Consider the following 57,671-nt stretch of genomic DNA (forward strand, 5'->3'; position numbering starts at 1 on the left):
GTCGGTCTCGCCCACCCGGTGCGCCTCAGCGCCCGGCAGCGCGAGGACTGGGCTCGCGTCCTCGCGGACTACGAACTGCTGCAACCGTTCCCGCAGATCCAGCGACCGGTCTTCGCCTTCACCGAGGAGGAGTCGGACACCGGCCGCATCGCCCGCTACGAAGGGCTCACCGTCGAAGCCGGGCACCTGCTCGGGCTCACCTCGCGCGGTTGGGTCCGCGGCGTCCCGCTGGACAACGGGGCCCAGCGCGACCTGAAGTACGCGTTCCCCAAAGGCGGCTCCCTGGTCGTCGAACTCGACCCCGGGCTCCCGATCGGCGCCGGCGGTGCCGGGCCGCCGCAGACGCTCCGCTCGGTGCGGCTCGCCGAACGCTCCGGCGAGACCGGCGGACGCGGCTTCGACATCGATCCCGTCGCCGCCTCCGAAGCCCTCGCCTCGCTCGACCGGCTCGTCGGGCTTCGCTGAACCGACGCGATGTCGTACCCGGCGCCTATTCTCGGCGCCGTACCGGACGCGAGTCGCGCACCGGGTCACCGCGCCCCTGAAGGATACGTATGTCTGAACACGTTGCGCCCCAAGAGGATCGACTTGAAATGCCTGCCGCTTGGAAGGGCCGCCTGCTGCCCCGCCGCGGGAAGCGGACCGGGAAGGCCGGGGTGCTGGAGCCCGAGGCCTCGAACCGGCGCCGCCAGAAGATCGCCGCACGGCTCGACAAGCTGCGCACCGCGCTCGCGCGGCCGGAGAACGAGGCCTACGCCGACGCCGGGAACGCCTTCCTCGACGGCGAGGCCGACGCGCTCGGGGCCGCGGCCGTCGCCACGCTCATGCTCGACCAGAACAGCAGGCGCAACGACACGTGGCTGCGCCCCGACTTCGACTTCTGGGTCCAGCAGTACGGCCTCGCGTTCGCCGTGGCCGCCGCCGTCGAGCGCCTCCCGCTGTGCGCCGTCAACTCCCACGGCATCTCGGGCGGGGCCGCGGACGAGCGGAACATCCAGGTCTACGGCAACGGCTACCCCTACGGGCTCGTCCAAGAACTCGGCCGCGGCGGCGTCGCCACCGTCAGGTCCCTCCTCGCCGAGCTCCCCGACGACGAGTACGCGGCCGTCGTCGCCGCCGTCGCCGAGCACCGCGACACCCCCGAGAAGCGCCTCATCGCCACCGCCCTCCTCCCCGACGAGACCGCATGGACCGACGAGGTCTGCGCCGAGTACGCCGCCCAGCAGTCGCCGTCCCTCGTCGACGAGGTCCTCTACCACTCGGTGAACGACGCCGGCCAGCTCACCGCCGCGGGCGTCACCGTCCTCAGCGACTACTACACCGACGCCAAGGCCCTCGCCGCACTCCTCGACGGCCTCGGCGCCGCCGCCCTCCCGTTCCTCACCGCCACCGCCGACCCCGCCTCCGGCGTCGGCTCCACGACCCGCAAACTCGTCCTCAAGGCCATCGCCATGCTCCCCGCCGACGAGGCCATGACGTACCTCCTCGGCCAGGTCGACAAGCCCCACGTGTTCGAACACGCCGCCGAGGCCGCCGGCCGGTTCCCCGTCCGCGCCCTCCGCACCGCGATCACCCTGGCCCCCACCGCCTCCGCGGAACTCAAGGCCCGTATCGTCGCCGTCACCGCGCTCCTCGACACCGAAGCGCGCGAACACCTCACGGCCGAAGAGCGCGAAGCGGTCGAAGAACTCCTCGCCGACAACGCCCGCCACCCCGAGGCCGACGCCGCCGACCTCCCCGACCTCCTCGTCGCGCCCCCGTGGACCGTCAAGCGCCCCAAGACCAAAGCCGTCGTCATCGACGGCCTCGCGCCGCCCGCCGACACGCACGTGCGCTGGGCCGAAGGCGAACGCGAAGCATGGGACGCCGTCGAGTCCCACTACGACCCGAACTACTGGATCGAGGCCTTCGAACGCGAAGGCGAGAAGCGCTCCGGCTCCTACACCGCCCACTACCTCGCCTACGCCCCCGTCGAGAAGGCCGAACCCCACCTCGCCGACTGGCCCGGCCTCACCAGCTCCTACTGGGACACCGTCGAGCAGCGCATCCTCGCCCGCTTCGGCGAACGCGTCGCCGACCGCGTCCTCGGCGCGGCCCTGAAGGACCCGACCGTGCGCGTCCTCCCCGGACCGATCCTCAACCTCACCGCCGCGCGCCTCAGCGCCGAACGTCTCGCCCGGCTCAAATCCGCCCGCCCCAGCGCCGTCGAATGGTTCGCGCGCCACGGCCTCGACACCGTCCCCTACCTCGTCCCCGACGCCCTCGGCACCGACAAGGCGCGGCGCCGGTACGCCGAGACCGCGCTGGCCCACCTCGCCGTCCACCACGGCCCCGAGGCCGTGACCGCCGCGGCCGAGTCGTACGGGAGCGAAGCGGCCGAAGCCGTCGCCGCGATCGTCGGCGGCGACCCGCTGGAGCCGCGCGGGGCCACGCTCCCCAAGCCCGGCCCGTGGACCTCTCCGGTGATGTTCCCGCAGGTCCTCCTCAAAGGCGGCGAGCGGGCCCTCCCGGCCGCCTCGATCAAGCACCTCATCACGGTCCTGGCCCTGGCGACCCCCGACTACCCGTACGCGGGCCTCGACGTCGTCGCCGAGACCTGCGACCGCGCCTCCCTCACCCGCTTCAGCCGGGCCCTGTTCGACCAGTGGCTCGCCGTCGGCTCCCCGCCGAAGGACGCGTGGGCGCTTACCCAGCTCGCGCACTTCGCCGAGGACGAGACGGTGTGGGCGCTCGCGCCGCTCATCCGCGAATGGCCCGGCGAGAGCCAGCACCGGCGCGCCGTCGTGGGCCTGGGCGTGCTCGGCGCCATCGGCACCGAGGAGGCCCTGCGCGCCATCCAGGGCATCGCCGAGAAGGTGAAGTTCAAGGCCCTCAAGGAGGAGGCGGGACGCCAGATCACCGTGATCGCCGCGGGGCTCGGGCTCAGCCGCGAGCAGCTCGCCGACCGGCTCGTCCCGGACTTCGGCCTCGGGGAGGCCGCGACCCTGCGCCTCGACTACGGGCCCCGCTCGTTCACCGTGGCCTTCGACGAGCACCTCAAGCCCTTCGTGGTGGACGACGCGGGCAAGCCCCGCAAGGTCCTGCCCAAGCCCGGCGCGAAGGACGACCCCGACCTGGCCGACGCCGCCTACAAGCGCTTCGCCGCGTTGAAGAAGGAGCTGCGGACCGTCGCCGCCGACCAGGTCGGGCGCCTTGAGTCGGCGATGGTCGCGGCCCGGTCCTGGACCGTCGAGGAGTTCCGGCGGTACTTCGTCGACCACGCCCTGACCGCGCAGCTCGCGCGCCGCCTCGTGTGGCTCGCCGAGGCCGACGGCGCGCGCTTCGGGTTCCGCATCGCCGAGGACGGCACCTTCAGCGACGTCGAGGACGAGGAGGTCGAGCTCCCCGAAGGCGCCGTGGTGCGCATCGCCCACCCGGTCCACCTGGAGCCCAAGGCCGTCGACGCCTGGGCCGAGGTCCTCGCCGACTACGAGATCCTCCAGCCGTTCGACCAGCTCACACGCTCCACGATGGCCTTCACGGAGGACGAGCTCGCCACGGGCCGCCTCCAGCGCTTCGTGGGCGCCAAAGTGGAGGTCGGCCGCGTCCTCGGGATGTCCAAGCGCGGCTGGCACCGCGCCTCCCCGGAGGACGCAGGGGTCGAACCCGGGATCGGCTTCCGGCTCCCCGGCGGCGGCTTCGTCACCGTCGGGCTCGAACCGGGCATCTGGGTCGGCGCGATCGGCGAGACGCCCGAGCAGACCGTGCAGTCGGTGCGCATCACCGACCGCGAGGACTACTGGTGGCGCGACGACCAGCACCCGGTCCCCGCGTGCGCCTCGAAGATCGACGCGGTCACCGCCGCCGAGATCCTCGGCTCCCTCGCCCGCCTCACCGGCACCTCCTGACCGCCTGAACGACCGGGGTTGTCGTACCGAGGACCTATCCTCGGAGCGGCAACCCCGGCCGCTGGAGAGAAGCACATGACCTTGAACCACGTGACACCTACGGCCGCAATCGAACTGCCGCCCACATGGGCCGCGCGAACCCTGCCGCGCCGTGGCCGGGGCCCCGCACCCGAGGTCGCCCTCGACCCCGAGGCCCCCGAGGCGCTGCGCCAGGCGATCGAAGAGGGAGACGACCTCCTCGGACGAATCCTCGACATGCGCAAGAACCGCCGCCACACGAACGCCGTCCGGGCCTACCTCGCGGGCGAGCCCGACGCGAAGGGCGCCGCCGCGACCGGGACCTTCCTGCGGTACAGCGGCGTGCGGGAACCGAACTGGTGGACCCGCACCGAACTCCACGCCTGGGTCCAGACCCACGGCCTGGCGTGGGCGGTGCGCGCGTGCATCGAGCGCGGCGCCGTCGAGACGAACGCCGGAGCCGGCTACGGCCGGTCCCGGCTGGGGCACTTCGTGCTCCAGCCCGCCGCGAGGTACGCGGCCCGCCCGCTCGTCGACGACCTGGACAGCGGCACCGCCGCCGAACTGCGCGCCCTCCTCGCCGCCGCTTCCGAAGAGGACTACGCGGCGGCCGTGGCCGCCGCGGCGGAGCACCGCGGCACCCCCGAGCACCGCCTCGGCGCGGCCTTCTACTTCCCCGAACAAGAGGACTGGGTCGCCGAGGCGGGCGCCGAATACCGCGACCAGCTCTACTACGGCAACGTCGACCGCCTCCTGCTGCACTCGGCGAGCACCCCGGAGCACCTGGCGGCCATGGGCATCGAGGAACTCCACCACTACCACGCCGACGCCGAGCGGGCGGCGGCCCTGGTGCACGCCGTCGGCGCCGACGCCGTGCCCGTCCTCGCCCGGACCCTCGGCCCCGGCAGCCGATTCGGCCGCGACACCACGAAGACGCTGTTCAAAGCCGTCGCGCTCATACCCACCGCGGCCGCCGCCGCGTTCCTCGTCGACGCCCTCGACCGGCCCTTCGCCTTCGACGCCGCCGCCGAAAGCGCGGCGCGGGCGCCGGTCGCGATGCTCCGCGCCGTCGCCGGTGCCGCCGAGAACGCCGACACGCGCGGCCGCGGCCGGCTCGCCGCCCTCGCCGCGAGGATCGACGCCGGTGCCGCCGCGCAGCTCACCGGGCCCGAACGCGACGCACTCGACCGGTTGACCGCCGCCACCGCGGGCGTCCCCGAGGCCGACCCCGCCGACCTGCCCCCGCTCCTGACCGCGCCGCCGTGGACCCGCAAGCGCCCCAAGGCGAAACCGCTCGTCATCGCCGGGCTCGAACCGCCCGCCGGAACCCGCCTCGTCTGGCCCGAAGGCGAACGCGAACGCCTGCTCGCCGAAGCGGACGCGGTACTCGCCGACGACCGAGCGGAACTCGTGTCGTTCTGGCACGAGTACGCCGAGCAGCTGCGGTTCACCGACCATGACGCGCGACTCGGCGCCCTGGTCGCCTTCGGCCCGCTCGACCTGGCGGAGAAAATGGTCGCGACCTGGGTCGAGAAGGAGCTCCGACCCGGATACGGCGAGGCCCAGACGATCATGGCCCGCTTCGGCGAGATCGGCGTCCCCGCCGCGCACCGGGCGCGCGGCTACTGCGGCACCTCGGTGCTCATGCCCGTCCTCGACACCGAGGCCGCCCGCTTCGCCGCCGAACGCCTCACGCGCAGCAAGGCCACCTTCGCCGACGGCGCCGCCTGGCTCGACCACCACGGCCTCGCCGCCGTTCCGCACCTCGTGCCCGACGCGTTCGGCCCCGAACCGAAAGCCCGCAAGGCAGCCGAAAGCGCACTGGCCCACCTCGCGCGGCGCCTCGGCGCCGACGCCGTCATCGCCGCCGCGCCCGCCGAAGCAGCGACCGCCCTGCACGGCCTCGTAGGCGGCGACCCGCTGGAGCCGCGCGGCGTCAAGGTCCCCAAACCCGGCGCCTGGGCCGCGCCGCCGATGTTCCCGCAGGTGCTCCTCAAAGGGGGCGAGCGCGCCCTCCCCGCCGCCTCGATCCCGCACCTCCTCACCGTCCTCGCCCTCGCCACCCCCGAGCACCCCTACCCGGGGATCGCCGTGGTCGCCGAGACCTGCGACCGCGCCTCCCTCGCCCGCTTCAGCCGGGCCGTCTTCGAGCAGTGGCTCGCGGTCGGCGCCCCGCCGAAGGACGCCTGGGCGCTCACCCAGCTCGCCCACTTCGCCGAGGACGAGACCGTGTGGACACTCGCCGCGCGCGTGCGCGAATGGCCCGGCCAGAGCCAGCACAAGCGGGCCGTCGCGGGTCTCGGCGTGCTCGGCGCCATCGGCACCGAGGAGGCCCTCCGCGCCATCCAGGGCATCGCCGACAAGGTCCGCTTCGCCGCGCTCAAACACGAGGCCTCCGTCCAGATCGAGGCCATCGCGGCCGGGCTCGGCCTCGACCGCGACCAGCTCGCCGACCGCCTCGTCCCGGAGTTCGGCCTCGGCGAGACCGTGGACCTCGACTACGGGCCGCGCACGTTCACCGTCGCCTTCGACGAGCACCTCAAGCCCTTCGTCGTGGACGACGCGGGCAAACCCCGCAAGGCCCTCCCCAGACCCGGCGCCAACGACGACCCCGAACTCGCCGAGGACGCCTACAAGCGCTTCGCCGCCTTGAAGAAGGAGCTCAAAGCGGTCGCCGCCGAACAGGTCGCGCGCCTGGAGACCGCCATGATCCGCGGCCGCACCTGGACCCCGGCCGAGTTCCGGCGCTTCTTCGTCGAGCACGCCCTCACCGGGCACCTCGCGCGACGCCTCGTCTGGCTCGCCGACGGCACGGGCTTCCGCATCGCCGAGGACCTCACGCTCTCTGACCTCGAAGACGACGCCTTCGACCTCCCCGACGACGCCGCCGTCCGGATCGCGCACCCGGTGCTCCTGGGCGCCGAGGCCGTCGACTCCTGGGCGAGTCTCCTCGCCGACTACGAGATCCTCCAGCCGTTCGACCAGCTCGCCCGGCCCGTCATGGCCCTCACCGAGGAAGAGCTCGACACCGGGCACCTCGCCCGATTCGAAGGGGCCACTGTCGACGTCGGCCGCCTCATCGGCATGACCCGCAAGGGCTGGACCCGAGCGGCCCCCGAAGACGGCGGCATGTGCCCCGGCGTCGCCTTTGCGCTCGCGGAGGGCCGCTTCGTCACCGTCGCCGTCGAACCCGGCATCTACGCCGGGTACCCCGGCGAGTTCCCCGAGCAGACCGTCCGCGGCGTCCACCTCGACCACGGCGAGTACTACCGGCACGAACCCGGCCCCGCCCTCGACCGCGACCACCGCCGCCCCGAACGCCTCGACCCCGTGGCCGTCTCCGAGGCGCTCACCGCGCTCGCCCGCCTCACCGGCGCCTGACCCGTCCCTCGGGGGCGTGGTGACCAGCCCTTATGCTCGGTCGCGACGCCCCCGGTCACCAGAAAGCAGACCATGACTGAATCCCTTGCCGCCCAAGAAGACCAGCTCGAACTCCCCGCACCGTGGGAGTCCTCCCTGCTGCCGCGCCGCGGCCTGCGGGCCGGGGAGCCCGTCGCGATCGACCCCGAGGCGGCGAAGGTCGTGCGCGGCCTCACCAAGTGGCACCAGGAGGAGATCCGGACCGCGCTCGCGTCCCCCGACAACGCCGACTACGCGGCCGCCGGGCTGCGCCACCTCGCGAGCATCGTGGACGGCGACGAACCCGACGCGTTCGGCGCCGGAGTGATCGCGGTCCTCCTGTCGTACAGCGACAAGCGCAAGAGCCCCTCGCTGCTGCGACCCGAACTCGACCATTGGGTCACCGCCCACGGCGTCGCGTTCGCCGCCGAGGCCGCCCTGGTCCGCCTCTCCACGAACTCGCCGACCGGCCGCTACCACTGGAACCGGCGCCATACGACCGTCGCCGAATGCACGATCGCCCCGTCCCCGCTCACGCACCTCGGCTCGCTCTCCTACGAACTCGACAGCGGCATCGCCGCACTCCGCGGCCTCCTCGCCGCCGCACCCGAGGACGAGTACGCCGCCGCGGTCGCCGGAGTCGGGGCTTTGCGGACCGACCCGACCCGCCGCCTCATCGCCACGATCCTGTTCCCCGAACAGGCGGCCTGGGCCGAGGAGGTCTGCGCCGAGTCCGCGCCGCACGACGAGTACTTCAACGAAGACCTGCTGTGGCGCACCGTCGAACGCCCCGACCTCCTCACCGCCGCCGGGCTGCGCAAGTTCGGCCCCTACCGGATCGACGCCGCGAACGTCGGCGCCGTCCTCGCCAACCTCGGCCCGCGCGCCCTGCCGTTCCTCACCGCCACGCTCGGCGACCACCTCGTGGAGGAGCAGCGCCGGCTCCTCCTCGAAGCCGTCGCGCTCATCCCCACCGACGAGGCCGCCGCCTACCTCCTCGACGACCTCGCCGAACCCTTCACCGCCGAGTACGCCGCCGCGTTGGCGGCGCGTTTCCCCGGCCGCACCCTGCGACTCGTCGCCGCCAAGGCCCCCGCGATCGACCCCGAGCTGCGGCCCGTGGCCGCCGCGCTCCTCGACCGCGTCCCCGAAGCGCGCCTCGCCGCCCTCGACGCCGACGCCCGCGGCGCCCTCGCCGCACTCCGGAACGCCGCCAAGGACGCCCCCGCCGCCGACCTCCCCGCCCTGCTGACCAGTCCGCCGTGGACCGTCAAGCGCCCCAAGGCGAAGACGGCCACCGTCCCGGGCCTCACCGCCCCCGACGGCACCGGCGTCGTCTGGGCCGAGGGCGAACGCGAGCGGTGGTCTCAGACCGAGTACGACTACTTCAAGCGCCTCACCGTCGACGACTGGCACAAGCGCATCCGCTCCCTCGGCACCCGCGACCGCGGCTCGATGCTCGCCATCGCCCTCACCTACGCGCCCGTCGAGGTCGCCGCGACCGCACTCGACAAGTGGCAGGGGGAGATCGCGCCCTACACGCAGAGCGACCTCAAGGTCGTGCTCTCCCGCTTCGAGGACGCCGCCGCCGACCGGCTCGTGGACGCCCTGCGCGCCAACCCCGTCCACCACGAGGCGCTCGTCCCCGTCCGCAGCGCCGCCGCCGCGCGCCTCGCCGCCGACTGGTTCGCCCGCCTCAGGTCCGCCCGCGCCACCGCGCTCGCCTGGATCGACCGGCACGGCGCCGAAGGCGCCCGCCTGCTCGTCCCCGACGCGCTCGGCGAGGACCGCAAGGCCCGCCGCAACGCCGAAGGCCTCCTCTCGGTCGCCGTCGCGCGCATCGGCGCCCCCGCGGTCGCGGCCGCCGCCGAGACCTACGGACCCGAAGCGGCCCAAGCGATCCGCGGCCTCCTCGACGGCGACCCCCTCGAACCGCGCGGCGTGAAGGTCCCCAGGCCCGGCGCCTGGGCCGAACCCGCGCTGCTGCCGCAGGTCCTCCTCGCCGACGGCGAACGCGCCCTCCCGGCCGCCTCGGTGAAGCACTTGATCACCGTGCTGGCGCTGGCGACCCCCGACTACCCCTACGCGGGCCTCGACGTCGTCGCCGAGACCTGCGACCGCGCCTCGCTCGCCCGCTTCAGCCGCGCCCTGTTCCAGCGCTGGATCGCCTGCGGCGCACCGGCCAAGGACGGCTGGGCGCTCACCCAGCTCGCCCATTTCGCCGACGAGGACACCGTGCGCCTCCTCGCCCCCAAGGTCCGCGACTGGCCCGGAAGAGCCCAGCACAAGCGGGCCGTCACCGGCCTCGGGGTGCTCGGTGCGATCGGCACCGAGTCGGCGCTGCGCGCCATCCAGGGCATCGCCGACAAAGTGAAGTTCAAGGCCCTCAAGGTCGAGGCGGGCGTCCAGATCACCGCCATCGCCGCCGAGCTCGGGCTCAGCCGCGAGCAGCTCGCCGACCGGCTCGTGCCCGACTTCGGGCTCGGGGACGGCCCGCTCGTGCTCGACTACGGCCCGCGGCGCTTCACCGTCGGCTTCGACGAGCACCTCAAGCCCTTCGTCGCCGACGAGGACGGGAAGCCCCGCAAGGCCCTGCCCAAGCCCGGCGCCAAGGACGACCCCGAGTCGGCCGGAGCTGCGTACCAGCGCTTCTCGCAGCTCAAGAAGGACCTGCGCACCGCCTCGGCCGACCAGGTCGCCCGCCTCGAGCTCGCCATGACCGCCGCCCGGTCCTGGACCGTGGAGGAGTTCCGGACCTGCTTCGCCGAGCACCCGCTCGTCAAGCACCTCGCCCGCCGCCTGGTGTGGACGGCCGAGACCGGCGCCGAACGCGTCGACTTCCGCATCGCCGAGGACGGCACCTACTCCGACGCGGCCGAAGACGAAGCGGCCCTTCCCGAGTCCGCCACGATCCGCCTCGCCCACCCGATCCGCATGAGCGCGGAGGACCTCGCGGCCTGGTCGCAGATCCTCGCCGACTACGAGATCCTCCAGCCCTTCGAGCAGCTCACCCGGCCCGTCATGGCCTTCACCAAGGACGAGCTGGCCACCGGGCACCTCGCCCGCTTCGAAGGCGCCGAAGTCGAGGTCGGCCGCGTCCTGGGCCTCACCAAGCGCGGCTGGCAGCGCGGCGAGCCCCAGGACGGCGGCGTCGAGCCCGGCGTGTACCTCGCGCTGGCGGGCGGCGGGTACGTCACCCTCTCGCTCGACCCGGGCATCTGGGTCGGCATGGTGGGGGAGAACCCGGTGCAGACCTTCGTGGGCGTGCGCCTCGCCGACAGCGAGGCCTACGACTGGTACGGCGCCCGCGAGGACCGGACCCCGCCGCCGGCCGTGGACGCGCTCACGGCCTCGGAGATCCTCGTGACGCTGACGCGCCTCACCGGCCGCTCCTGAGGGTGTTCGAAGCCGGGAGCGGGCGGCGCTGTCGCACCCCGTCTCTATGATCTTGGGAAGCCTCCCGCCCCTTGAAGGCCGCGCCATGAAGGAAATGGAATGACCGAACCCGTTGCCGCGCAAGAAGACCGAGTGACACTCCCTCCTGAGTGGACTGATCTCGTGCTCCCTCGGCGCGGCAACGGGGTCCGCCGCCCCGCCGCGATCGACCCGGGCGCCGCCGCCAGGACCGCCGAGCGGATCGACCGCGGCCGCGAACAGTTCGCCGCGATCCTCGACCACCCCCAGACCGTCCCCGCCCTCGACAAGGCCGCCCGCGCGCACCTCGACGGCGAACCGAACCCCGTCGGCGCCGCCGCCCTGTGCAACCTCCTGCGCTACACCGAAGGCCGCCGCGCCTCCGACGAGGGCACCGACCCCGGGCCGGTCCTCGTCGAGCTGTTCGACGCGCTCGCCGCCGAGCACGGCACGCCCTTCGCCGTCGCCGCCGTCATCGAGAGCCACGCCAACGGCCTGCGCTGGTTCCACGACCCGAACGGACCCTCCCTGCCCGGCCTCGCCCACTGCGAGCCCACCGGCGCCTCCTGGACCACGTTCGCCGACCCCGCTGGCCTGCCCGCGCACCTGCGCTCCGTCGTCGCCGAGACCGGTGACGACGAGTACCGCCGCATCGTCGAACGCGCCGACGCCCACCGCGACACGCCCGTCAAGCGCCTCGCCGCGGCCCTGTTCCTGCCCGACGAGGCCGACTGGGTCGCCGACGCCTGCGACGACCACCGGACCCAGGTCAGCCACTACGCCCTCGGCCCGCTCCTGTGGTCGATCGCCACCGAGCCCGGACACGTCAGGCGCCTCGGCCGGCCCCACCTCCCGGTCGTCAACATCCGCCACGACGTGGTCGCCGCGCTCCTGCTCAACCTCGGCGGCGCGGCCCTGCCCGTCCTCGCCGGCGCCCTCGACCAGGACCACACCGACTACAAGCAGCGGACCCTCCTCTACGAGGCCGCCGGGACGATCCCCACCGACGAGGCCGCGCGCCTCCTCGTCGACCGCGCCGCCGCACCCGAAGCGCTCGCCGGGCTCCAGGCCGCCGCGACCCGCTCGCCCGCCCGGCTCGCCCGCGCCGCCGCGCGCGCCGACCTCGCGCCCGTCGCCGCCGCCCGCCTCCGCGGCGTCCTCCAGGACGCCCCCCTCGACGCCGTCCTCACCGGCCTCGACCCCGACGAGCAGGCGGCCGTCGCGGCACTCCTCGCCGACGCCGTCCCCGTCGCCGGCCCCGCCCGCCTCCCCGCCGACCTCGCCGCACCCCCCTGGACCGAACGGCCCGCCCGCACCACGACACCGCCCCTCGAAGGCCTCACCGCACCCGCCGACATCGCGATCGTCTGGGCCCCGGGCGAACACGAACGCGCCCTCGCCATCGAACCCGGGCACATCGCCTGGCACCCCGAGACCCACTGGGACGGACCCGGCGACCTCGGCCTCGGCGTCAGCGACCGCTTCTGGGCCCGGCTCGCCCACCGCGGCGAGGCCGCCGCCGACGCGATCGTCGCCGACATGAAGGCCCACGCCAAATACGCCGACGCCATCGTGCCGATCCGCAGCGCCGCCGCCGCGGCCCTCGTCGCCGACTGGTTCACCCGCCTCAAATCCGCGCACCTCCACGCCGTCCGCTGGCTCGACCGCCACGGCGAGCACGCCGCGCCCCTCCTCGCGCCCCCCGCGCTCGGCGGCACCAAGATCGAGCGCATCGGCGGCGCCGCCGCCCTGCGCCACCTCGGCCACCGACTCGGCGCCGACACCGTCCTGCGCGCCCTCGAACCCCAAGGGCCCGAAGCGGTCGCCCGCGTCCGCGACCTCCTCGCCACCCACCCGCACGTCCCGCTCTCCGGCCAGCCCCCCAAGCCCGGCCCCTGGGCCGACCCCACCATGCTTCCGCCGGTCATGCTCCGCGGCGGCGACGCCGCGCTCCCGCCCGAACAGGTCCGCCACCTCATCGGCGCCCTCTCCCTGTGGTCCGTGCGCCTCCCCTTTCCCGGCGTCGAACGCCACGCCGAGCACTGCGAACCCGAGTCCCTGCGCGACTTCTCCCTGGCCCTGTTCGAACTGTGGCTCCGCGCCGATGCCCCCGGCAAGGACTCCTGGGCCGTCGACCAGCTCGCCCGCTTCGGCGACGAGACCACCGCCGCCGTCCTCGGCCCGCTCACCGCCGCCTGGCCCGGCAAGAGCCAGGCCGACCGCGCCCTCCTCGGCATCGAAGTGCTCGCCCACATCGGCACCGACACCGCCTTCACCCACCTGCACGCCATCGCGGTCGCCGACCGCTCCCGCGCCGTCTCCCGCCGCGCCCGCGTCCTCGCCGACCGCCTCGCCGCCGCCCGCGGCCTCGACCCCGAGGCCTACGCCGACCGCCTCGTCCCCGACCACGGCGTCACCGACCCCGCCGCCCTGGCCTTCGACTACGGGCCCCGCCGCTTCCACGTCCGCTTCGACCACCTCCTCGCCCCCGCGATCACCGACGAGACCGGCAAGCCCCGCAAGGCCCTCCCCAAACCCGGCGTCCGCGACGACCAGGCCCTCGCCAAGGCCTCCCTCGCCCGCTACCGCCGACTCGTCAAGACCGTCGCGACCGGCGCCGAAGCACAGGTCCACCGCCTGCGCGCCGCCATGCACGAATGCCGCACCTGGACCCCCGCCGACTTCGCCGCCCTCCTCGCCCACCCCCTCGTCGCACCCTTCGCCGCCCGCCTCGTCTGGTTCAGCGGCAGAGGCTTCCGCATCGCCGAAGACGGCGCCTTCGCCGACGCGCACGACCGCGAGTTCACCCCGAACGGACCCGTCCGCGTCGCCCACCCCGCCCTCCTCGGCGCCGAGACCGCCGCCTGGACCGAGATCCTCCGCGACTATGAAGTCCTCCAGCCGTTCCGCCAACTCGACCAGCCCGCCCACGCCCTCACCGAGGACGAACTCGCCACCGGCCGCCTCACCCGCTTCGACGGCGCCACCGCCACCTACGCCGCCCTCGCCGAAGGCATCGGCTGGAGCCACCGCTTCATCGCCGGCACCACCCGCGCCTGGCGCCTCGAACGCCGCCTCCCCGGCGGCTGGCTCCTCGCCGACGCCGACCCCCACCCCGACAACGGCTTCGACCCCGACACCACCGCCCTCCACACCGTCCACCACGTGCGCCTCAGCGCCACCCGCAACCGCCACCCCGACGCCGCCAGCCCCCTGCCCGGCCGCCACCTCGACCCCGTCACCGCCGCCGAACTCCTCGCCGACCGCGACGCCGCACTCCCGAACCGACTGAGCTAGAAAGACACCCATGAGCGACACGACCACCGCCGAACCCCGCCTCCAGCGCCCGCCCGCCGAGCGCCGCTACGCCGATGAACTCGCCAAACTCGCCGCCGAAGACGACGCCCCCCGCCCGCCCGGATGGGCCCTCAGCCTCCAGGCCGCCCGCACCTTCGTCGTCGGCGACGAATCCCGCGGCATCACCAGGAAGTTCGTCGGCGACCCCTCGCTCATCGACCGCGCCCTCGTCACCCTCGCCACCAACCGCGGCCTCATGCTCGTCGGCGAACCCGGCACCGCCAAGTCCCTCCTCTCCGAACTCATCGCCGCCGCCGTCTCCGGCGACTCCACCCTCACCATCCAAGGCGGCGCCTCCACCACCGAAGACCAGATCGCCTACTCCTGGAACTACTCCCTGCTCGTCTCCGAAGGCCCGACCCAGCGCGCCCTCGTCCCCGCCCCCCTCCTCCAGGGCATGGCCGAAGGCCGCGTCGTCCGCTTCGAAGAGATCACCCGCTGCCCCCTCGAAGTCCAGGACTCCCTCCTCTCGCCCCTCTCCGACCGCGTCCTCGCCGTCCCCGAACTCGAAGGCGACTCGATGGTCTTCGCCCGCGAGGGCTTCAACATCATCGCCACCGCCAACACCCGCGACCGCGGCGTCAACGAGATGAGCGCCGCCCTCAAGCGCCGCTTCAACTTCGAGACCGTCTTCCCCATCGCCGACTTCGACACCGAACTCGACCTCGTCGAACACGAGGCCGCCAACGCGCTGGCCCGCTCCGGCGTCCCCGTCCCGCCCTCGCGCGACGTGCTCGCCGTCCTCGTCAAGGTCTTCCGCGACCTGCGCTCGGGCGACACCCAGGGCCGACCCCAGGCCGTCATGTCCACCGCCGAGGCCGTCTCCGTCGCCCACGCCGTGGGCATCAAGGCCTGGTACCTGCGCGGCGGCGAGGCCGAGGCCGGGGACATCGTCGACTGCATGGCCGGCGCCGCCGCCAAGGACAGCGCCGAAGACCTCGCGCGCCTGCGCCGCTACCTCGAACAGAAGGCCCCCCAGCGCAAGGGCCCGCACTGGGCCTCGCTCTACCAGGCGCGGAACCTGCTGCCGGGATGACCGCCGACACGTTGACCGACCGCCTCCACGTCCAAGGCGTACGGCACCACTCGCCCGCCTGCGCGCGCCTCGTGGCCGACCGGATCGAAGCGCTCCGGCCCGCCGCCGTCCTCATCGAGGGCCCCGCCGACTTCAACGACCGGCTCGACGAACTCGCCCTCGAACACGAACTGCCCGTGGCGATCTACTCGTACGCCAGCACCGACCTCGCCGTGCGCCGCTCCTGGACCCCGCTGTGCGACTACTCGCCCGAGTGGGCCGCGCTCACCGAAGGCCGCCGCATCGGCGCCGACGTGCGGTTCATCGACCTCCCCGCCTGGCACGACGCCTTCTCGGGGATCGAGAACCGCTACTCCGACGCCGAACGGCGCTACACCGACGCCACCGACCGGCTCTGCCGCGCCTTCGCCGTCGACAACACCGACGCCCTGTGGGACCACCTCGTCGAGATCGCCGACACCGACCGCCTCGAAGCGCGCCTCGACCAGTACTTCGACATCATCCGCGGCGAAGGCGAGGACGCCGTGGACGCCAGCGCGTCCGACACCGCCCGCGAAGCCCACATGGCCGCCTGGATCCGCGCCGCCCTCGCCGAGCACGACGGGCCCGTCCTGGTCGTCTGCGGCGGCTTCCACGCCCCCGCCCTGCGCCGCCTCGCGGCCACGGGCACCGCCGAGCCCCCCGAGATCCCCAGCCCCCCGGAGGGCACCGAGGTCGGCGGCTTCCTGGTGCCCTACTCGTTCAAGCGCCTCGACTCCTTCGGCGGCTACCAGTCCGGTATGCCCTCGCCCGAGTACTACCAGCAGCTGTGGGAGCAGGGGCCCGGTCCCGCCGCGGCCTCCCTCGTCCAGCGCATCACCATGCGCCTGCGCTCCAAGGGCATCCACGTCTCCACTTCGGACCTCATCGGCGCCCGCAGCCTCACCGACGGCCTCGCGCGCCTGCGCGGCCACCACCGCCCCGGCCGCACCGACCTCCTCGACGGCCTCGCCAGCGCCCTCATCAGCGACGACCTCGAACAGCCGCTGCCGTGGACCCGCCGCGGCACCCTCACCCCCGGCACCCACCCCGTCGTCGTCGAGATGACCGCCGCCCTCACCGGCGGACGCGTCGGGCGCCTCCACCCCGCCACGCCCGCCCCGCCCCTCGTGGCCGACGCGCAGGCCGAACTCGAACGGCTCGGCCTCGACAAGGACGGCGACCTCCGGCTCGACCTCGTCAAACCCCGCGACCTCGAACGCAGCCGCGCCCTGCACTGCCTGCGGCTGCTCGCGCTGCCGGGCGTCTCGCGCAACTCCGGCCCCGCCGCGGGCGCCGACGTGACCGCCGAAGAGCACTGGACCCTGCGACCGCACACCGACCGGCTCCCCTCGCTCATCGAGGCCGGCGCCCTCGGCGCGACCCTCGGCGACGCCGCCCAGACCGTCCTGGAGCAGCGCCTCGACGGCGCCGACGACCTCAACGCGCTCGCGGGCCTCCTCTTCGACGCCGCCCTGTGCGGGCGCGCGCACCTGACCGACAGCATCGGGACGGCCGTGGAGGCCGCCGTCGCCGACAGCGGCGACGTGGCCGCCGTCGGGCGAGCCCTCGGTGCGGCCCTGGCGCTGTGGCGCCACGACCACCTCTTCGGGACCGCGGGCTCCGACCTCTACGCGGCCGTCATCACCGCCTGCTGCGACCGCGTCCTGTGGCTCGTCGAAGGCCTGCACGCCGCGCCCGGACCGGCCGACCTCGGCCGCCTGCAAGCGCTGTGCGCGCTGCGCGACGCCGTCCGGCACGCCCCCGACCTGGCCCCGACCGCCGAATGGGTCACCCGCTCGGCCGACCGGATCGCGCTCGACCCGCAGGCCCCGCCGGACCTGCGCGGCGCCGCCCTCGGCCTCGCCTGGACCTTCGGCGCCCCGACCGACGCCGCGGCCGCCGCCGAAGGGGCCGCGAGCCCCGACCGGCTCGGCGACTGGCTCTCGGGCCTGTTCGCCGTCGCCCGCGAAGAGGTCATCGCCGAGGAGCAGGGCGTCGTGGCCGCCGTGGACGACCTCGTCGGCGCCCTCACCGAGGACGAGTTCCTCGTGGCCCTGCCCGCGCTGCGGCAGGCCTTCGGCATGTTCCCGCCGCGCGAGCGCGGCCAGATCGCCGAGCGGATCGTCTCGGCGCGCGGCGGCGGCGACGCGTACGCGCTGACCGCCCGCCTCGACGTCGACCCGCTCACCACGGCGGCCGCGATGGCGCTCGAAGCGCGCGTCGACGCCGTCCTCGAACGCGAACACCTGCACTTCGGAGGGGAGTCCTGATGGGCGCCGACCTGGAACGCTGGCGGCTCATCCTCGGGCCCGCCGCCGAACGCCACACCGGCGGGCTCGGCCCCGAGAATGCCGCGCGCGACGCCGCCCTCGACTGGCTCTACAGCCGCGGCGACGACCTCGGCAAACGCGACGTGCGTCGCGGCGGCGCCCGTGGCGACCGAGGCGGCGGCGACGAACCCTCCATCCTCACGACTATCGACTGGCTCGACGGCATCCACCGGCTCTTCCCCAAGGAGACGATCGAGCGCCTCGAACGGGACGCCGTGGAGCGCTACGAGATCCACGACGTGCTCACCGACCCCGACGTCCTCGCCCGGATCGAACCGAACCCGGCGCTGCTCAAAGCGGTCCTGCGCACCAAGCACCTGATGAACCCGCAGGTGCTCGCCGCGGCCCGCCGCATCGTGGAGGAGGTCGTGCGCCGCCTGGTCGAGAAGCTCTCGGTCGAGGTCCGCACCGTCTTCACCGGCAGCCGCAACCGCCGCCCCAGCCGCCACCGCCGCGCCCGCGACTTCGACCTCAAGCGGACGCTGCAAGGCAACCTCAAGCACTACCGGCCCGAGGAGCGGCGCGTCGCCATCGAGCGCCCGCACTTCCACTCGCGCACCTCCAAACGCCTGGAGCAGTGGCAGCTGGTGCTCCTGGTCGACCAGTCCGGCTCCATGACCAGCTCGGTGATCCACTCGGCGGTCACCGCCGCGTGCCTGTACGCCCTCCCGGGCCTCAAGACCCACCTCGTCGCCTTCGACACCTCCGTGGTCGACATGACCTCCGAAGTGGACGACCCGGTCGAGCTGCTCATGAAGGTCCAGCTCGGCGGCGGCACCGACATCGCCAAGGCCGTCGACTACGCGGCCGGGCTCATCGAGAACCCCCGGCGCTCCATCGTCGCCCTCATCACCGACTTCTACGAGGGCGGCAACGCCAACCGCCTCGTCCACACCGTCAAGCAGCTGTGCCAGCAGGGCACCCAGGTGCTCGGCCTCGCCGCGCTCGACGAGGAGGCGAACCCCGTCTACGACCGCGAGATGGCCGGACGGCTCGCCGCCCAAGGCGCCCACATCGGCGCCATGACCCCCTCCCACCTGGTCGAATTCGTCGCAGAGCGCCTCGGCACATGACCGCCCGCCCCCGGATGGAGTGCACCCAGTGACCCGCACCGACCTCCTCGCGCTGACCCCCGACGCGCTGGCGGCCCTCGCCAACCGCGGCCTCGTCAAGCGCGCCGCCAAAGACCTCGACGCCGGGGCCGTCCCGACCGTCTCGCTCGCCGACGACGGCACGCTCACCGCCGACTTCCCCGACGGCGCCCGCGCCGTGCTCGGCGCCGAAGGCGGCCTCGAAACCGCCACCTGCACCTGCGGGGCGACCGGCAAGTGCCGCCACCGCATCGGCGCGGTCCTCGCCTACCAGCGCGACCACGCCGACGCGCCCGCCGAGGACGGGACGCCCGCCCCCGAAGCGGCCCTTGAGGAACCGCCCGCGACCCCGGCCGCCATCACCGACGACCAGCTCCGCGAGGCCCTCGGCCACCACGCGCTCAAGGCCGCCGAGACCACCCGCCGCGCCGGGTACACCGCCCGCCTGGTCTGGCCCGGACCCGACCGGCCCGCGGTCGCCGAACTGCCCGCCGCCACCGTCTCCTTCCTCGTCCCCGGCCTCGGCTACGTCCACACCGACGCCACCGGGCCCGCCCGCGCCGTCGCCGTCGTCCTCGCCGTCTGGGCCTTCCGCGAGGCCGAGGCCGAAGGCGCCGCCACCGTCTCGGTCGGCGGCTCCAGCGCCGAAGGCGACCTCGCCGAGGCCCTCAAGCTCGCCGGGCAGGTCCTCCTCGACGGCGTCGACGGCGCGGACGCGGTCCTGCGCGCCGCACTCCAACGCGAGTCCAAGGCCCTCACCCGCCGCCGCGCCCACTGGCCCGCCGGCGCCGTCAACGACCTCATCGACCAGCTCCAGCGCTACGAGGACCGCTCCGCCGCCTACGATCCGCTGCGCCTGGCCTCGCTCCTGGCCGAACTGCCCGCCCGCGCCCGCGCCGCCCGCCACCCCGGCGGCACCCCGAGCGCGCAGATCCTCGGCAGCGAGGAGGCCGACGCGACCCCGCTCCAGCTCGTGCGCCTCACCGGCCTCGGCGCCCGCGTCGGCACCGACGGCGACGACCGCACCCTGGAGCTGTACTTCGCCCAGCCCGAGACCGGCATGGTCCTTGCCATCCAGCGCGAATGGCCCGTCCCCGAGGACGCGCCGCTCACCGGCGCCGACCTCGCGGCCCGCCGCATCGCCGGATGCCGGATCGGCACCCTCGCCGCCGGGAACACCGTCACCGAGGCCGCCACGCGCACCGCCGCCCGCGCGCTCAAACTCGGCACCGGCCGCCTCGCCAAGACCCAGGTGCTGCCGCTCGGCCTCGCCTGGAACGACCTGCCGCCCTCCCTGCGCGCCACCGACCTCGACGCGCTCGCCGCCGAACTCGCCGACCTGCCGCCTGGCCTGGTGCGCCCGCGCGTCGCCGCCGAGTCCCTGCGGGTCGTCGCGATCGAGTCGGTCGAGAGCCTCGGTTACGACCCCGCCTCGCAGTGCCTCGAAGCGGTCGTCACCGCCCCCGGCGGCGGCAGCGCCCGGCTGCGCGTGCAGCACCGCGCCGCCGCGCCCGGCGCGCTCGAAGCGGCCGAGAAGGCCCTCGCCGGGGAGCCACTCGCGGTCGCCGGGCACGTCAGCCGCCACCGCGGGGAGCTCATCGTCGAGCCCACCGCGATCCTCACCGCCGACGGCCCGGTCGTGCCCGACTTCGCGCCCGGGGACGACTCGGCCGACCTCGCCGCCGCGGGGGAGGGCGCGGGCGCGACCGACCCAGTGGCCGCCGCGATCGAGGCCGCGACGACCGTCTGCGCGGACCTCGCGCACCAGGGCCTGCGGCGCTCGCGCGAGCCCTCGCGCGCCCGCGCCGAGGCCGCCGCCGCCCAACTGCACCGGGTCGGACTCCAAAGGGCCGCAACAGATTTCGTCCAACTGTCCAAAGCGTTGGGGGAGGACGACGAGGACGCGAAACGGACCGCCTGGACGGCCGCCGCCGTCCGGATACAGGTCACCGCTGAGCTACACTGACCGGTCTCCGGGTACTCCGCTCACGGCGCCGCACGCGCGCCGTGAGCCGGTAGAGGCGGTGCAGGAGGCGGGTCATAAGCCCGCGGGCCGGAGCCGCCGGCCGCTCGTATCCCCGGCGGGGCCATACGCCCCGCGTCCGCAGAGTCGGCGATCGACATCGAAGCAATGAGGCTTTCCATGCCATCTCCAACCGTGATCGACCTGCAAGACCCGATCTTCCTCGCCCACCGGGGCGGGAAACTCCGCACTTCGACCACCGTCCCCCTCGGGAGCCGCGAGGACCTCTCGGTCGCCTACACGCCCGGCGTCGCCCGGGTCTGCGAGGCCATCGCCGCCGACGTCTCCCTGGCGCGCACGCACACCTGGCGCTCGAACCTGGTCGCCGTCGTCACCGACGGCACCGCCGTCCTCGGCCTCGGGGACATCGGGCCCGCGGCCTCCCTGCCGGTCATGGAGGGCAAGGCCGCCCTCTTCCGCGAGTTCGCCGACGTCGACGCCGTCCCGATCTGCCTGGACACCAAGGACCCCGACGCGATCGTGGCCGCCGTCGCCGCCATCGCGCCCTCCTTCGGCGGGATCAACCTGGAGGACATCAGCGCCCCGCGCTGCTTCGACATCGAGGACCGCCTCAAGGCCCTGTTGGACATCCCGGTCTTCCACGACGACCAGCACGGCACCGCCGTGGTCGTGCTCGCCGCGCTCACCAACGCGCTGCGCCTCCAGGACCGGCGCGCCGAGGACCTCGCGGTGACGATCGTCGGCGCCGGCGCCGCGGGCGTCGCCATCGCCAAGATCCTCACCGAGGCCGGGGTCGGCGACGTCATCGTGTGCGACTCGACCGGGATCATCCACCGGGGCCGCGGACGCCTCAACCCGGTCAAGGAGCGCCTCGCCGAGCGCACCAACCGCGACGGGCGCACCGGCGACGTGGCCGCCGCCCTGCGCGGCGCCGACGTGCTCGTCGGCGTCTCGGGCGGGCGCATCGCCGAATCGGCTCTCGAAGGCATGGCCGAGAACGCGATCGTGTTCGCGCTCGCCAACCCGACCCCCGAGGTCGACCCGGAGGTGGCCGCCCGCCACGCCGCGATCGTGGCGACCGGGCGCAGCGACTACCCGAACCAGATCAACAACGTGCTGGCCTTCCCCGGGATCTTCCGCGGCGCCCTCGACGCGGGCGCCCCGCAGATCACCGAGGACATGAAGCTCGCCGCCGCCCGCGCCATCGCCGACATCGCCGCCGAGGACCTCGCGCCCGACCGCATCGTCCCCTCGCCGCTGGACCCGAGGGTCGCCCCGGCGGTGGCCGCCGCGGTCAAGGCCGCGGCCTAGCCAGGGAAACGTGAACGGAGGGTCCCGGCAAATCGGACATCGATGGGCCCCCGGTTCCAACCCTGCCCCGCGGGTACGACATCGCGGTGCGCCCGGGCCGCCGATACGGCGATCGGAAAGGTGAACGGAGAGTCCGGGCAAAACGGACATCGATGGGTCCCCGGCAACAACCCTGCCGCGCGGGTACGACACCTGAGTCCGCTCCGGCCCGTCCCGGCCGGTCGCGGCCTCGTTCGAATATAGGGACCGCTTGCGCTGCAAGCGGTCCCGTCGTCATCCGCGTGCGATGAGGCGCTCGGCGACCGCCGCTATCGTCTCCCGGCCCTCGACCTGCGAGGCCCACTCCCGCGGCAGCGCGCCGAGGCCGTAGGCGGCGCCGTAGAGGTTGCCGAGGATCGCGCCGGTGGAGTCGGAGTCGCCGCTGTGGCTGACGGAGGCGACGAGCCCGGCGCGCACGTCGTCGGTACCGAGGAAGCAGTAGACGGCGATCGCCAGCGCCTCCTCGGCGATCCAGCCCCCGCCGAGCGCCTCCGTCGAGGCCGGGGCGGGCGGCACGTTCCCGGCCCGCTCGTAGGCGCCCTGGAGCGCCCGCAGGGTCTCCTCGCCGCCGGGCGCGTTCCCCAGGTGCAGCATCGCTTCGGACACGGCGAGCTGCGGGCCCTTGCCGTCGAGCAGGTGCGCGACGATCATCGCGAACGCGCCTGCCGAAGTCCCCGCCGTCGGGTGCCCGTGGGTCAGCGCCGAGCACCGCTCGGCGAGTCCGAAGGCGGCGACGGGGGAGGGGGCGAGGACGCCGAAGGGCGCCGAGCGCATGACGGTGCCGCAGCCCTTGGAGTTCATGTTGACGCCCGGCCCGCCGCCTTCGCGCAGTCCCGAGAGGCAGGCGTTGCCGGGGGCGCGGCGCGCGTACAGCCACGGTTCGGCGGCGAGTCCGCGGGCGCCCGCGGGCGGCATGTACTCCTTCTGCGTGGCGTACCAGCGCAGATAGGCCTCCCGCACCGAGCCGAACTCGCCGCCGGCCTCGGCGTCGAGCAGGCCCTCGGCGGTGAAGAGGGTCATCTGCGTGTCGTCGGAGACGTGGTTGTACCGCAGGTCGGTGACGCCCTCGGGACCCCAGGCCCGCGTGATCGTGTCGATGTGGTCGAACTCCACCTGGTAGCCGAGGGCGTCGCCCACCGCGCCGCCGACCAGGCAGCCCAAGACGCGGTCGCGCCGCGAAATCGCTTGTGTCACACCCGGATTCTAGGGGCCGCGCGCCGGCGGGGCCTCGTCCGCGAGGCCGCCGTGGGCCGCCGCTTGACTGAGTGACCGTTAACATGCACAATGCATTGACATGTTTCAACACCTTCCTCCGCAAAGGAACGGGAGTCGATGAAGTTTCCGACCAGCACGAGAGCCGTGACCCTGGCCGCCGCCGCGGCCGTCGCGATCTCCTCCCTCACCGCCTCTGAGGCCGCGGCCCAGGACGCCGACGCGCGCATCGACGTCGACCTCTCCGACGCCACCGCCATCTCCGACGAGCTCTACGGCCTGTTCTACGAGGACATCAACCACGCCGCCGACGGCGGCCTCTATGCCGAGCTCGTCCAGAACCGTTCCTTTGAGTTCAGCGCCGCCGACGAGGGCTCCTACCACCCGCTGACCGCCTGGCAGGTCACCGGCACGGCCGCCGTCGCCGACGAGCACCCCCTCAACGACGCCAACCCCTCCTACCTCAGCGCCGCCGCCGGCACCGCGATCGTCAACGCGGGCTACAACACCGGCATGGCCTTCGCCGACGGCGACGACTACGACCTCAGCGTCTGGGCGAGCGCCGACGCCCCGACCGAACTGCGCGTCGCCCTCCTCGACGCCGACGGGAACCCCCTCTCCGCCACCGAGAAGATCCGCGTCAAGGGCAACGGCCAGTGGAAGCGGTACGAGGCGGAGCTGACCGCCGACGCCGACGCCACCACGGGCCGACTCGCCGTCACGACCACCGGCGCGGCCGACCTCGACATGGTCTCCCTCTTCCCCGAGGACACCTACAGGGGCCGCGAGAACGGCCTCCGCGCCGACCTCGCCGAACTCATCGCCGACCTCGACCCCGGCTTCCTGCGCTTCCCGGGCGGCTGCATCGTCAACACCGGCTCCTTCGACCCCGACAGCCGCGAGCGGGCCTACAACTGGAAGGACACCGTCGGCCCCGTCGAGGAGCGCCCGACCAACCACAACTTCTGGGGCTACAACCAGTCCTACGGCCTCGGGTACTTCGAGTACTTCCAGTTCGCCGAGGACATCGGCGCCGAACCGCTCCCGGTCGTCCCCGTCGGCGTGACCGGCTGCGGCGACTCGGCCGAGATCACCGACCCCGAAGAACTCGACCGCTGGGTCCAGGACACGCTCGACCTGATCGAGTTCGCCAACGGCCCCGTCACCTCCGAATGGGGCTCGGTGCGCGCCTCGATGGGCCACCGCAAGCCCTTCGGCCTGGAGAAGATCGGCCTCGGCAACGAGGAGTACAAGGAGCAGTACTACGCCAACTACCCGGCGTTCCAGGACGCGATCCGCGAGGCCTACCCCGACATCGAGATCGTCGCGAACTCCGGTGTGGACGACACCGGCGACGTGTTCGACCGCAGTTGGGAGTTCGCCCGCGAGCAGGGCGCCGACCTCGTCGACGAGCACTACTACAACTCGCCGGAGTGGTTCTTCTCCAACAACGAGCGCTACGACTCCTACGACCGGCAGGGCCCGCACGTCTTCGTCGGCGAGTACGCCTCCCGCTCCAACACCTGGTGGAGCGCCCTCTCCGAGGCCTCCTACCTCACCGGCATCGAACGCAACGGCGACGTGGTCGACATGGCCTCCTACGCCCCGCTCCTGTCCAACATCGACTACGTCGACTGGGCGCCCGACATGATCTGGTTCGACAACCACCGCACGGTGAAATCCGCCAGCTACGAGGTGCAGCACCTGTTCGCGAACAACGCCGGCGACGAGGTCCTGGCATCCACCCTGGACGCCTCCCCGATCGCCTCCCCGGACATCGCGGGCGGCATCGGCCTCGCCACCTGGAACACCGCCGCGACCTACGACGACGTCACCGTGACCGGCGCCGACGGCGCCCCGCTCTTCGCCGACGACTTCGCCGACGGCGCCGCCGACTGGACCGTCGGCGGCAACACCGCCGGCGTCTGGGAGGCCGCCGACGGCGCCTACAGCCAGACCGCCCTGGTCGAGGACGCCCGCAGCACCGCCGGCTCGGCCGACTGGTCGAACTACACCCTCGAGCTCCAGGCCACCAAGACCGCCGGCAGCGAGGGCTTCCTCGTCATGTTCGGCGTCCAGGGCACCGGCGACTACTACTGGTGGAACCTCGGCGGCTGGAACAACACCACCTCCGCGGTCGAGAAGGCCACCGGCGGCGGCAAGTCCACCCTCGTCAACCACGACACCGTCATCGAGACCGGCCGAACCTACGACCTCAAGATCGAGGTCTCCGGCCGCACCATCACCGGCTACGTCGACGGCGTCGAGGCCTTCAGCGTCGTCGACGAGCAGCAGATCGAACCGCTCTACCAGGTCGTCACCCGCGACGAGCGCACCGGCGAGATCACCCTCAAGGTCGTCAACGCCCAGGACCGCGCTATGACCACCGACGTGAACCTGGACGGTCGCACCCTCAAGGACAAGGCCGAGGTCACCACCATCGCCTGCGACCCCGCCTGCGACAACCTCCTCGGCGAGGAGCAGGTTGCCTACCCCGTCACCGAACAGGTCCGCGGCCTCGGCAACGAGTTCACCTACGAGTTCGAGCCCTACTCCGTCACCTTCATCACCCTCAAACCCCAAGGCCGCCATTGATAAAGCAGTGCCAGCGAGGCGGCCCCGGAACCCGTTCCGGGGCCGCCCCCATGACCCCTGCCACAATGGTTTGCGTTCGAGCGCGCTCGAAGCCATAGCGTCGTCCCCATGCAGCAGGAGACCTGGGTCATCACCGGCGCGAACCGCGGCCTCGGCCGCTCCCTCGCCGCCGCCGTACTCGCCACCGGCCACAACGTGGTCGCCGCCGTCCGCGACCCCGCGGGACTGGACGACCTCACCACCGTCCACCCCGACCGCCTCGCCGCCGTCGCCTTCGACGTCACCGACACCGAGGCCGCCCCCGGCCTCGCCCAAGCCGCCCTCGACCGCTTCGGCCGCATCGACGTCCTCGTCAACAACGCCGGAGGCGCGGTCGTCGGCGCCGTCGAAGAGGTCGGCGACCGGCGACTGCGCGACCAGATGGACCTCCACCTCTTCGGGCCCGCCGCCCTCGTCCGCGCAGCCCTGCCCGCCATGCGCGCCCAGGGCCGCGGCACGATCGTCCAGATGAGCAGCCAGGGCGGCCGCATCTCCTTCCCCGGCGTCTCGGCCTACTCCGCCTCCAAGTTCGCCCTCGAAGGCTGGTCAGAGTCCCTCGCCGGCGAAGTGGCGCCCTTCGGGGTCCGCGTCATGATCGTCGAGCCCAGCCGCTTCCGCACCGGCTTCCACGGATCGCTCGAGTTCGCCGAGGCCGCCGAAGCCTACGGCGACGGCCTCGCCGCCGTCCGCGCCGACATGGCCGGAGTGGACGGACGCCAGGAAGGGGACCCCGACAAGGCCGCCCGTATCATCGCCGACCTGGTGAGCGGTGACGAGCTCCCGCTCCGGCTCCCGCTGGGCGCCGAAGCGGTCCTGCGCCTGAGCGCCGCCCACCGCACCGGCCTCGCCGAGATCGAACGCCTCGCCGACCTCGCCCGCAGTGCCGACTTCGACGGAGTGGCCCCCTCCGTCCGCCCGGTCTAGGGTTCGGACCATGGCCACCGACGAACTCCTGGCGCGGGCGCTCGCATCGCTCGGCGACGGCGGCCCGGTCTCGGCCGAGGCGATCCGCCGCCTCACCGACCCGGCCGACGTCCCCGAGTCCATGACGATCGCCGAGGCCGCCGACCTCCTCGACGTCTCGGCCCACACGCTCCGGTACTACGAGCGCGCCGGGCTCATCGCGGTCGCCCGCGACGCCCTCGGCCACCGCGTCTACGACACCGCCGCCGTGCGCCGCCTCGTGTTCCTCACCCGGATGCGCCTGTCCGGCATGCCGATGCGCGACCTCCAGCACTACATCGCCCTGGTCGACGCGGGCGCCCACACCGTGCCCGAGCGACTCGACATGCTCATCGAGCACCGCGACACCGTGCGCCGCCGCATCCGCGAACTCACGCTCTCCCTCGCCGCCACCGAGTTCAAGATCGCCGCCTACGGCGGCGAGGCCGCCCCCGAATCCCCGGAATGACGAACGGCCCCGGGCGAATGCCCGGGGCCGTCCGGCAGTCTCGTCTACGCGGCCGGCTCGGGCTCGCGCTCCACGATGACGTCGCCCTCGCGCTCGCCGTGGATCTCGTAGTGCAGCGGCACCGCCTCGACGCTCGGTTCGCGGCGGCGCAGACTGAAGGGCACCGCGACCGCGGCCACCCACAGCACGCCCGCGCCGAGCATGTGCAGGCCCACCAGGAGCTCGGGCAGGTCGAGGTAGTACTGGACGTAGCCGATGACGCCCTGGGAGAGCTCCACCGCCAGCAGCGCGTAAGCGACACGCCGCGCGGCGAGCGGCGCCTTCACCGCGTGGAGCGCGGCGATGAGCGCCACCGTCAGGCCCAGCAGCAGCCACACCGCGTCCGCGTGGAGCTGCGACATCAGCGCCGGGTCCATCCCGTTGCGCGGCGTGTCGGCGTCGCCCGCGTGCGGACCCGAACCGGTCACCACCACGCCGAGCACGATCACCGCGAACGCGACCCCCACGATCCCGCGGCCCAGCAGCACCACCGCGCGCGGCACCAGCTCGACCACCTCGCCGTCCGGCTCGCCCGAGCGCGCGTACAGCGCCACCGACAGCGCGACCAGCGGGATCGAGGCCAGGAAGTGCAGGCCCACCACCCACGGGTTCAGGTTCGTCCATACCGTGATCCCGCCGATGATCGCCTGCACCGGGACGTACAGCATCCCCAGCACCGCGAGCCGCACCAGCGAGGTCCGCCGCGGAATCCGCAGCCACGCCGCCAGCAGCGCGCCCAGCGCGACCGCCACCAGGGCGAACGTCAGCACCCGGTTCCCGAACTCGATCACCCCGTAGATCCCCATCTCAGGGGTCGTGGTGAGGGAGTCGGCGGTGCACTTGGGCCACTCCGGGCAGCCCAGGCCGGACTCGGTCAGGCGCACCGCGCCGCCGGTCACGATGATGCCGACGTTCGCGATCACGCTGGCGAACGCCCACCGCCGAATCGCCTTGGGCTGTCCGAACCACCGCTGCAAGAGCTTCACGCCGCGAATCTAACCCCTTGCCTGCGAGGGAGGGCACCGCGGTCCGCCTGGTGTGGGCCGCGCCGTGCGTGACAGGTGAGGTTAGGCAAACCTGCGTGCCCCGTCTCACCATCGGCCATCTCGACGCTTCCCGGCGAATTAAGTAACATTTACCTTGTGGAAATGGTGACGAGGGCGACCAGCCACTCGACGGACGGGGACACCCGCCGCCGAGTGACGCGGCTGCTGCTCGAAGGCGGCCACGCCACGGCCGCCGACCTCGCGCGATCCCTCGGCATCACCGCCACCGCCACCCGCCGCCATCTCGACGCGATGGAGGCCGAGGGCCAGGTCGAGACCCGCGTGGTCAGGACCGCAGGCCGCGGCAGGCCCGCCAGGAGCTACCAGCTCACGGCGGCCGCCCGCACCTCCCTCGGCCACACCTACGACGACCTCGCGATGGAGGCGCTGCGCTGGATCCGCCGGTTCGAAGGCGAGGACGCCGTCGGCGGCTTCGCCGCCGAGCAGGTCGCGCGCCTGGAGGCCCGCTGCCGGGCCGCCCTGGACGCGGTCGACTCGCAGGACCCGATGGCCCGCGCCCAGGCGCTGGCGAACGCCATGTCCGGGGAGGGCTACGCCGCCACGGCGTCGGTCATCGCCTCGGGCGGGCAGATCTGCCAGCACCACTGCCCGGTGGCGGGCGTGGCCGCGGAGTTCCCGCAGCTGTGCGAGGCGGAGACCAGGGTGATCAGCCGCCTGCTGGGCGTCCACGTCCAGCGGCTGGCCACGATCGCCAACGGGGACGGGGTGTGCACCACCCACGTGCCCGGAACGAAGCGCGGCCCCCGGGCCGCGGGCGCCGAAGGGGGAGGCGGCCCCGTGCCGCTGCCCGACCCCGGACGCGCGGACCGATAACCCGACAGGTCAAAGGTGAGTCTTGAGATGACCGACACGCACAAGAGCGAACCGCTGAGCCAGGAGGAGGCCCTCGCCTCCCTGGAGCGGTACGAGTACGGCTGGGCCGACTCGGACGCCGCCGGCGCCAACGCGCGCCGCGGTCTGACCGAGGAGGTCGTCCGCGACATCTCCGCGCGCAAGAGCGAACCCGAATGGATGCTCGACCTGCGCCTGAAGGGCCTCAAGCTCTTCGGCCGCAAGCCGATGCCCAACTGGGGCGCCGACCTGTCCGGCATCGACTTCGACAACATCAAGTACTACGTCGAGGCCTCCGAGAAGCAGGCCGAGTCCTGGGAGGACCTGCCCGAGGACATCAAGAAGACCTACGACAAGCTGGGCATCCCCGAGGCCGAGCGCCAGCAGCTCGTCTCCGGCGTCGCCGCCCAGTACGAGTCGACGGTGCTCTACCACTCCATCCGCGAGGACCTGGAGCAGCAGGGCGTGGTCTTCATGGACACCGACACCGGCCTGCGCGAGCACCCGGAGATCTTCAAGGAGTACTTCGGCTCCGTGATCCCGGTCGGCGACAACAAGTTCGCCGCGCTCAACACCGCCACCTGGTCGGGCGGCTCCTTCATCTACGTGCCCAAGGGCGTCCACGTCGACATCCCGCTCCAGGCCTACTTCCGGATCAACACCGAGAACATGGGCCAGTTCGAGCGCACGCTCATCATCGCCGACGAGGGCTCGTTCGTGCACTACATCGAGGGCTGCACCGCCCCGGTGTACTCCTCGGACTCGCTGCACTCCGCGGTCGTGGAGATCATCGTCAAGAAGGACGCCCGCGTCCGCTACACGACCATCCAGAACTGGTCGTCCAACGTCTACAACCTGGTCACCAAGCGCGCGATCGCCGAGCAGGGCGCGACCATGGAATGGGTCGACGGCAACCTCGGCTCCAAGGTCACCATGAAGTACCCGGCCGTGGTCATGGTCGGCGAGCACGCCAAGGGCGAGGTCCTGTCGGTCGCGATGGCCGGCGAGGGCCAGCACCAGGACACCGGCGCCAAGATGACCCACGCCGCGCCGAACACCTCCTCGACGATCGTCTCCAAGTCGATCTCCCGGGGCGGCGGTCGCACCTCCTACCGCGGCCTGGTCAAGGTCGACGAGGGCTCGCACCACTCCAAGTCGACGGTCAAGTGCGACGCGCTCCTGGTCGACACGATCTCGCGCTCCGACACCTATCCTTACGTGGACATCCGCGAGGACGACGTGGACATGGGCCACGAGGCGACGGTCTCCAAGATCGGCGAGGACCAGATGTTCTACCTCATGAGCCGCGGCCTCACCGAGGACGAGGCGGCCGCCATGATCGTGCGCGGGTTCATCGAGCCCATCGCGAAGGAACTGCCGATGGAGTACGCCCTGGAGCTCAACAGGCTCATCGAACTCCAGATGGAAGGCGCGGTCGGTTAAGCGACCGGGACCAGGACTAGGAACCAGAGATTTCATGAGCATCGAATTGGCGACCGCCAAGCCGCACACCCACGGCGCGGGCGAGGTGCCCCCGAAGACGAAGTCGCAGCTGCTGCGCTCGTTCGAGCCCGCCGACTTCCCGGCACTGACCGGTCGCGAAGAGGATTGGCGCTTCACGCCGATCAAGCGTCTCGCGGGCCTGGACTCGGCCGAGACCGCGCCCGCGGCCAAGGCCGCCGAGTACGCCGTCCGCAGCCTGTCCGGAGGGGTCACCGCCGAGGCGATCGGCAAGGACGACGAGCGGCTGGGCTCCATCCTCACGCCCTTCGACCGGCCCAGCGCCGTCGCCTGGGCCAAGAGCGAGAAGGCCCTCCTCGTCGCCGTCGCGCCCGAGACCGCCGTGTCCGAGCCGATCTGGATCGACGTCACCGGCGGCGGCCTCGACGGCGCCACCTGGGCGCACACGTTCATCGAGGTCGGGCATCATGCCGACGCCACCGTCATCGTGCGCCACACCGGCCAGGCCCGCCTGGGCGACAACGTGGAGATCTCGGTCGGCGACGGCGCGCACCTGCGCCTGGTCGTCGTCGCCGAATGGGACCGCGAGTCCACCCACGTCGAGCACCAGAAGGCCCGCCTCGGCCGCGACGCGAAGCTCGACCACATCGCCGTCACGCTCGGCGGCGACCTCGTGCGCCAGTACCTGTCGATCGACTACGCCGCCCAGGGCGGCTCCGTCGACGCCCTCGGCCTCTACTTCGCCGACGCCGGCCAGCACCTCGAACAGCGCCAGCTCGTGGACCACTCCGTCCCCGACTGCCGCTCGAACGTGAACTACCGCGGCGCCCTCCAGGGCGAGACCGCCCACACCGTGTGGGTCGGCGACGTCCTCATCCAGGACAAGGCCACCGGCACCGACACGTACGAGATCAACCGCAACCTCGTCCTCTCCGACGGCGCCCGCGCCGACTCGGTCCCCAACCTGGAGATCGAGACCGGCGAGATCGTCGGCGCCGGGCACGCCTCCACGACCGGCCGCTTCGACGAGGAGCACCTGTTCTACCTCCAGTCGCGCGGCATCCCCGAGCCCGAGGCCCGTCGCCTGGTCGTGCGCGGCTTCTTCAACGAGATCCTCCAGAAGGTCCCCGACGAGGCGCTCCGCGAGGAGCTCACCGAACTCGTCGTCGCCCGCCTGGACGCCGAGGCCGGTGCCACGGCATGAGTGAGACCGTGACCGACGACGACTTCCTGCGCGTCTGCGCGCTCGGGGACCTGCCGGAGGCCGAGCCCGTCGCGGCCGACATCCACGGCACCTCGATCGTGCTCGTGCGCAAGGGCGAGGAGGTCTTCGCCCTCTACGACGAGTGCTCCCACGCCGCCGTGGCGCTCTCCGAGGGCGACGTCGAGGACTGCTCGATCGAATGCTGGCTCCACGGGTCGAGCTTCGACCTGCGCACCGGCAAGCCGTCCGGCCCGCCCGCCACGGTCGCCGTCCCGACCTACCCGGTCGAAGTCCGCGACGGCGACGTCTACCTCAGCCTGAAACCCAAGACCACCGAAAACGCCTGAAGGAATCTGCAATGAGCAAGCTCGAAATCCGCGACCTGCACGTCTCGGTCAACACCGACGAGGGCGCCAAGCCGATCCTGCACGGCGTCGACCTGACCATCTCCTCCGGGGAGACCCACGCCATCATGGGCCCCAACGGGTCCGGCAAGTCGACCCTGGCCTACTCGCTGGCCGGGCACCCGAAGTACGAGATCACCGGCGGCACCGTCCTGCTCGACGGCGAGGACGTCCTGGAGATGAGCGTCGACGAGCGCGCCCGCGCCGGCCTCTTCCTCGCCATGCAGTACCCGGTCGAGGTCCCCGGCGTCAGCGTCTCCAACTTCCTGCGCACCGCCAAGACCGCCGTCGACGGCGAGGCCCCCAAGATCCGCACCTGGATGAAGGACCTCAAGGGCGCGATGGCCGACCTCAAGATGGACGAGGCCTTCGTCAACCGCAACGTCAACGAGGGCTTCTCCGGCGGCGAGAAGAAGCGCCACGAGATCCTCCAGATGGAGCTGCTCAAGCCCAAGTTCGCGATCCTCGACGAGACCGACTCCGGCCTCGACGTCGACGCGCTGCGCACCGTCTCCGAGGGCATCAACCACGCCAAGGCCACCAGCGAGTCCGGCGTCCTGCTCATCACGCACTACACGCGCATCCTGCGCTACGTGAAGCCCGACTTCGTCCACGTCTTCGTCGACGGCAGGATCGCCGAAGAGGGCGGCCCCGAACTGGCCGACAAGCTCGAAGCCGAAGGCTACGAGTCCTACGTCGGCACCAAGGCCGCCTAGACCACAGGAAGAAGGAGCCCGTGGAGGCAGTCTCCAAGCTCGACGTCGAGGCGATCCGCGCCGACTTCCCGATCCTCCAGCGCAGGATCGGGGACAAACCGCTGGCCTACCTCGACTCGGCCGCCACCTCGCAGAAGCCCGTCCAGGTGGTCGACGCGATGCGCCGCTTCACCGACCACTCGAACGCGAACATCTCGCGCTCGGTCCACACGCTCGGCGCCGAGGCCACCGAGGCGTACGAGGGCGCCCGCGCCCGCGTCGCCGCCTTCATCGGCGCCCCGAGCGCCGACGAGGTGGTGTTCACCAAGAACTCCACCGAAGCGATCAACCTGCTGGCCTACGCGTTCCAGAACGCCGCGCTCGATCCGCACGCCGACCCGAGGTTCCGCCTCGCGCCCGGCGACGAGATCGTCGTGACCGAGATGGAGCACCACGCCAACCTCATCCCGTGGCAGCAGCTCGCGCTGCGCACCGGGGCGACGCTGAAGTGGATCGGCATCACCGACCACGGCCGCCTCGACCTCGAAGCGGTCCCCGAGGTCATCACCGAACGCACGAAGCTGGTCTCGTTCACGCACGTCGCGAACCTGCTCGGCACCGTCAACCCGACCTCGCAGATCACCGCCCGCGCCCGCGAGGTCGGCGCGCTCGTCGGCCTCGACGCCTCCCAGTCCGTCCCCCACATTCCCGTGAACGTGGCGGACCTCGGCGTCGACTTCATCGCCTTCACCGGACACAAGATGCTCGGCCCCACCGGCATCGGCGTCCTGTGGGCGAAAGCGGACCTGCTCGACGCGATGCCCCCGTTCCTCACGGGCGGCTCCATGATCAAGACCGTCACCATGGAGAAGACGACGTTCGCCGAGGCGCCCGCCAAGTTCGAGGCCGGCACCCCGCCGATCGCCGAAGCCGTGGGCCTCGCCGCCGCCGTCGACTACCTCGACGCACTCGGCATGGAGAACGTGCGCGCCCACGAGAAGGAGCTCGCCGGGTACATGCTCGAACGGCTCGAATCCGTCGACGGCCTCACCGTCATCGGCCCCCGCGTCCCCATCGGCCGCGGCGCCACCGTCTCCTTCACGTTCGCCGACATCCACCCCCACGACGTCGGGCAGATCCTCGACGCCGAGGGCATCGCCGTCCGGGTCGGCCACCACTGCGCCAAACCCACCTGCGACCGCTTCGGCGTCAACGCCACCACCCGCGCCTCGGGGTACGTCTACAACACCCACGAGGAAATAGACCGGCTCGTGGCGGCGTTGGCCCAGGTGCGAAAGGTGTTCGGCTGATGGACCTCGACGAGCTGTACCAGGAAGTGATCCTGGACCACTACAAGCGCCCCCGCGGCGCCGGCCTGCGCGAACCCTACGAGGGCGAGTCCCACCAGGTCAACCCGACCTGCGGCGACGAGATCACCCTCCGGGTCCACGTGAAGGGCGACCGGGTCGCCGACGTCTCCTACGAGAACGTCGGCTGCTCGATCTCCAAGGCCTCCGCGTCGGTGCTGTACGAACTCGTCCACGACACGACCGTGGACGACGCGCTCGCCCGCCTGGCCGAGTTCACCGAGCTCATGAACTCCAAGGGCCAGTCCGATGGCGACGAGGAGACCCTTGAGGACGCCGTCGCGTTCGCGGGCGTCTCGAAGTACCCCATGCGCGTCAAATGCGCGCTGCTGGGCTGGATGGCGTTCAAGGACGCCCTGGTCCGAGCTGAAGCCGAAACCGGAGGGAGCCGCCCATGACCGACACCGTGAAGGCCAAGGAGGAGGACATCCTCGAAGCCATGAAGGACGTGGTCGACCCCGAGCTGGGCATCAACGTCGTCGACCTCGGCCTCATCTACGGCGTCCACGTCGACGAGCAGAACGTGGTCACCCTCGACATGACACTCACCTCGGCGGCCTGCCCGCTGACCGACGTCATCGAGGACCAGTCCCGCTCGGCCCTGTGCTCCGGTCCCGAGGGCGGCCTCGCCACCGACCTCAAGATCAACTGGGTGTGGATCCCGCCGTGGGGCCCCGACAAGATCACCGACGACGGACGCGACCAGCTCCGGGCCCTCGGCTTCAACGTCTGACCGGATGACCTCGACCTCCAGGGAGCGGTCCGCGTCCGGCGGCGGCCGGATCGTCGAGATCGAGCCCGAGCGGCTCCCGCGCTGGGTCGCCAACTTCGGCGACCGCAACGGCGGCATCGCCGCCCACCACGCCGAGGGCGACGCCTGGACGATCGAGTCCAACGGCGGCACGTCGGCCGGCATCCGCTGGGTGCTGGCCGACGGCCTGCCCGCCGCCTGGCTCCTCGACCCCGACCCGATCGTCGCCGCCGAGCACCTGCGCGACTACGCCCTCGAACCCCGCCGCATCGCCGTCCTCCTGGCCCGCAAGGGCGCCTACTCCGTCGGCGTCGTCAGCGACGGCCGCGTCGCCGCCTCCAAGACCGACACCGCCTACGTCCAGGGCAAGACCAAGGCCGGCGGCCAGTCCCAGCAGCGCTTCGCCCGCCGCCGCGACGGCCAGGCCAAAGCGGCCGAGAAACGCGCCAAGGACGCCGTCTTCGCCGTCCTCGGCACCGCCGCCTTCGACGCCCTCGTCACCGGCGGCCCCGTCGAAGGCATCCTCGAAGACCCCCGCCTGCGCCACCTGCAACCGAACGTCCACTTCGGCGACATCCCCGAACCCAAGCAGGCCCTCCTCACCACGACCGCCTACCGCGCCATCGGCTTCAGCATCCGCCTCACCGACTGACCGGCGCACCGCGCGCCGTTGCCGCCCCTCCCTAGACTGTCCTCGCCCCCTGCCGCGAAGGACACCGCCATGGCCAGCTCGCCCGCCCGCGCCCTGCTGTTCGCCGCCGCCCTCCAACTCGCCCGCTTCGGCCTCATCCTCGGCGCCCTCGAAATCGCCCCCGACCTCGGCATACACGGCTGGTACCAGGGCCTGTTCGCCAACGCCGTCTGCGCCATCTTCGCCATCGCCGCCGTCACCGGCCTCCGCATGTGGCACCACACCGGGATCGCCACCCTCTGGCGCTCCAAGCGCGCCGCACTCCTTCTGCTGCCCTTCGTGTTCGAAGCCTTCATCTGGCTCGCCTACCCCGGCGGCTTCGGCCCGCAGGCCCCCGGCTACGGCCTCTGGGCCCTGACGCTCCTCCTCGTCGGCCTCAACGAGGAACTCACCTCCCGCGTCGCCGTCCTCGGCACCCTCCGCAAGGCCTTCCGCGCCGGACCAGCGGTCGCGCTCACCGGGATCATGTTCGGCCTCCAGCACCTGTCCCAGCTCGCGACCGGCTCGCCCTCCACCGAGGACCTGCTGGTCCTCCTCGCCATCACCGGCGTCTACGGCTACGCCCTGGCCGCCTTCCAGTTCCGCTTCGCCTGGCTGCTTCCGCTCGTCCTGCTCCACGCCGCCAGCGACTTCACCCAGATCCTCACCGACGCACCCGTACCCTTCGCGATGCACATCCTCATCACCCTCGGCCTCCTGGCCTTCGGCCTCGCCCTCATGCGAGGCCGCCGCGACGCGCCGACCGGAGCACCGCTCTTCGCGAAGCCGAGCACCAGGGAGCGCCCGTCGCCAACATGACCGCGACCCCGGGACCGCTCGCAACCTCCAACACTAGCTAAGTCTGGTCTAGTCTGATAAGCTCACGGCATGACGTACGTCGTGAACATCCATGAGGCCAAGACCCAGTTGTCTCGGCTGGTTGAGCGCGCCTCCCACGGTGAGCACATCGTCATCGCGAAGGCGGGCAAGCCGCTGGTGGACCTGATCCCGCATCGCGAGCGGAAGGTGACCTTCGGCTTGCTGAAGGACCAGCTCGAATACGACGACGACGTGTTCGACATCGACCCCGACATCCAGGCGATGTTTTACGGGGACGCCGATGCTCCTGCTTGACAGCCAGACCGCGTTGTGGGCGATGAGCGACGGACCGCGGCTCGGTCCGCTCGCGAGGCGGCGCATCGAGTCGGCCGCTTCGGTGCACGTCTCGGTCGCCACGGTCTGGGAGCTGACCATCAAGGCGATGCTCGGCAAGTTGAAGATCCCGGCCGACTTCGCCGCCCAAGTCGAGTCCAGCGGACTCGAACTCCTCGAAATCTCGGCGGATCACGCCGAAGGGCTGCGCGATTTTCCCGAACTGGTGCGCCACGACCCGTTCGACCGCCTGATCATCTCGCAGGCGCAGCAGCACCGACTGACACTGCTGACCGCCGACGGCGTCCTGCTCGGCCTCGGCCGCGACTTCGTGGTGGATTCGACCTTGTAGCGACGGGCATTGCGACGCGGAAGGGAGGGCGCCGCATCGGCGCCCTCCCTTCGGTCGTTCGGGTCAGGCGGGTTTGAAGGTGAGCTCGGTGGCCCAGCCGCCTTGGATCTGGTCCTGGACCTTCATGTGGAGCAGTTGGAAGGCTTCGAGGACGCGGGCGTGCTTGAGGCCGCCGACGTCGATCGGGCGCAGGTCGGCGTCGAGGCAGAGGCCGGTGACGGTCTTCTTGGCGTCGGGGTCGTCGCCGGCGATGAAGACGTCGAGCGGCGTCGAGTTCGCCAGGCGCGAGGCGAAGGTGGTGTTGAAGGCCTTGACGACGCGCGTGCCGGGGGCGGCCGCGGCGATCTCCTCGGCCGCGGACTTCCCTTCGGGCGTGACGAGGCCGTCGAAGGTGGTGAAGTCGACCGGGTTGCAGATGTCGATCACGGTCTTGCCGGCGAGTTCGGAGGCCCACATCTCGGCGAGCTGCTTGCTCGCCTCGTACGGGGTCGCGAACACGATGACCTCGGCGCCGGCGGTGCCGTCGAGGATCTCGCCCGAGGCGCTGTCGCCGAGTTCGGCGGCGAGGTCGGCCGCCTTGTCGGGCTCGCGGTCGGCGATGCGGACGCGGTGGCCGCCGCGCACGAGGCGCAGGCCGATGCCGCGGGCCATGTTGCCCGAGCCCACGATCAGGATCTCCATGTGTTCTCCTCCTTGTTCGTCCTGTGTCGACAGGTCTGGCGGGGCGTTCAGGGCGAGGTCTCGGCCTTGATCTCGGCGGCCTTGGCGTCGGGGTCGTCCTCGAGGGAGGCCTGGGTGCTGCGCAGCGTCAGGTTCGGCATGAACAGGGTGAGGACCACGGTGACGGCGGCGATGCACGCGGCCACGAGGAAGACGCGGTCGAGCCCGTCGGTGAAGGCCTGCTGGACGACCTCTCTGACCGGGTCGGGCAGGTGGGCGACGACGGTGGGGGACTCCATGACCGCCGAGAGGTCCGAGGCGCCGAACGCGGCCGCCTCCTCGGGGGTCAGCTGCGCGACCGCCCCGGGGAGGTTCGCGCCGAGCTCGTCGTCGAGGCGCGCGGTCATGACCGCGCCGAGCACGGCGGTGCCGACCGCGCCGCCGAGCGAGCGGGCGAAGTTGTTGGTGCTGGTGCCCGCGCCGAGGTCCTCGAGCTTGACGATGTTCTGCATCGCCAGCACGAGCGGCTGCATGAACATGCCCATGCCGATGCCCAGGACCAGCAGGTAGGCGCTGGAGAGCCACAGCGGCGTCTCGACGTGCAGGTTGGTGAACAGCCACAGGCCCGAGGTGATGACGATCGACCCGGCGACCAGGAACCACTTATAGCGCCCGAGCCGGGAGATCACGAAGCCCGAGGAGACCGAGGTGAGCACCATGCCGCACATCATCGGCAGCATGAGCAGGCCCGACTCGGTGGGGGAGTAGCCGCGGACCATCTGGAAGAACAGCGGGATGTACACGATGCCCGAGAACATGCCGACGCCGAAGATGAGCGCGATGACGCTGGCGAGCGCGAAGGTGCCCTGCTTGAACATGCGCAGGGGCAGGATGGGCTCTTTCGCGCGGGTCTCGGTGAGGACGAACGCGGCGGTGAGCACGCCCGCGGCGGTGAACAGGCCGACGATCTGCGGCGAGCTCCACGCGTAGTCGTTGCCGCCCCAGGTGACGGCCAGGAGGAGGCTCACGACGGCGGGCACGAGGCAGGCGGCGCCGAGCCAGTCGATGCGGTGGGGCCGGGTGGGGAAGTGGTGGCGGCGCAGGATCTGGTTCACCGCGATCATCGCGGCGAAGCCGAGCGGCAGGTTGATGTAGAAGATCCACCGCCAGTCGACCTCGGCGAGCCAGCCGCCGAGGACGGGCCCGGCGACCGAGGAGATCCCGAAGACCGCGCCGAAGAAGCCCTGGTAGCGGCCCCTGTCGCGGGGCGAGACGACGTCGGAGACGACGGTGAAGGCGAGCGTGATGAGGCCGCCGCCGCCCAGGCCTTGGAGCCCTCGGAAGATCACCAGCTGGAGCATGTTCTGCGCCAGGCCAGCGAGCGCGGAGGCGACGAGGAAGATGACGATGGCGGTGAGGATGACCGGGCGCCTGCCGTAGAGGTCGCTGAGCTTGCCGTACAGCGGGACGGAGGCGGTGGTCGCGATGAGGTAGGCGGTGACGACCCACGTGTAGTCGTCCATGCCGTCGAGGTCGCCGACGATGGTGGGCAGCGCGGTGCCGACGATGGTCTGGTCGAGCGAGGCGAGGAGCATGGTGAGCATGAGGGCGCCGAAGAGCGTGTACAGCTCTCTTCGGCTCATGCCCGCCGCGCCCGGTGCGCTCATAGGTGCGAGCGTATGGCCCGCCTCGGCGGAGGCGGGCCGAAACGGCTCATCTCTCGTCGACGGCCCAGGACCCGGCGGGGACGATGACGTTGCCGACCTGCGTCTCCTGCTCGGTGTGGTTGAGGATGAACCGCCACCGGCCGCGGTCGACGACGTCGACGCCGCGCCCGCCGGGGCCGGTGAGCTTGAGTTCCTCGAAGAGGCGGTCCCAGGCCTCGTCCACGAGCTTGCACGAGACGTACCAGGCCTCGCCCTGGCCGACGGGGTTGACGGTGACGGCGGGCTGGTTCTCGATGACGTTGCCGGTGGCGTACTGGGTGACGCACTGGGCGCCGCGCAGTTCGACCAGTTCGCAGAACCGCTCGGCGGCGCCGAAGTTCCACAGGGCGCGGAGTTCTCCCGCGGGCTGGGGGAGGTGCTCGGTGACGCGGACGCCGAAGAGGTCGGTGAGGCCGCCGAGGTACCCGTCGAGCCAGACCTGGCAGTGCTCGTCCACGGCGCCGGTGAGGTAGGAGGCGACCAGGCGCCCGCCGCCGGCGGTGAACCAGCGGAGGTTCTCGGCGGCGGCCTTGCTGAGCACGTACGTGGTGGGCGCGATGACGGTGGTGTACTTCGACAGGTCGCCCTCGGGGGCGACGAAGTCGGCGACGACGCCCCGGTCGCGCAGGACCCGGTGGATCTGGGCGACGTTCTCCAGGTAGTCGACGGGTGCGGGCAGGTGCGGTCCCGAAGTGGCCCACCAGGACTCGGGGCTCCACAGGATCGCGACGGTCGACTCCACGGGGGACTCGACGGTGTGGGCGATGCCCGGCAGCGTGTTGCCGAACTCGGCGACCTCGCGGAACATGCGGGTGTGCCTGCCCGCGTGGGGGAGGAGCGCGGAGTGCCACTGCTCGGCGCCGCCGCGCCCGGCGCGCCACTGGAAGAACATGGCGCCCTTGGAGCCGCGGCTGATGTGGATCATCGAGTGGCGGGCCATGCGGCCGGGCGCCTTGGCGATCGCACCGTCCTTGGAGTGGATCGTTGCGGCGGCCTGCTCCATGAGGAGCCAGTCGCCGCCGCCGGCCCAGGAGCGCGAGAGGTCGGCGTGGAGTGCGCTCTGCTGCTCGGCGCGCTCGTCGGGCGCCGAGGGGTAGGAGTCGAAGGCGACGAGGTCCACTTCGCCCGCCCACTGCCAGTGGTCGACCGGGACCCATTGGCCGAACACGAAGTTCGTGGTGATCGGGATCTCGGCGTTGGCCGCGCGGAGCACGTCGCGCTGGGCGCGGTAGTGGTCGAGCATCGCGTCGGAGGTGAAGCGCTTGTAGTCGAGCTCGTGCGCGGGGTTGTGGAGGTACTGGGTGGCCCGCGGCGCGAGGACCTGGTCCCACTCGCTGTAGTGCTGGCTCCAGAACGCGCCCCACCAGGCCTCGTTGAGCGCTTCGAGGGTCTCGTACCGCTCCTGGAGCCAGACGCGGAAGGCCCGCTCGGCGTGCTCGGAGTAGGTGGCCGAGCCGTACTCGTTGTGGACGTGCCACATGGCGAGGGCCGGGTGCCCGGCGTAGCGCTCGGCGAGCTTCGCCGCGATCCGCAGCGAGGCCTCCCGGTAGGCGGGCGCGCAGACGTCGTAGGTGTCGCGCGAGCCGTGGACCTGCCGGACCCCGTCGGGGCGGGTGTTGAGCGCGTCGGGGTGGGCGAGGGTGAACCACGGCGGCGGGGAGGCGGTGGGGGTCGCCAGGTCGACGCCGATCCCTCCGGCGTGGAGCTTGTCGAGGACCCGGTCGAGCCACCCGAAGTCGTACTCGCCTTCGCGCGGTTCGAGCCTCGCCCAGGCGAACACGCCGACGGTGACGAGGTTGACCCCGGCCTCGCGCATGAGGAGGACGTCGTCGCCCCAGACGTCCTCGGGCCACTGCTCGGGGTTGTAGTCGCCGCCGTAGCTCAGGCCGTCGACGCCTTTGGGCCAGTCCATGGGGTCTCCTCACACAGGGGCGGGCGTGCGGCGCGGGGTGCGCCGCCAGAACAGTTAGTTGCCTGACAAAACTAACTGGTGGGGGTACGCTCCGCCCAGCCTAGTGCGAGAAATATGAGGTTCGTTCCTCCGGGCCGCCGACCACGGCGCCCGACTACTGCGCCCCCGACAGCGCCCCGAACCGCTCCTGCCGCAGCTTCTCCGGCCACGTGTCGTCCAGCGGCCGCAACTGCGAGGGGTCGACGCCCATCGCCCAGCCCAGCAGCAGGTCCGCTAGCTTCGGGTTGCGCGCCAGGCCCGGACCGTGCATGTACGTGCCGATCACGTGCCCCGCCCACGCGCCCTCGGTCGCGCCGTCGTTGCCCACCCCCGCGGTCACCCGCGCGAGCGGCTGCACCGCCTCGCCCAGGTGCGTGCGCCCCCCGTGGTTCTCGAAGCCCGTGATCGGACCGATCCCCAGCTGCGGCGCCGTCTCGCCCGCGACCTCGCCGACCGCCCGCGACGGGCCCCGGTCCGAACGCAGGTCCAGGATGTTCAGCCCCTCGTAGGCCCGCCCGTTCGCGTAGAACGAGGAGCCCAGCAGCTGGTAGCCCGCGCAGATCGCCAGGATCGGCTTCCCCGCCTCGGCCGCCCGGTTCAGCGCACCGTCCTGGAGCAGCCGGTCGGCCGCGACCGCCTGCGGGCCGTCCTCGCCACCGCCGATGAGGTAGATGTCCGCGGTGGTCGGGACGCGCTGGTCGCTGCGGACCTGCATCGGCTCCACGTCGATCCCCCGGGCGCGGGCCCGGTGGGCCAGCACCAGCAGGTTCCCCCGGTCGCCGTACGTCGACAAGAGGTCGGGGTAGAGCCAGACGATGCGCAGGGTGCTCAGTGCCACGGTTGAACGCTCGCTCTCTCAGTTGACATGGTTCTCAGTTCACCCTGTTGAATTCGGCGCGGATGTCCTGGAACGCCGTGTAGTTCGCCACGACCTCCACCGGCCCCGGCGGCACCGCCGCGATCGCCGCCCGGACGTCGTCCACCACCAGGAAGTCGACCCCGTCGACCTCCAGCCGCACCGCCAGGTCCGTGCGGCGGTCGCCCGTGACGACCACCTTCCTGCCCGACAGCGAGGTGAAGTCCACGTCGTAGATCCACGAGGTGTCGAAGCCGTCCACCTCGCGCGCGTTCAGCGACAGGACCACCGGCGGACCCTGCTCGATCATGTCGAACGACTCCAGCCAGCCCGCCGGGTTCTTCGCCAGCAGCAGCCGCAGGTGCCGCCCGTCCCGCTCGACCTTCGCGTACCGGCCCGCCACCGAGGCCACCTCCGACAGCCGCGGCGCCGCCTGCGCCGGGTCCACCCCGAACAGGCTCGCGATCGCCAGCGCCGTCGCCGCGTTCGCCCGGTTCACCCGGCCCGGCAACTGGAGGTTGAGGTCGTACCGGCGCCCGTCGGGCCCCACGACCGCCGAACCCGCCTGCGCCACCGACCACTGCGGGCTGGGGCGGTTGAGGCCGCAGTTCGTGCACCGCCAGAACTCGCCGAACCGGTCGAGGTGCGAGCCGCAGTTCGGGCAGATCGCCGAGTCCGCGGTCCAGCTCTGGCCCGCCGCCACCCACACCACGCGCTGGCACACCGAGGCGGCCCACACGATGAGCGGGTCGTCGGCGTTCGCCACGATCGTGGTCTGGCCCGCCGAGGACTGGAGGGTCTGGCGCCACTTCGCGGCGAGCGCGGTGACCTCCATGGCCCGGTCGAGCTGGTCGCGCGAGAGGTTGAGGAGCGCCACGACCTTCGGGCTCGCCGCGTCCAAGAGTTGGCCCAGGTAGTGCTCGTCGCATTCGAGCGCCGCGTACTCGGCCTTCGGGGCCTTCGCGAGCGCCGTGGTGTGCCCGGTGGGCATGTTCGCGCCGAAGGAGTTCGTGGCCACCTTCCCGATCGCCTCCAGGGCGGCGGTGGTGAAGCGCGTGGTCGTGGTCTTGCCGTTGGTGCCCGAGATGAGCACGACGTGGCGCCCGTCCGCCAGCAGCTCCAGAAGCCGCGGTTCGACGATGAGCCCGACGCGGCCGCCGATCACCGACCCGTCCCCCCGGCCCGTCGCCCGCGAGAGCGCCGCGGCGGTCCTGAGGAGCGCGGTGGCGAATTTCGCGCGTGGGGTCAGATTCGCGCTCATGCGGGCTCTCGCTTTCGGCTGGTTCGCACTCGACGACGGCGGTTCTCGAACGACTATGCACAAGAGTTTGTCACATGGCCCTCGGAACGCGTGACGAGTGGCGAGTGAGCGTGAGACCGCCCGCCCCGCCCCCACGCGTGCGCGCTCCCAGGCAGTGACGGACGCGAATGTCCTACCGCCGTTGCGCTTCCCCCGACCGCGCCGTTCCGAGCGTTCCCACCACATCGCTCCACAGTGACCGGCCGCGCGCGCACCGTGCCCGACTCCGGTCGCGCTCCGTGCGCGGACGACCCCGCCGCGGTCGTTCCGCAAGGGCCCCATGCCACCCGAAGGGGTGAACAATGAATGAAACTCGCTTGTGAGGGCCACTGTTGCGCACACGTCACTCCACTCCCCTCCACCGATCATGACCAGCCGATTCGCCACGCCCACCACGGATGTCGCGCGGAAACAACCCCCAAGGGTGGGGAGGAGTGGAGTAAGGTGGGGCGCAATGGCGGGACTGGTGGTCCGCCGGCGCGGTCGGGGAGGCCGCGCAGCCTGAGAGTCACGGGGGGTGGCGCCGATGTTCCTCGGCACCCATACCCCGCGCCTGGACGACAAGGGCCGCGTCATCCTTCCCGCGAAGTTCAGGGAAGGGCTGGCGGAGGGAGTCGTGATCACGAAGGGCCAGGAGCGGTGCCTGTACGTGTTCCCCGAAGGGGAGTTCGCGCGCATCGCCGAATCGCTCCAGCAGGCCCCCATGTCCAGCAAGACCGCCCGCGCCTACAGCCGGGTGTTCTTCGCCTCCGCCCACGACGAGGTCCCCGACAAGCAGGGCCGCGTCACCATCCCCGCGCGACTGCGCGAGTACGCCGGACTCGACCGCGACCTGGTCGTCATCGGCGCCTCGAACCGGGTCGAGATCTGGAACACCGCGACCTGGGACGACTACCTGGAGGCCTCCGAGGAGGCCTTCGCCGACATCGAAGAGGGCGACCTGCCCGAAGGACTGTAGAGAAGGAGGTGAGCGGAATGAACGACACCACGAACGCGCCGCACGTCCCCGTCATGCTGGACGAGGTGCTCGAGTACCTCGCCCCGGCCGTCGCGCGCCCCGGCGCCCTCGCCGTGGACGCGACCCTCGGCGCCGGCGGGCACACCGAGGCGCTGCTGACCGCCCACCCCGGCCTCACCGTCGTCGGCGTCGACCGCGACCCCAACGCGCTCGAACTCGCCTCCAAGCGACTCGCCGGCTTCGGCGACCGTTTCGTCCCGGCCCGCGCCGTCTACGACCAGATCCCGCAGGTGCTGGCGGACAACGGGTTCGAGGCGCTCGACGCGGTCCTGTTCGACCTCGGCGTGTCCTCGATGCAGCTCGACCAGCGCGAGCGCGGCTTCGCGTACAGCCAGGACGCGCCGCTGGACATGCGCATGAACCCCGACGACGACCTCACCGCCGAGACCGTCGTGAACACCTACCAGCCCGGGGAGCTCGTGCGCCTGCTCCGCGAGTACGGCGAGGAGAAGTTCGCGACCCGCGTCGTCTCCGCGATCGTCAAGGCCCGCGACAAGGCCCCGATCACCTCCAGCAGCGAGCTCGCCGAGCTCGTCAAGGACGCGATCCCGCAGGCGGGCAAGCGGACCGGGGGCAACCCTGCGAAGCGGACCTTCCAGGCCCTGCGCATCGAGGTCAACGGCGAGCTCGTCACGTGGGAGCGGGCCCTGCCGGCCGCCCTCGACGTGATGTCGGTGGGCGGGCGCGTCGCCGTGCTGTCCTACCACTCGCTCGAAGACCGCATCACCAAGCTGGAGCTGGCGAAGCGCGCCAGGTCCAACAGCCCGGCCGGACTCCCGGTCGACCTCCCGGGCACCGAGCCCACCTTTCGACTCCTCACGAAGAAGGCCCAGCAACCGACCCAGACCGAACTCGACCGGAATCCGCGATCGGCGCCCGCCCGGCTCCGCGCGGCCGAGCGCATCAGACCGTCCACAGGAGCAGGAGGCGCATCATGAGCGACCAGCCCTACCGCCGGCCGCAGGCCGACCCCGAGGAGATCATCAAGGCCGCCCGCCGCCGGGCCCGCGCCGCGTCCTCGCGCCGTCGGTCCCTGGTGGGGGAGGCGTCCGAGGCGCCCGTGTTCGACGGGAACCTCGCGGTGCAGCCCGAGACGGTCCCGATCGACCTGCCGCCGGTCGAGGCCCCCGCCTCGCCGCAGCGCGAGACCGTGGTGCTGCCGCGCACGCGCGAGCGCTCGGAGGCCAAGCCCGCGCCCGAGCCGGTCGAGGTGCCGCGCCCGGCGTTCGTCGGCGGGATCGCGGCCCTGGTGGTCGCCGGGATCGTCGGCCTGCTGCTGCTGAACACGGTCATCAACGAGGACGCGTACCACCTCCAGGAGCTGCGGAGCAACGCCGCGGACCTCGACCAGACCGAGCAGACGCTGGCCGACGAGCTGACGAACCTGAACTCGCCCAACACCCTCGCCGCCAACGCGGAGGCGTTCGGCATGGTCAGGCCCGACACGGTGACCTACCTGTACCTGCCCGGCGGCGAGACCGTCGAGCTGCCCTGGAGCAACGATTAGAGGACGTCGATGACCGAACCCGACCCCCGTCGACGGCGCGACCCCTCATCGATCAGCCGAGCACGTCGCTACACGCCTCGCGGACGCACCGTCCGCGAGGCGGCTTCGGCCTCCTCGGAGGACAACCGGGCCAGGGAGAACGGCGCGCGCGACCGCGAGGCCGCGCGCCGCGAGCGCAACCGGGCCGCCGAGGGCGCCGGAGCGGACGAGGCCGCGGACCTCGCGGCGAAGCGCCGCCGCGAGGCCGCGGCCCGCTCGCGCGAGCGCCGCCAGCGCGACACCGGCACGATCCCGACCGAGGCGCGCCCGCCGTCGCGCCCCACCGCGACCCGCCGGACCGCCGCGAAGTCGGAGCCGGTGCGCCGCACCGGGACCGTGCGCGCCACGCCCGCGAAGCGCACCGGCAGAGGCACTGTCGGCGCCCAGCGCCGCGGCGCCTCCCGCGCCGCCGGGCCCTCGCCGGTGCGCCCCCAGCCTCGCCTGCCGCGCCTGGGCAGCCCGTCCCGGCGCCTGCGGATGGCCTCGGCCTTCGTGATGATCCTGCTGGTCCTCTCGGGGACCCGCCTGGTCCAGTTGCAGGTCACCGACTCCGCGGTCTACGCCGCCGAGGCGATGAACCAGCGCCTGACCACCGAGCCGCTCCCCGCCGAGCGCGGGGCCATCCTCGACCGCAACGGGAACCGTCTCGCGTACTCGGTGGAGTCGAACTACATCGCAGTCGACCCGGTGATGCTCAAAGGGGACCCGGCCGAGCTCGCCGGGCGCCTCGACCGGCTGCTGGGCCGCCCGGCCTCCGAACTGGAGCCGATCCTCTCGACGCAGTCGACCCCGCAAGGCGAGGAGATCCGCTTCGCCTACCTCCAGCGCGGCGTCGACCTCGCCATCGGCGACGAGATCCGCGAGATGGAGGACCCGGGGCTCATCATCGGCGACGACGAGCGGCGCGTGGTGCCCGGGCACGACCTGGCCGCCAACGTCCTCGGCTTCACCGGCGAGGAGGGCACGGGCCTGGCCGGCCTGGAGGCCACCTACGACTCGTGGCTGCGCGGCACCGACGGCGAGCTCTCCTACGAGCGCAGCCAGCTCGACGGCCTGCCGATCCCCGGCGCGTTCTACCGCGAGGAGGAGGCCGTGCCCGGCAAGGACCTCCAGCTCACCATCGACGCCGACCTCCAGTTCCAGGTCCAGAACATCCTGGAGACCACCGTCACCGAGCACGACGCCGAGTTCGGATCGGCCCTGGTGATGGAGGTCGGGACCGGCGACATGCTCGCGATGGCCTCGACCCCGACCTACGACGCGGCCGACCCGTTCGCCGTGGACGACGAGGAGGCGTACCGCGACTACGCCACGCAGGCCACTGTGGACCCCGGTTCGATCCACAAGGCGATCGTCTTCGCCGCCGCGCTCGAAGAGGGCTGCATCGAGCCCGACGGGACCATGCCCGTGGCGCAGACGATCAACAAGGGCGGCGTCGACTACAAGGACGGCTACCAGCACGGCGACGCGATCCTGAGCCTCGCCGGGATCATCGCGCAGTCCTCGAATGTGGGCACCATCCAGCTGGCCGACTGCATCGGCAAGGAGAAGCTCTACGAGTACCAGCTCGCCTTCGGCCTCGGCGCGCCCTCGGACGTCGGCATCGCCGGGGAGGCCGCGGGCATCCTCCAGCCGCCGGAGCTGTGGTCGGGCACCTCCTACGGCTCGGTCCCGATCGGCCACGAGGGCACGGCCACCATCATGCAGATGGCGGCCATGTACGGCGCCATCGCCAACGACGGCGTCTACGTCCAGCCCACCCTGGTGGACCACAAGATCGACGCGAACGGCGACCCGGTCGAGCAGGAGGACCCCGCCGAGCGGCGCGTCATCTCCACCGAGACCGCGAAGGACCTCCAGTACCTCCTCCAGGCCCCGATCGCCGACGAGACCGGCACCGGGCACAACGCGCAGCTGGAGCACTACCACCTGGCCGGCAAGACCGGCACCGGCGGGCTCGTCGTGGACGGGGAGTACGCGCCGGGCAACGTGACCTCGTTCGTGGGCTTCGCCCCGGCCGAGGACCCGCAGTACGTGGTGGCCGTGAGCGTCTACGTCCCCGGCGGGGGCGGCGGCGGCTCGACCACCGGCGAGGCGTTCAAGGAGATCAACGAGTTCGCCTTGGGCTACTTCGGGGTTCGCCCCGCGACCGAACCCGCGCCCGTCTTCGACGTGTGGGGCTGAGACCCGTCCGCGCCGCCCCGGACCCGGTCCCGGGCGGCGCGCCGGGCGCGGGCGTGACGCTTCTCCGAAGTTCTCCCCGAGGGGGAATCGGGGATCGGCCCCGGGCGTTAGCATCGAAGGCGTCAAGGAAGAAGGAGCCGATTGTTTTGAACGTTGACCCTTGGGCACTGTGCGAAGTCCTCGCCGAGCCACCGGAGGCGCGGGGCGCGGTGCTGCTGCACTTCCTCGACGGGTTCATGGACGCGGGCCAGGCGGGGCGCGGGGTCGTCGACCACCTGTTCAAGACCTGCGAGCACACCCCCATCGCGTCGTTCGACGTCGACCAGCTCATCGACTACCGCTCCCGGCGGCCGAACCTGACCTTCTCGATCGACCGCTGGTCGGACTTCGAGGCGCCCCAACTGGTGGTCTACCTCATGCGCGACGCCTCCGAGCGGCCGTTCCTGCTCATGACCGGGCCCGAGCCCGACTTCGCCTGGGAACGGTTCGTGGACTCCGTCGAGGACCTCGTGGAGCACTGGCACGTGCCGCTCACCCTCGGCTTCCAGGGCATCCCGATGGGGGTGCCGCACACGCGCTCCCTGGGCATGACCGTGCACGCCACGCGGCCCGAACTCGTCTTCGACAACCGCCCGGTGTTCAACGAGGTCACCGTCCCCGGGAACGCCGCCGGCCTCCTGGAGTACCGCCTCGGCGAGTCCGGGCGGGACGCCATCGGCCTGTCGGTCCACGTGCCGCACTACGTCATGCAGATGACCTACCCGGCCGCCACGGTCCGCCTCCTGGAGGGCATCCGCGAGGCCACCGGCCTCGACCTGCCCTCCGACGACGAACTCGAAGTCGAACGCGCCCAAGTGGACTCCGACATCGCCGAGCAGGTCGCCGAGTCCGAAGAGGTCGCCGACGTGGTGAAGACCCTCGAAGAGCAGTACGACTCGTTCGCCGAGGCCGCCGAGGCCGACGAGATGCTCCAGGACGGGCGCATGCCCACCGCCGACGAGCTCGGCGCCGCCTTCGAGACCTTCCTCGCCGAGCGCCAGCGCGGCGAGGACGACAAGTAGCCCCACGACGCGAACGGGCCCGGCCTGCCAAGGCCGGGCCCGTTCCTCGTCTCGGGACTACTTGCCGTGCTTGGCCTTCGAGGCCGAGCGGCCGCGCTCCTTCTGGTCGAGCACGACCTTGCGGATGCGGACGGTCTCGGGCGTGACCTCCACGCACTCGTCGTCGCGGCAGAACTCCAGCGACTGCTCCAGCGACAGCAGGCGCGGGGGCACCACGTTCTCGGTGGAGTCGGCCGCGGCCGCGCGCATGTTGGTGAGCTTCTTCTCCTTGGTGATGTTGACGTCCATGTCGTCCGAGCGCGAGTTCTCGCCGACGATCATGCCCTCGTACACCTCGGTGGTCGGCCCGTAGAAGAGCACGCCGCGCTCCTGGAGGTTGATCATCGCGAACGCGGTGACCGCCCCGGCCCGGTCGGCCACGAGCGACCCGTTGTTGCGGGTGCGCAGCTCGCCGAACCACGGCTCGTGCTTCTCGTAGATCGAGTGCGCGATGCCCGTGCCGCGGGTCTGGGTCAGGAACTCGGTGCGGAAGCCGATGAGGCCGCGGGAGGGGACGAGCCACTCCATGCGGATCCAGCCCGAACCGTGGTTCGTCATGGTCTCCATGCGGCCCTTGCGGGTCGCCATGAGCTGGGTGATCGCGCCCAGGTGCTCCTCGGGGGAGTCGATGGTCATGCGCTCGACCGGCTCGTGGGTCTTGCCGTCGACCTGCTTGGTGACCACCTCGGGCTTGCCGACGGTGAGCTCGAAGCCCTCGCGGCGCATCTGCTCGACCAGGATCGCCAGGGCCAGCTCGCCGCGGCCCTGCACCTCCCAGGCGTCCGGCCGCTCGGTCGGGAGCACCCGCAGCGAGACGTTGCCGACCAGCTCGCGGTCGAGGCGGTCCTTCACCTGGCGGGCGGTGACCTTGTGGCCCTTGCCGCCCTTGCCGACCAGCGGCGAGGTGTTGGTGCCGATGGTCATCGAGATCGCCGGCTCGTCCACGGTGATGAGCGGCAGCGCCACCGGGTTCTCGGTGTCGGCGAGGGTCTCGCCGATCATGATGTCGGGGATGCCCGCGATGGCGCAGATGTCGCCGGGGCCGGCCTTCTCGGCCGGCTTGCGGGTCAGCGCCTCGGTCATGAGCAGCTCGGTGATGCGCACGTTCTGGGTCGAGCCGTCGCGCTTGATCCAGGTGACGGTCTGGCCCTTGCGCAGCTCGCCCTCCTCGACCCGGCACAGGGCGATGCGGCCCAGGAAGTTGTCGGCGTCGAGGTTCGTCACGTGCGCCTGGAGCGGCGCTCCGGGCGTGTACTCGGGGGCCGGGACGTGCTCGATGATGGTGTCGAAGAACGGCTTGAGGTTGTCGGAGTCCTCGGGGACCGTGCCGTCCTTGGGCTTGTTCAGGGACGCGACGCCGTCGCGGGCGCAGGCGTAGACGATCGGGAACTCGATCTGCTCCTCGTCGGCGTCCAGGTCCAGGAACAGGTCGTAGGTCTCGTTGACGACCTCGTCGATGCGGGCGTCGGGACGGTCGGTCTTGTTGATGCACAAGATGACCGGCAGGCGCGCGGTGAGCGCCTTGCGCAGGACGAAGCGGGTCTGGGGCAGCGGGCCCTCGGAGGCGTCGACCAGGAGCACCACCGCGTCGACCATCGACAGGCCTCGCTCGACCTCGCCGCCGAAGTCGGCGTGGCCGGGCGTGTCGATGATGTTGATGACCATGGCGGACCCGTCCGCCGGGTTGGTGTAGTGGACCGCGGTGTTCTTCGCGAGGATCGTGATGCCCTTCTCGCGTTCAAGGTCACCGGAGTCCATGACGCGGTCGTCGACCGCGGCACCTTCACGGAAGGCGCCGGCCTGCTTGAGCATGGCGTCGACGAGCGTGGTCTTGCCGTGGTCGACGTGGGCGACGATGGCGATGTTTCGCAGATCAGAGCGTGTAGACACGACGACCATTGTCGCCTAAGCAGAAGGCGGACCTGGCGTCAACCCTGGTGATCGCGGACACCCAGGCGCCACTGGCGTGGGAACAATGCTCACATTGTGGCTTTCCGTGAGGGATTATCCGACAGTATCTAAACTCCCGTCCTATGGGCGTATTCCGTGTATCCATCCGATTCGTAATGGTTCTCGCGCTCGCCGCCGGAGCCGCGCTCACCGCCGCGCTCCCCGCTCAGGCGGCCCTCACCGGCGCCACCGTGAGCACCGCCTCAGGCCCGCTCAACGTGCGCTCGGGCCCGGCCACCGACAAGAAGTCGGTCGGCACCCTCGCCAAGGGCGCGGCCGTCTCGGTCTACTGCAAGGTCCGCGGCGAGCAGATCGACGGGCACGTGCGCGACTCCTCGACCTGGCTGCGCATCGGCTCCGACCGCTGGATCGCCGACGCCTACGTCGCCTGGTCGCCCGCGCGCACCGTCCCCTGGTGCGCCGCCGCCACCGCTGCGGCCACCGGCGCCAAGGTCGCCACCGAGGGGGGCGAGCTCAACATCCGCGCCGCCGCCACCTCCACCAGCGGCCGCCAGGGCGCCTACGCCAACGGCGCGGCCCTCACCGTCCAGTGCCAGGTGTGGGGCCAGCAGGTCGACGGCACCGCCCGCAAGACCGGCTCCTGGTACAAGGTCGGCGACAAGCGCTACGTCTCGGCCGCCTACGTCAAGTGGAGCAAGGGCGAGCCGTGGCTGCCGTGGTGCGGCCAGGACCCGCCCACCGTCCCGCGCGGGGGCAACAAGGGCTTCATCAGCGCCAACGCGCCTGCCGCGCAGGCCAGCGACCGCGCCACCGGCGTGCCCGCCTCCGTGACCCTCGCCCAGGCCATCCTGGAGACCGGCTGGGGCCGCGGCGCCCTCGCCCGCGAGGACCACAACCTGTTCGGCATGAAGTGCTTCGGCTCGCCCGGCGCCCACGCGATCGGCTGCCGCGACTACGCCACCTTCGAGTGCAGCCCGACCGGCGGCTGCTTCGACCTCAAGGCCACCTTCCGCGCCTACGAGAGCGTCGCCGACTCCTACCGCGACCACGGCGACCTGCTCGCCAACTGGGCCCGCTACGACACCGCGATGGACCACGCCGGGGACCCCAAACGCTTCGCAAAGGAGATCCAGAAGGCCGGCTACGCGACCGACCCGAAGTACGCCGAGAAGCTCATCGGGATCATGGACCAGTACGACCTGTACCGGTTCGACTGACCGACCCGGGTCCGCGGCCGCGGACCCGGCCGCCCGGCCGCGCCACCCTTGCGGCCGCCGGGCGGCCGCACGCGGGCCGAGGGGCCGCCTCGGCCCGCGTACCGGCCCCTGCGGCGAACCTGAGGCAAAGGTCACAGTCGCCTGGGAAACCGCAGTACCCGGCGGGGTAACCTCGACAGGCGGCCCGGTGCAGCGGCACTGTCGAACAGCGGGCCTCCCAGAACTGTCGGACCCGAACGTTAGATTCCCACCGTGGCCAACGAGCACCTTCAGCGAGCAACCCAGCAATCCTCCGGCACCATCGTCGTGCGCGGCGCCCGCGAGCACAACCTCAAGGACGTCGACCTCGACCTGCCCCGCGACTCCCTGATCGTCTTCACCGGCCTGTCCGGTTCGGGCAAGTCCTCCCTGGCGTTCGACACGATCTTCGCCGAGGGCCAGCGCCGCTACGTCGAATCGCTCTCGGCCTACGCCCGCCAGTTCCTCGGCCAGATGGACAAGCCCGACGTCGACTTCATCGAGGGCCTCTCGCCCGCGGTCTCGATCGACCAGAAGTCGACCTCGCGCAACCCGCGCTCGACCGTCGGCACGATCACTGAGATCTACGACTACATGCGCCTGCTCTACGCGCGGATCGGCGTCCCGCACTGCCCGGTCTGCGGCGAGGAGATCGGGCGCCAGTCGCCGCAGCAGATCACCGACCAGATCATGGCGATGCCCGAGGGCACCCGCTTCCAGGTCCTCGCCCCGGTCGTGCGCAAGCGCAAGGGCGAGTTTGTCGACCTCTTCGCCGACCTCCAGCAGCAGGGCTACGCCCGCGCCCGCATCGACGGCGAGGTGTACGCGCTCACCGACGCGCCGAAGCTCAAGAAGCAGGAGAAGCACGACATCGACGTGGTCATCGACCGCCTCGTCGTCAAGCCCTCCTCGGTCCAGCGCGTCACCGACTCGGTCGAGTCCGCGCTCGGGCTCGCCGACGGCGTGGTCGTCCTCGACTTCGTCGACGTCGCCGAGGACCACCCCGACCGCACGCGCCGCTTCTCCGAGAAGCTCGCCTGCCCCAACGACCACCCGCTCACGCTCGACGAGCTGGAGCCGCGCACCTTCTCCTTCAACGCGCCCTTCGGCGCCTGCCCGGTCTGCCACGGCCTGGGCGTGCGCAAGGAGGTCGACCCCGAACTGGTCATCCGCGACCTCGAGGCGACCATCCGTGGCGGCGCGCTCGCGCCCTGGTCCTCGGTCGGCATGGGCGACTACTTCCTGTTCCAGATCGTCTCGCTCGGCGAAGCCGTCGGCTTCGACGTCGACACGCCGTGGGCCGACCTGCCCTCGCGGGCGCAGAAGGCCGTCCTCTACGGCCACGACGAGACGCTCCAGGTCTCCTACCGCAACAAGCGCGGCCAGCGCCGCTCCTACGAGACCCGCTTCGAAGGGGTCGTGCCCTGGGTCGAGCGCCGCCACCACGAGACCGACTCGGAGTGGACCCGCGAGAAGTACGAGCAGTTCATGCGCGAGATCCCGTGCTCGACCTGCCAGGGCGCCCGCCTCAAGCCCGAGGTCCTCGCCGTCACCGTCGAAGGGCTCTCGATCCACGAGGTCTGCACGCTCTCGGTCGCCGACTGCTCCTCGTTCTTCAACGCGCTCAAGCTCACCGACCGCGACACGATGATCGCCGCGCCGATCGTCAAGGAGGTCACCGCGCGCCTGCGGTTCCTGCTGGACGTCGGCCTCGACTACCTCACGCTCGCCCGCGCCTCGGGGAGCCTGTCGGGCGGCGAGGCCCAGCGCATCCGCCTGGCGACGCAGATCGGCGCGGGCCTCGTGGGCGTCCTCTACGTCCTCGACGAGCCCTCGATCGGCCTGCACCAGCGCGACAACAACCGGCTCATCGCCACCCTCGAACGCCTCCGCGACCTGGGCAACACGCTCATCGTGGTCGAGCACGACGAGGACACCATCCGCGTGGCCGACCACATCGTCGACATCGGCCCCGGCGCCGGGGAGCACGGCGGCTCGGTCATCTACTCCGGGCCCGTCTCGGGCCTGTCGGACGCGAAGGGCTCCATCACCGGCGACTACTTCTCGGGCCGCCGCCACATCCCCGTCCCCGACAAGCGCCGCCCCACCGACCCCTCCCGCGAGCTGGTCGTCAAGGGCGCCAGGGAGAACAACCTCAAGAGCATCGACGCCGCGTTCCCGATGGGCTGCATGGTCTCGGTGACGGGCGTGTCCGGCTCGGGCAAGTCCACCCTCGTCAACGAGATCCTCTACAACACGCTCGCCGCGGAGATCAACGGCGCCAAGGTGGTCGCGGGCAAGCACCGCACCATCACCGGCCTCGACGGGGTCGACAAGGTCGTGGGCGTCGACCAGTCCCCGATCGGGCGCACGCCCCGCTCGAACCCGGCCACCTACACCGGCGTGTTCGACAAGGTCCGCAAGCTCTTCGCGGGCACCCCGGAGGCGAAGGTCCGCGGTTGGGGCCCCGGCCGCTTCTCCTTCAATGTCAAGGGCGGGCGCTGCGAGGCGTGCTCGGGCGACGGCACGCTCAAGATCGAGATGAACTTCCTGCCCGACGTGTACGTGCCCTGCGAGGAGTGCGGCGGCGCGCGGTACAACCGCGACACCCTCAAGGTCCACTACCGCGGCAAGACCATCTCGGACGTGCTCGACATGCCCATCGAGGAGGCCGCCGACTTCTTCGAGCCGATCCAGTCGATCCACCGGCACCTCAAGACCCTCGTCGACGTCGGCCTGGGCTACGTGCGGCTCGGCCAGCCCGCGCCCACGCTCTCGGGCGGCGAGGCGCAGCGCGTCAAGCTCGCCTCCGAGCTCCAGAAGCGCTCGACCGGCAAGACCGTGTACATCCTCGACGAGCCGACCACCGGCCTCCACTTCGAGGACGTGCGCAAGCTCCTCGGCGTGCTCGACGGCCTGGTCGACAAGGGCAACACCGTGATCACCATCGAGCACAACCTCGAAGTGATCAAGTGCTCGGACTGGGTCATCGACCTCGGCCCCGAAGGTGGCGACAAGGGCGGCACCCTCGTCGCGGCGGGCACCCCCGAGGAGGTCGCCGCGATCGCCGCGAGCCACACCGGCCACTACCTCCGCCCGCTCCTGGGCCTCGACGGGAAGGGCAACGGGGACGGTCCCGCCGCCCGCCGCGCCAAGACCGGCAACGGCCGCAAGACCGCCGCCAAACGCTGACACCGGACGGGAACGACGCGGCACGCCGCGTCGTTCCCGCCTCCCGTTGCGCCGCAATGGGACCATCGCCGGCATGATCGTCGCCGCCGCTGTCGCCCTCCTCGCCGTCCCGGGCCTGCACCGGACCGTCTCGCTCGCCACCGGGCGCCGCCCCGACCGCCGCCTCTTCGCCCTCGCGAGCCTCGCCGCCGCACTCGTGATCGCCTGGCGCGCCGCCGATCCGCTCCACGCGCTCGCCCTCGCGGCCGTCGCCGCGGCGGGGATCGCGGCGGGCTGGATCGACGCCTACGAGCGGCGCCTGCCCGACCTCCTCGTCCTGCCCGCCTACCCGGTCGCGGCGGCGCTCCTGCTCGCCACCGGCGACCCCGACGCAATGCTCCGGGCCGCCGCCTGCGCCGCCGCAGGACTCGCCCTCTACGGGATCGGCTGCGCCGCAGGCCAGGTCGGCTTCGGCGACGTCAAGCTCGCAGGCCTGCTCGGCCTCGTCCTCGGTTGGGCCGCATGGCAGACCGCCGCCGCCGCGGCCCTCGCGACCGTCCTCGTCGGCGGGGGACAGGCGGCCGTAGCGCTCGCCGCCGGTCGCCGCGACCTCCCGTACGGACCGGCCATGCTCGCCGGGGCCTTGCTCGGCCTCGCGGCCTCGAACACGCCCGTCACTCAAGCGCCGCCCGAAATCATCTAATTCGCTCACATGCCGCGAACCGCCGCGCGGCGGCCGGAACCTCCCTAAAGTCATCAGCGGCCCTGGAACCAGGGCAGTTCACCGAATCCGATTCAAGGGAGCGTTCATGCTTCGTACAGCACTCAAAGGGGCCGCGGTCGCCGGTGCCGCGGCGATGCTCGCAGTCGGCGCGGCTTCGCCCGCGATGGCCAACGGGTCCGATTACGTCTACGACGCGGACGACTTCGGCGGTGTCAACGTCCTGTCGAACTTCTGCGTCAACAACACCGGTGACATCCTCGCCCTGCTTGACATCCTGTCGTTCAGCGGCGACGCCAGCTGCAACTGGTCGGACGTGAACGTCCACGCCAACGGCAGCGACAACGGCGGCCACCACGGCCACTGACGCCCGTGCGCGGACGGGGCGGCGCCGCCGGCGCCCCCCGCCCGCGACGCCGCGGCCGTGCGGGCGGCCGTGAGCGAACGCGTCAAGGGGCGGCCGCCGTGAGGCGGCCGCCCCGATGCCGACCCCGGGCTCACCCTTCCCGGTCGCGGCGGATCAAGACTTCCCCGGCCCTGAGGCCGGGTGCGGTCATCCGGTCGTGCAGGTCACCGACGACGGGGCCACCGCCGTACGCGCGTCCTTCGCCCCGATGAACCCGAACGTGAACGTCCGGCCCGCGCTCAGCGCGGTGCCGCCGCCGACCTCGGTCGCGGTCACCAGATGCCCCTCCTGCGACAGGTCGGCGCTCCAGGACTGGACCACGGACTGACCCGTGGGCATCGCCCAGTGCAGCGTCACGTTCTCCAGCGCCGCGTCACCGGTGTTGGTCACCAGCACCTGCGCCACGAACCCGCCCGGCCACTGGCCGTTGATGAGGTACTCCACCTGGCACGAGGGCGCCGACGGCGCCGAGACCTGGTCGGCCGCGAAGCTCGCGACCTGCGCCAGCGACGCGTTCCAGTTGATCGTCAGCTCGTTCGTCGCCCACGACCCGATGTCGTCGATGTAGCAGCCCTGCGGGTCGCAGTCGGTCAGCCACCGCTGCGCGACCGGGTCCCACGTGCTGGCGACCGAGTTCGGACCGCCCGAGAGCGTCCCGACCGGCGGGTTCGGCAGCGCCGGGTCCAACTGGTTGGCGTACCAGCGCGAGTGCTGGTTCTTCGAGAAGTGCGAACCGTACCCGGTCACATACGAGTTACCGAGCGCGTTG

At 72.0% G+C, this 57,671-nt stretch carries 43 protein-coding genes (2 of these 43 only partly in view); 34 read left to right on the forward strand and 9 right to left on the reverse strand.

What is annotated here, in order from left to right:
* From E9998_RS04745 to E9998_RS04795, 10 genes are all read left to right on the forward strand, one after another.
* Positions 1-465, forward strand: the final stretch of a protein-coding gene (locus tag E9998_RS04745) for a DUF4132 domain-containing protein (protein WP_136528562.1). It extends 1,734 nt beyond the left edge of the window; 465 of the gene's 2,199 nt are visible here — the last part of the coding sequence; the start codon falls outside the window, past its left edge; the stop codon is at positions 463-465.
* Positions 466-593: 128 nt separating this feature from the next.
* Positions 594-3,887 (forward strand): DUF4132 domain-containing protein, encoded by a 3,294-nt coding sequence (locus tag E9998_RS04750; protein WP_136528563.1) that lies wholly within the window; start codon positions 594-596, stop codon positions 3,885-3,887.
* A gap of 75 nt (positions 3,888-3,962) precedes the next feature.
* Entirely contained in the window at positions 3,963-7,286 is a 3,324-nt protein-coding gene (locus E9998_RS04755; protein WP_136528564.1) for a DUF4132 domain-containing protein, read from the forward strand.
* Positions 7,287-7,358: 72 nt separating this feature from the next.
* Complete coding sequence (locus E9998_RS04760; protein WP_136528565.1) at positions 7,359-10,700, forward strand: DUF4132 domain-containing protein; 3,342 nt, start codon at positions 7,359-7,361, stop codon at positions 10,698-10,700.
* A 132-nt stretch (positions 10,701-10,832) separates the two neighbouring features.
* Entirely contained in the window at positions 10,833-14,015 is a 3,183-nt protein-coding gene (locus tag E9998_RS25160) for a DUF4132 domain-containing protein (RefSeq protein WP_158299694.1), read from the forward strand.
* Between the two features lie 10 nt (positions 14,016-14,025).
* Positions 14,026-15,111 (forward strand): ATP-binding protein, encoded by a 1,086-nt coding sequence (locus tag E9998_RS04775; RefSeq protein WP_136528566.1) that lies wholly within the window; start codon positions 14,026-14,028, stop codon positions 15,109-15,111.
* A complete protein-coding gene (locus E9998_RS04780) occupies positions 15,108-17,402 on the forward strand; it encodes a DUF5682 family protein (protein ID WP_136528567.1) in 2,295 nt (764 codons plus the stop codon). Before E9998_RS04775 ends, E9998_RS04780 begins: the two co-directional genes overlap by 4 nt.
* Complete coding sequence (locus tag E9998_RS04785; RefSeq protein WP_192907045.1) at positions 17,399-18,535, forward strand: VWA domain-containing protein; 1,137 nt, start codon at positions 17,399-17,401, stop codon at positions 18,533-18,535. The genes E9998_RS04780 and E9998_RS04785 overlap by 4 nt, the downstream gene beginning before the upstream one ends.
* Before the next feature lie 28 nt (positions 18,536-18,563).
* Complete coding sequence (locus E9998_RS04790; protein WP_136528569.1) at positions 18,564-20,519, forward strand: hypothetical protein; 1,956 nt, start codon at positions 18,564-18,566, stop codon at positions 20,517-20,519.
* A gap of 177 nt (positions 20,520-20,696) precedes the next feature.
* Positions 20,697-21,848 (forward strand): NAD(P)-dependent malic enzyme, encoded by a 1,152-nt coding sequence (locus E9998_RS04795; RefSeq protein WP_136528570.1) that lies wholly within the window; start codon positions 20,697-20,699, stop codon positions 21,846-21,848.
* A 273-nt stretch (positions 21,849-22,121) separates the two neighbouring features.
* Here the strand turns inward: E9998_RS04795 and E9998_RS04800 are convergent, their stop codons facing one another.
* Positions 22,122-23,081 carry an ADP-ribosylglycohydrolase family protein gene (locus E9998_RS04800; protein WP_136528571.1) on the reverse strand — a complete coding sequence of 320 codons (960 nt, stop codon included), beginning with the start codon at positions 23,079-23,081 and terminating at the stop codon, positions 22,122-22,124.
* A gap of 138 nt (positions 23,082-23,219) precedes the next feature.
* Here E9998_RS04800 and E9998_RS04805 point away from each other — a divergent pair, with 138 nt between their 5' ends.
* From E9998_RS04805 to E9998_RS04815, 3 genes are all read left to right on the forward strand, one after another.
* Positions 23,220-25,694, forward strand: coding sequence for an alpha-L-arabinofuranosidase C-terminal domain-containing protein (locus tag E9998_RS04805; RefSeq protein ID WP_136528572.1), 2,475 nt, complete (start codon positions 23,220-23,222; stop codon positions 25,692-25,694).
* Positions 25,695-25,802: 108 nt separating this feature from the next.
* On the forward strand, positions 25,803-26,657 hold the full coding sequence (locus E9998_RS04810; protein ID WP_136528573.1) for an SDR family NAD(P)-dependent oxidoreductase: 855 nt from the start codon (positions 25,803-25,805) through the stop codon (positions 26,655-26,657).
* 10 nt (positions 26,658-26,667) lie between these two features.
* The gene (locus tag E9998_RS04815; RefSeq protein ID WP_136528574.1) at positions 26,668-27,144 is read left to right on the forward strand and encodes a MerR family transcriptional regulator; all 477 of its coding nucleotides are present in this window, start codon (positions 26,668-26,670) and stop codon (positions 27,142-27,144) included.
* A 44-nt stretch (positions 27,145-27,188) separates the two neighbouring features.
* On the opposite strand, the gene E9998_RS04820 is transcribed toward E9998_RS04815, so the two are convergent.
* Positions 27,189-28,169: a COX15/CtaA family protein gene (locus tag E9998_RS04820; RefSeq protein WP_136528575.1), complete on the reverse strand. Its 981-nt coding sequence runs from the start codon at positions 28,167-28,169 to the stop codon at positions 27,189-27,191.
* Positions 28,170-28,331: 162 nt separating this feature from the next.
* Between E9998_RS04820 and E9998_RS04825 the strand changes: the two genes are divergently transcribed.
* The 12 genes from E9998_RS04825 (at position 28,332) to E9998_RS04880 (ending at position 37,137) form a co-directional block, all read left to right on the forward strand.
* Positions 28,332-29,063, forward strand: coding sequence for a helix-turn-helix transcriptional regulator (locus E9998_RS04825; protein ID WP_136528576.1), 732 nt, complete (start codon positions 28,332-28,334; stop codon positions 29,061-29,063).
* A 27-nt stretch (positions 29,064-29,090) separates the two neighbouring features.
* Complete coding sequence (sufB, locus tag E9998_RS04830) at positions 29,091-30,524, forward strand: Fe-S cluster assembly protein SufB (RefSeq protein ID WP_136528577.1); 1,434 nt, start codon at positions 29,091-29,093, stop codon at positions 30,522-30,524.
* Between the two features lie 34 nt (positions 30,525-30,558).
* Complete coding sequence (gene sufD / locus E9998_RS04835) at positions 30,559-31,746, forward strand: Fe-S cluster assembly protein SufD (protein WP_136528578.1); 1,188 nt, start codon at positions 30,559-30,561, stop codon at positions 31,744-31,746.
* Positions 31,743-32,093: a non-heme iron oxygenase ferredoxin subunit gene (locus tag E9998_RS04840; protein ID WP_136528579.1), complete on the forward strand. Its 351-nt coding sequence runs from the start codon at positions 31,743-31,745 to the stop codon at positions 32,091-32,093. The genes sufD and E9998_RS04840 overlap by 4 nt, the downstream gene beginning before the upstream one ends.
* Positions 32,094-32,104: 11 nt before the next feature.
* Positions 32,105-32,866, forward strand: a complete 762-nt coding sequence (sufC, locus tag E9998_RS04845; protein WP_136528580.1) for a Fe-S cluster assembly ATPase SufC — start codon at positions 32,105-32,107, stop codon at positions 32,864-32,866.
* A gap of 20 nt (positions 32,867-32,886) precedes the next feature.
* Positions 32,887-34,155 (forward strand): cysteine desulfurase, encoded by a 1,269-nt coding sequence (locus E9998_RS04850; RefSeq protein ID WP_136528581.1) that lies wholly within the window; start codon positions 32,887-32,889, stop codon positions 34,153-34,155.
* On the forward strand, positions 34,155-34,610 hold the full coding sequence (sufU, locus tag E9998_RS04855; protein ID WP_136528582.1) for a Fe-S cluster assembly sulfur transfer protein SufU: 456 nt from the start codon (positions 34,155-34,157) through the stop codon (positions 34,608-34,610). Before E9998_RS04850 ends, sufU begins: the two co-directional genes overlap by 1 nt.
* Positions 34,607-34,945 (forward strand): metal-sulfur cluster assembly factor, encoded by a 339-nt coding sequence (locus E9998_RS04860; protein ID WP_136528583.1) that lies wholly within the window; start codon positions 34,607-34,609, stop codon positions 34,943-34,945. Before sufU ends, E9998_RS04860 begins: the two co-directional genes overlap by 4 nt.
* Before the next feature lie 4 nt (positions 34,946-34,949).
* Positions 34,950-35,615, forward strand: a complete 666-nt coding sequence (locus E9998_RS04865; RefSeq protein WP_136528584.1) for an acVLRF1 family peptidyl-tRNA hydrolase — start codon at positions 34,950-34,952, stop codon at positions 35,613-35,615.
* 69 nt (positions 35,616-35,684) lie between these two features.
* Positions 35,685-36,452: a CPBP family intramembrane glutamic endopeptidase gene (locus tag E9998_RS04870; RefSeq protein ID WP_136528585.1), complete on the forward strand. Its 768-nt coding sequence runs from the start codon at positions 35,685-35,687 to the stop codon at positions 36,450-36,452.
* Between the two features lie 69 nt (positions 36,453-36,521).
* Positions 36,522-36,767 carry a type II toxin-antitoxin system Phd/YefM family antitoxin gene (locus E9998_RS04875; RefSeq protein WP_136528586.1) on the forward strand — a complete coding sequence of 82 codons (246 nt, stop codon included), beginning with the start codon at positions 36,522-36,524 and terminating at the stop codon, positions 36,765-36,767.
* A complete protein-coding gene (locus E9998_RS04880) occupies positions 36,754-37,137 on the forward strand; it encodes a type II toxin-antitoxin system VapC family toxin (RefSeq protein WP_136528587.1) in 384 nt (127 codons plus the stop codon). The genes E9998_RS04875 and E9998_RS04880 overlap by 14 nt, the downstream gene beginning before the upstream one ends.
* Before the next feature lie 63 nt (positions 37,138-37,200).
* On the opposite strand, the gene E9998_RS04885 is transcribed toward E9998_RS04880, so the two are convergent.
* From E9998_RS04885 to E9998_RS04905, 5 genes are all read right to left on the reverse strand, one after another.
* Positions 37,201-37,818 (reverse strand): NADPH-dependent F420 reductase, encoded by a 618-nt coding sequence (locus tag E9998_RS04885; protein WP_136528588.1) that lies wholly within the window; start codon positions 37,816-37,818, stop codon positions 37,201-37,203.
* Between the two features lie 47 nt (positions 37,819-37,865).
* Entirely contained in the window at positions 37,866-39,464 is a 1,599-nt protein-coding gene (locus E9998_RS04890) for an MDR family MFS transporter (protein WP_136528589.1), read from the reverse strand.
* Between the two features lie 46 nt (positions 39,465-39,510).
* Positions 39,511-41,415: a beta-galactosidase gene (locus tag E9998_RS04895; RefSeq protein ID WP_136528590.1), complete on the reverse strand. Its 1,905-nt coding sequence runs from the start codon at positions 41,413-41,415 to the stop codon at positions 39,511-39,513.
* Positions 41,416-41,569: 154 nt separating this feature from the next.
* Positions 41,570-42,292 carry a type 1 glutamine amidotransferase gene (locus E9998_RS04900; RefSeq protein ID WP_136528591.1) on the reverse strand — a complete coding sequence of 241 codons (723 nt, stop codon included), beginning with the start codon at positions 42,290-42,292 and terminating at the stop codon, positions 41,570-41,572.
* Positions 42,293-42,326: 34 nt separating this feature from the next.
* Positions 42,327-43,571 (reverse strand): Mur ligase family protein, encoded by a 1,245-nt coding sequence (locus E9998_RS04905; RefSeq protein ID WP_204745259.1) that lies wholly within the window; start codon positions 43,569-43,571, stop codon positions 42,327-42,329.
* A 565-nt stretch (positions 43,572-44,136) separates the two neighbouring features.
* Between E9998_RS04905 and mraZ the strand changes: the two genes are divergently transcribed.
* The 5 genes from mraZ to E9998_RS04930 all read left to right on the forward strand — a co-directional run bounded on the left by mraZ (position 44,137) and on the right by E9998_RS04930 (position 49,419).
* A complete protein-coding gene (mraZ, locus tag E9998_RS04910) occupies positions 44,137-44,568 on the forward strand; it encodes a division/cell wall cluster transcriptional repressor MraZ (RefSeq protein ID WP_136528811.1) in 432 nt (143 codons plus the stop codon).
* Between the two features lie 17 nt (positions 44,569-44,585).
* Positions 44,586-45,566, forward strand: coding sequence for a 16S rRNA (cytosine(1402)-N(4))-methyltransferase RsmH (gene rsmH, locus E9998_RS04915; RefSeq protein WP_136528592.1), 981 nt, complete (start codon positions 44,586-44,588; stop codon positions 45,564-45,566).
* Positions 45,563-46,135, forward strand: coding sequence for a cell division protein FtsL (gene ftsL / locus E9998_RS04920; protein ID WP_136528593.1), 573 nt, complete (start codon positions 45,563-45,565; stop codon positions 46,133-46,135). The genes rsmH and ftsL overlap by 4 nt, the downstream gene beginning before the upstream one ends.
* Before the next feature lie 9 nt (positions 46,136-46,144).
* A complete protein-coding gene (locus tag E9998_RS04925) occupies positions 46,145-48,358 on the forward strand; it encodes a peptidoglycan D,D-transpeptidase FtsI family protein (RefSeq protein ID WP_136528594.1) in 2,214 nt (737 codons plus the stop codon).
* A 146-nt stretch (positions 48,359-48,504) separates the two neighbouring features.
* Positions 48,505-49,419: a proteasome assembly chaperone family protein gene (locus tag E9998_RS04930; RefSeq protein ID WP_136528595.1), complete on the forward strand. Its 915-nt coding sequence runs from the start codon at positions 48,505-48,507 to the stop codon at positions 49,417-49,419.
* Positions 49,420-49,476: 57 nt separating this feature from the next.
* On the opposite strand, the gene typA is transcribed toward E9998_RS04930, so the two are convergent.
* On the reverse strand, positions 49,477-51,348 hold the full coding sequence (gene typA, locus E9998_RS04935) for a translational GTPase TypA (RefSeq protein ID WP_136528596.1): 1,872 nt from the start codon (positions 51,346-51,348) through the stop codon (positions 49,477-49,479).
* 176 nt (positions 51,349-51,524) lie between these two features.
* On the opposite strand from typA, the gene gsmA reads away from it, so the two are divergent.
* From gsmA to E9998_RS04955, 4 genes are all read left to right on the forward strand, one after another.
* The gene (gsmA, locus tag E9998_RS04940; RefSeq protein ID WP_158299695.1) at positions 51,525-52,586 is read left to right on the forward strand and encodes a sporangiospore maturation cell wall hydrolase GsmA; all 1,062 of its coding nucleotides are present in this window, start codon (positions 51,525-51,527) and stop codon (positions 52,584-52,586) included.
* Between the two features lie 300 nt (positions 52,587-52,886).
* On the forward strand, positions 52,887-55,796 hold the full coding sequence (gene uvrA / locus E9998_RS04945) for an excinuclease ABC subunit UvrA (protein WP_136528812.1): 2,910 nt from the start codon (positions 52,887-52,889) through the stop codon (positions 55,794-55,796).
* A 73-nt stretch (positions 55,797-55,869) separates the two neighbouring features.
* Positions 55,870-56,478, forward strand: a complete 609-nt coding sequence (locus E9998_RS04950) for a prepilin peptidase (RefSeq protein WP_136528598.1) — start codon at positions 55,870-55,872, stop codon at positions 56,476-56,478.
* A 106-nt stretch (positions 56,479-56,584) separates the two neighbouring features.
* Positions 56,585-56,863, forward strand: a complete 279-nt coding sequence (locus E9998_RS04955) for a hypothetical protein (protein WP_136528599.1) — start codon at positions 56,585-56,587, stop codon at positions 56,861-56,863.
* 186 nt (positions 56,864-57,049) lie between these two features.
* Here E9998_RS04955 and E9998_RS04960 read toward each other — a convergent pair whose 3' ends face one another.
* On the reverse strand, positions 57,050-57,671 hold the end of the coding sequence (locus E9998_RS04960; protein WP_158299696.1) for a glycoside hydrolase family 9 protein. It continues 1,973 nt past the right edge of the window; only the last 622 of its 2,595 coding nucleotides appear in the window; the start codon falls outside the window, past its right edge; its stop codon occupies positions 57,050-57,052.

Origin of the sequence: Glycomyces paridis, from assembly GCF_004912155.1 — a bacterium.
GTDB lineage: Bacteria > Actinomycetota > Actinomycetes > Mycobacteriales > Micromonosporaceae > Glycomyces > Glycomyces paridis.

Bases quoted from the DNA above. Each gene is read 5' to 3' on its own strand.
- E9998_RS04775 (WP_136528566.1), top strand. From the start codon at position 14,026: ATGAGCGACACGACCACCGCCGAACCCCGCCTCCAGCGCCCGCCCGCC.
- E9998_RS04905 (WP_204745259.1), bottom strand. From the start codon at position 43,571: ATGAGCGCGAATCTGACCCCACGCGCGAAATTCGCCACCGCGCTCCTC.
- E9998_RS04885 (WP_136528588.1), bottom strand. From the start codon at position 37,818: ATGGAGATCCTGATCGTGGGCTCGGGCAACATGGCCCGCGGCATCGGC.
- sufU (WP_136528582.1), top strand. From the start codon at position 34,155: ATGGACCTCGACGAGCTGTACCAGGAAGTGATCCTGGACCACTACAAG.
- E9998_RS04780 (WP_136528567.1), top strand. From the start codon at position 15,108: ATGACCGCCGACACGTTGACCGACCGCCTCCACGTCCAAGGCGTACGG.
- E9998_RS04895 (WP_136528590.1), bottom strand. From the start codon at position 41,415: ATGGACTGGCCCAAAGGCGTCGACGGCCTGAGCTACGGCGGCGACTAC.
- E9998_RS04890 (WP_136528589.1), bottom strand. From the start codon at position 39,464: ATGAGCGCACCGGGCGCGGCGGGCATGAGCCGAAGAGAGCTGTACACG.
- sufC (WP_136528580.1), top strand. From the start codon at position 32,105: ATGAGCAAGCTCGAAATCCGCGACCTGCACGTCTCGGTCAACACCGAC.
- sufB (WP_136528577.1), top strand. From the start codon at position 29,091: ATGACCGACACGCACAAGAGCGAACCGCTGAGCCAGGAGGAGGCCCTC.
- rsmH (WP_136528592.1), top strand. From the start codon at position 44,586: ATGAACGACACCACGAACGCGCCGCACGTCCCCGTCATGCTGGACGAG.
- E9998_RS04865 (WP_136528584.1), top strand. From the start codon at position 34,950: ATGACCTCGACCTCCAGGGAGCGGTCCGCGTCCGGCGGCGGCCGGATC.
- E9998_RS04815 (WP_136528574.1), top strand. From the start codon at position 26,668: ATGGCCACCGACGAACTCCTGGCGCGGGCGCTCGCATCGCTCGGCGAC.
- E9998_RS04805 (WP_136528572.1), top strand. From the start codon at position 23,220: ATGAAGTTTCCGACCAGCACGAGAGCCGTGACCCTGGCCGCCGCCGCG.
- E9998_RS04875 (WP_136528586.1), top strand. From the start codon at position 36,522: ATGACGTACGTCGTGAACATCCATGAGGCCAAGACCCAGTTGTCTCGG.
- E9998_RS04955 (WP_136528599.1), top strand. From the start codon at position 56,585: ATGCTTCGTACAGCACTCAAAGGGGCCGCGGTCGCCGGTGCCGCGGCG.
- mraZ (WP_136528811.1), top strand. From the start codon at position 44,137: ATGTTCCTCGGCACCCATACCCCGCGCCTGGACGACAAGGGCCGCGTC.
- gsmA (WP_158299695.1), top strand. From the start codon at position 51,525: ATGGTTCTCGCGCTCGCCGCCGGAGCCGCGCTCACCGCCGCGCTCCCC.
- sufD (WP_136528578.1), top strand. From the start codon at position 30,559: ATGAGCATCGAATTGGCGACCGCCAAGCCGCACACCCACGGCGCGGGC.
- E9998_RS04860 (WP_136528583.1), top strand. From the start codon at position 34,607: ATGACCGACACCGTGAAGGCCAAGGAGGAGGACATCCTCGAAGCCATG.
- E9998_RS04760 (WP_136528565.1), top strand. From the start codon at position 7,359: ATGACTGAATCCCTTGCCGCCCAAGAAGACCAGCTCGAACTCCCCGCA.
- E9998_RS04795 (WP_136528570.1), top strand. From the start codon at position 20,697: ATGCCATCTCCAACCGTGATCGACCTGCAAGACCCGATCTTCCTCGCC.
- E9998_RS04870 (WP_136528585.1), top strand. From the start codon at position 35,685: ATGGCCAGCTCGCCCGCCCGCGCCCTGCTGTTCGCCGCCGCCCTCCAA.
- E9998_RS04750 (WP_136528563.1), top strand. From the start codon at position 594: ATGCCTGCCGCTTGGAAGGGCCGCCTGCTGCCCCGCCGCGGGAAGCGG.
- E9998_RS04880 (WP_136528587.1), top strand. From the start codon at position 36,754: ATGCTCCTGCTTGACAGCCAGACCGCGTTGTGGGCGATGAGCGACGGA.
- ftsL (WP_136528593.1), top strand. From the start codon at position 45,563: ATGAGCGACCAGCCCTACCGCCGGCCGCAGGCCGACCCCGAGGAGATC.
- E9998_RS04810 (WP_136528573.1), top strand. From the start codon at position 25,803: ATGCAGCAGGAGACCTGGGTCATCACCGGCGCGAACCGCGGCCTCGGC.
- E9998_RS04950 (WP_136528598.1), top strand. From the start codon at position 55,870: ATGATCGTCGCCGCCGCTGTCGCCCTCCTCGCCGTCCCGGGCCTGCAC.
- E9998_RS04825 (WP_136528576.1), top strand. From the start codon at position 28,332: ATGGTGACGAGGGCGACCAGCCACTCGACGGACGGGGACACCCGCCGC.
- E9998_RS04925 (WP_136528594.1), top strand. From the start codon at position 46,145: ATGACCGAACCCGACCCCCGTCGACGGCGCGACCCCTCATCGATCAGC.
- E9998_RS04755 (WP_136528564.1), top strand. From the start codon at position 3,963: ATGACCTTGAACCACGTGACACCTACGGCCGCAATCGAACTGCCGCCC.
- E9998_RS04840 (WP_136528579.1), top strand. From the start codon at position 31,743: ATGAGTGAGACCGTGACCGACGACGACTTCCTGCGCGTCTGCGCGCTC.